Genomic DNA, 57,671 nt, shown 5'->3' with positions numbered 1-57,671 from the left:
GTAATACCTTGTTCACGTTCTGCACGAAGACCATCGGTGAGTATAGCGAGGTCTATACCATCATCGTTCTTATTTTTAGATTGTTGTTCAAGCGCCTCAAGCTGGTCGGCTAAAATGCTTTTGCTATCGTATAACAAACGACCTATGAGGGTACTTTTACCGTCGTCTACACTACCTGCAGTGATAAATCGTAATATATTCATTTGTATCTTAAAAATCAATTTTTGGCAAAGATACAAATAATTACGAAATACAAGTTACGAATAGCGAAAATAATTTGTTAAGAGGAAAATCTAAGTACAGGATAAAAATTGTAAGTAATTGATTTCAAACTTATTTACCCCTCTAAAAAGGTACTCAGATAGGTAGTCTAATCCGTATTTGAACACACTTATAACTCTTTTCCCATCTGGTTTTATCCTTATCGCTTTAAAGTGTGTGTCAATGTAATCTCCAATCTTGTAACACCACACAAAAGCTATCATTACTAATAGCATCAACCTCTCAATACGTTCTAAGTCCCTTAAATGAGTGTCCTCTACATTAAATCCACTACTCTTAAGTCCCTTGAATAAAGTCTCTATTTGCCACCTTTCTTTGTATTTTTCTAATCCTTCATCAGGTTTATTGAATGAAATCAATATACAATAGCCTATTTTACCATTATTTTCCGTCGTTTTTACACCTGATAAGTAACAATATTCTCCTTTATATTGCATAATCCTATCATAATGATAGCCTTGATAAGGTTTTAAGTTGTTGAAAAAGTTCCAAGCATACAATTTCTTATTCTTTTTAGGGCAAAAAATCAGAAAATTTTCCCGTATACGTATAAAATATCGTATCCTATGTTCATTTAAGAATCCTATCCACTTATCTCCTACAAATTCCCTATCAGCTAATAAGCAGTCGATACAATTTACCCCAAACCAACTAATAAACTTCTCCATTAATGCTATACGTTCTTCAGTATGAGAGTTGCCTTGTTTATCTAACATTTTGAAAATCAGTGGTATAGATACATTCTTATAGCTAATACCTATCATCAATATATTGATATTCACCTCTCCAAACTTCCAATTTGTCCTATCCATAATCAGGGTAAGGTTCTCTTTTTCAGGCAATAAGTTGAATATCAACTTAGAGACCAACTCCATTGTAAAATTAGCAGCCCTCATAAAATTGCGTATCCTTTTGACATTGCTATCCTTACAAGTCTTATTGTCAAAGGCTGTTGCCAATGCTGTATAGGTAACTTTTCTTGTTTTACAAAGTGCTAATACAAAGAGCGTTACAAATTTTAAACGAGCTAAATTCAGTTATTTCCTCAAATAATTCCTTAAACTTTGATAATAATTCTGTATCTTTGCTCTCTGTACTGGTATTTCTGTCCATTTGCATATTTTTTCCTAACTGCAAAATTAAGGAATACCAGTCTTATTTACAAGTGTTTACAAAAAATTATCCTGTACTAAAGAGAATTTTAATCACTAATCGTTAAAAATTATTTTCGTACTTTTGCAGCCTGACCTAATAAAAGGCATAACAATTGCCTTAGATAGAAATACAAATTATTAATAAAGATTTTACAATATGAATTTTTTAGAACTCGCACAACAGCGCTACACCACCAAAAAATACAACCCTACCCAAAAGATTACTAATGAGGAGATTGAAACCCTAAAGCAGATCTTACAGCTTAGTCCATCATCTATCAATAGCCAACCTTGGCATTTCACTTTTGTAGCAGACCAAGAACAGAAAAGTAAATTAGCTGCTGTATCCTATTTCAATGAAGAACGTATTAACCAAGCAAGTCACTTGGTTGTATTTAGTGTCATAGACGACATAGCTCTTTTTGAAAAACAAATTGAGCAGAACTTACCACAGGGAGCTATTAACTACTACAAGCAATTTATGCAACCACAAGCAGAGGAAAATATTAAATCGTGGTTACAGCATCAGGTATATCTTTCTCTTGGCTTCTTCTTGTCTGCTTGTGCGGCTATGCATATTGATAGCACTCCTATGGAAGGCATTGAAACGCATTCTTATGATACTATTCTGCAACACAACGGATACAAAACACTCTTTGCTGTTGCTTTAGGACACAGAGACACCAACGACAACAACCAGCCTGAGAAAATGCCTAAATCTCGTTTGTCTATCAATAACATTATAACCTCAATATAAACAATGAGAATCTTCATCATAGCATTAAGTCTTTTGGCAAGTTGTGGGACTTACGCACAAAAAGCAGAAGCAGAGATATTTGCTAAAGTACCTGAATCGGTGGGTAATATCAGTTTTACAGCTCAGGGCGACTTAGTATATAGTCATCACCCATTCTTTAACCCTGAGTATAGAGTGGTTAAATATAATACTCAAACAAAATCAATTACCCCATTTCCTAATAAGGAGTGGAATACACCCCGAGAGAAAGACGATCATTACCTGAGCAATGTTTTAGGAATTAGAAATGATAAAAATGGTGTTGTTTGGATGCTTGATATGGCTGGACGTAATGCCATTACGCCTAAAATAGTAGGGTGGAATACTCGTACAAATAAGTTAGAACGTATCTATTATTTACCACAAGCAGCTATAGTAAAAACTTCCCAACCCAATGATATGGTTGTTGATACAAAACATAACATCTTTATTATTGCCGATGAAGGTATTGGCAATGGAGGTGATGGTAGCATGGCAGCCTTAATCATTGTAGATATGAACTCAGGCAAAACACGGAGATTGCTACAAGGCACACGCACCACTTTGCCAGAAAACACACCTACCATAGTCAATGGAAAGCCACTATCTATCAATGGTAAAAACCTTTTAGTAGGCTGCGATGGCATTACAGCAGATAAAGATTTTGAGTGGCTCTACTATGCCCCTTTAAACGGAAGGAAAGTGTATAGGGTAAAAATAACTGATCTGCTTAATGAGCAACTAACAGCTACTGCTTTAGATGAGAAGATTGAAACCTACAGTGAAAAACCTAATAATGGCGGTATGAGTATTGATGCACAAGGAAATCTATATCTTACAGCACTTGAAAGCAATAGTATAAGCGTTGTGCTTAGCAAAGACAGAAGCCTCCACACTCTTTTCAATGCAGATGAATTACTTTGGCCTGATGGAGTAAGTTTTAATGCAAAAGACGGTTATATGTATGTCTCCGCAGCGCAAGTACATTTAGGAGCTGTATTTAATGATGGTAATAACAAAGCAACAGCACCTTTTTACATTTTCAGATTTAAACCTTTAGCTAAAGGCGTTCCTTTTAGGTAAATCAGAGAATAAAACCGCCACATAGGCTGTTACAGCAAAACCTGCTTGATGCGCGCATTTGGGGCAGCCGCAACACTTGGCGACTTGAGCAAACGATGACCTTAGAGAGATGTGCTGGTAAGTGGGTGATATTAAAGTCTGTAGCAAGGACGTTTTAAAACTTAAAAAATAATAATTATGTTAGTACTAAGTACAGGACAAAAATTGTAAGTAATTGATTTCAAACTTATTTACCCCTCTAAAAAGGTACTCAGATAGGTAGTCTAATCCGCATTTGAACACACTTATAACTCTTTTCCCATCTGGTTTTATCCTTATCGCTTTAAAGTGTGTGTCAATGTAATCTCCAATCTTGTAACACCACACAAAAGCTATCATTACTAATAGCATCAACCTCTCAATACGTTCTAAGTCCCTTAAATGAGTGTCCTCTACATTAAATCCACTACTCTTAAGTCCCTTGAATAAAGTCTCTATTTGCCACCTTTCTTTGTATTTTTCTAATCCTTCATTAGGTTTATTGAATGAAATCAATATACAATAGCCTATTTTACCATTATTTTCTATCGTTTTTACACCTGATAAGTAACAATATTCTCCTTTATATTGCATAATCCTATCATAATGATAGCCTTGATAAGGTTTTAAGTTGTTGAAAAAGTTCCAAGCATACAATTTCTTATTCTTTTTAGGGCAAAAAATCAGAAAATTTTCCCGTATACGTATAAAATATCGTATCCTATGTTCATTTAAGAATCCTATCCACTTATCTCCTACAAATTCCCTATCAGCTAATAAGCAGTCGATGCAATTTACCCCAAACCAACTAATAAACTTCTCCATTAACGCTATACATTCTTCAATATGAGAGTTGCCTTGTTTGTCTAACATTTTGAAAATAAGTGGTATAGCTACATTCTTATAGCTAATACCTATCATCAATATATTGATATTCACCTCTCCAAACTTCCAATTTGTCCTATCCATAATCAGGGTAAGATTCTCTTTTTTAGGCAATAAGTTGAATATCAACTTAGAGACCAACTCCATTATAAAATTAGCAGCCCTCATAAAATTGCGTATCCTTTTGACATTGCTATCCTTACAAGTCTTATTGTCAAAGGCTGTTGCCAATGTCGTATAGGTAACTTTTCTTGTTTTACAAAGTGCTAATACAAAGAGCGTTACAAATTTTAAACGAGCTAAATTCAGTTATTTCCTCAAATAATTCCTTAAACTTTGATAATAATTCTGTATCTTTGCCCTCTGTACTGGTATTTCTGTCCATTTGCATATTTTTTTCCTAACTGCAAAATTAAGGAATACCAGTCTTATTTACAAGTGTTTACAAAAAATTATCCTGTACTAAGGAAGAAAATATTAAGGGCGTTTTTCATAAGTTATCCAATTGGTATAAGCTACATTATATTTCTTATCATTTGGATACTTGTAATGTATAGAAGCACGGATTTTTACAACCGGTTTATCAAAGTTGAGCATATCTTCGCAATTGTTCATTTCATAAATTATGTAATAGACAAGGTTGTATTTCTCACCTTTCTGCAAAGTTTTTTTGCAATCATCTAAATTTGCTGGAGGCACAGAAGGAGGTGGACAACCTTGTATATCTTTAACTTCGCCATTCTCATCTTCATATTGTAACCCAAAGTGAAACACATAATAAGTATTGATTTCAATGGGTTTACCTGAGTAATTTACAATAACTGCCTCAGCATATTCTCGGTTTACATCAGTGTAGTTTAGTGTTGCTTGTACGCCAATTTTTGGATTAGACAAGGATTTTCCAAAGTATGTACGTAGCTTTTGTTGTACTTCTGTCCGATATTCTTCTACATAATTCAGTAAGTCTGAAGGATAAGTACATTTTTTCTCAAATACATCAAATTGGATATAAAAACATTGAAACAAAGGAATATTTAGTGTTTTTGTCAAATAAAGAAAAGCTACATCACCTTTGCGCAATGGTTTTTCTTTGGAACAGACCATTACTTTAAGATTTGTAGTATCAGTAATACTATTAAGCAATAGGCTGATAGCCTCACTATCTTCTTGATAGCGTTGATAATCGGTGTTTTGAAGTAGTTGTTGAGAAGCGACATCCCATTGTAGAGAAATATCATCGCTGAAAGGAATGGTTATTACTTCAGGCTCTTTAACAGCGGTAGAGGTAGGTGATTGAGTATTACAATGGTTGAGGACAATTGTAGAAAATACTAAAAGCAAAAGGGTACATTTCATAGCTTAATTCTCACGGATTTTTTCTATAATATACTCGTAGTGAGTGTAGTGTTGCACGAAATCAAGATCGGTTACATCGATGATAAGAGAATTGATAGCGGCATTTTTCTGTATAAAATCTAAATAGCCATAATGTATTTTTTTTAGATAATCAGGGGAGATGTTCTGTTCGTACTCTCTGCCGCGTTTTTTGATGTTCTCAATAAGGCGGTCGGTATTTTGATAAAGGAATACGTACAAATCGGGTTTGATGATTTGGCTATAGAGAATATAGAAGAGTTTGCGGTACAACACAAATTCATCATCAGTAAGGGTTACCTTAGAGAAAATGAGGGATTTGAAGATATCGTAATCGGAAACGACGAACTCTTTAAACAAGTCGGTTTGTGCTAATTGTTCGCGCATTTGTTGGTATCGTTCAGTAAGGAACGACATTTCGAGCGTAAAGCCGTATTGTTTAGGATTTTCGTAGAATTTAGGCAAGAAAGGATTATCGGAAAACTGTTCTAAAATCAGTTTAGCATTGAAGTCTTCGGCGATTTTAGTTGCCAAAGTAGTTTTACCAGAGCCTATATTACCTTCAATAGCGATGTACTTATAATTCAAAAACGGCGACTTTTGTGCGGGAAATGACAGTTGATCGGACAAGCGTTGCACGGGTGAGGTATCATCGGTAGTTCGGAGTAGTTGGGCAACTGTTTTTTTAAGTACGGGGTGCACTTTGAGGTCATCGATATTAGCTAAAGGCTTAAGCACAAACTTGCGGTGTTGCAAGAGAGGATGCGGTATGGTAAGTCTATCGGTATGAATCACTTCATCGTCATAGAAAAGTATATCGAGGTCTATCGTACGGGATTGGTAGCCTTTAGAGTGAGGCATACGTTCGCGCCCTAGTTCGTGTTCTATTTGCAAGAGTTGCATTAGCACCTGCTCAGGAGAGAGGAAGGTGCGGCAGAGCAGACAAGTGTTGAGGAAAGCCTCGCCAGAAAATCCCCAAGAGGGTGTTTCGTAGATAGGAGCTATATCCACAATGGTACCTACTCGCATAGCGATGCCTTCAATGGCTTGCTGTAGGTAGGCTTTGCGGTTTCCTAAGTTACTCCCTAATGATATGTAGACGTCGTGGTTCAATTGACAATTGACAATTAATAATTAACAAGAGTCTCAGTGTTTTGACACAATTTGAGACTAACTTTGCCAAAGGTGCAAGCCACAATGGACAATTAGAAACTTTGGCAAAGTAGAAGCAAGAATGCTATTTTTATTGATTCTTTGATTATTGGTTTTGTAAAAATCGTAATATATTGTCGTAGATGCGGTTTTCTATATCGGTAGTATCGGCAGGGAGAAATTTTTCACCCATAATATTTTCATAGAGTTCGATATAACGTTCTGAAACGGATTGTACATATTCATCACTCATCGCTGGTATTTTTTGTCCTTTTTCCCCTTGGAAGCCCTGTGAGATGAGCCACTGGCGTACAAATTCTTTGGAGAGTTGGATTTGAGGTTCGCCATTTTCTTGGCGTTCTTCATAGCCTTCTTTATAGAAATAACGGGAAGAATCGGGGGTGTGAATTTCGTCGATGAGTACGATTTCACCATCGCGGGTTTTACCGAACTCATATTTGGTATCTACCAAAATCAGTCCGTGTTTAGAAGCAATTTCGGTACCACGTGCGAAGAGGGCGTAGGTATATTTTTCCATCAATCGATAGTCGTCTTCACTTACAATACCTTTACGAATAATGTCTTCACGAGAGATATCCTCGTCGTGTAAGCCTTGTTCTGCCTTAGTAGCAGGAGTAATAATGGGGTGTTGAGGGAACATATCGAACTCGCGCAATCCTTCTGGCAAAGGTACGCCTGAGAGCTTGCGCACACCATTTTTGTAGAGACGAGCTGAGTGACCTGCAAGATAACCGCGAATCACCATTTCTACTTTTAGAGGTTCGCACACTTGCCCTATAGAGACGTTAGGGTCGGGAGAGGCTATAAGCCAATTAGGCACGATATCTTCAGTTTGTTGCAAGAATTTTACAGCTATTTGGTTTAGTATCTGACCTTTATAAGGGATGCCTTTGGGTAGAATGGCATCGAAAGCTGAAATACGATCGGTGGCAATCATAATGAGGGTATCATCTTTTAATTGATACACATCACGTACTTTCCCTCTGTAAACAGACTTTTGTTTAGGGAATTTAAAGTTTGTTTTTGTTATGGTATTCATCTTCGTAAAAAGTTTTTAAAATCTCTTTTTTCGGGGCAAAGGTATAAAATAATTACGAATTACGAGTTACGAATTATGAAAAAATACTACTTTTGCAATATCATTTTTATACGTTAAAAAGTAAAGACTATGAAAATCATTTGTATAGGAAGAAATTACCGCGAGACTATCGAAGAAAACAATGAAACACCACGTCAACCTATAGTAGTGTTTATGAAACCTGACACAGCTATCCACAACCTCGAGATTCCTTATTACATTCCTGATTTTACACAAGATTTGTATTACGAAATAGAATTAGTGCTGAAAATCAACCAAAATGGGAAGTGTATTTCGGAGAAGTTTGCGCATAAATATTACGATGAGATTGCTGTGGGTATTGATTTTACGGCTTGCGATCTACAAACTGAATTGAGCCAAAAAGGGCTGTCTTGGGAGCAAGCAAAGGCTTTTGACAGCTCGGCTATCGTAGGAAAATTTGTATCTAAAGAAATATTTAGCAATTCCTCCCCTATTGAGTTTCACTTAGATAAAAACGGCTCTACTGTACAAGAGGGAAAGACAACACAAATGCTCAGAGGATTTGACACTATCATTGCCGAAGTATCACAGTACTTTACACTACGCAAAGGCGACCTTATCTTTACAGGAGCGCCCAAAGGTGCAAGGAAAGCAGTAGCAGGTGATTTATTAGAGGGATTTTTAGGAGAAGAGAAGAGTTTTAGCTTGAAAATTAGATGATTTGGAAATTAGCAAATTTGGGAGTTAGCCCCCGAGTGTAATTTTACCTATTTAGTCTCTCTATCTTCCTGAAATTATAGCCAAGAGTTTTTCCTATTTTCTTTTGTAGGAAAGGTGTGGCTGAACCTGCAAAAATAAGGTCATCGCCTCTGTAAATAGTAACTGCTTTAGTAGAGAATGTAAAAATGAGGGTCATTTTTTGCTGTCCATTTCTATAAAAATAGAAAGTATCACATACATCATTAACCAAAGGATAGGCTTCGTTAAACGATTTCTTTTGTTGTAAAGCGTTTAACAATTTAACTCCTTTGTTATAGTGGATTTTTTTAATTGTCTCAACAATTTGTTCTTCAGGAAATCCTTCTATATTAGGCGAGGTTTCTTTAGTATAGCCACTGCTACTCACTACTATCACACTGTCGATAGATCCCCTATAAAGTTTTTCCCATTGCATTGCTGTGGAAAGTTGGCTAAAACAGAGGTTGTATAAGCTAAAAAAAAGTATTAAAAATAAAGACTTCATATCATACTATCATTAGGAGTTTTAGAAATTGTCAAAGTCCAAGGACTTTGACAATGTGTGTGATACAAAAGCAATTTTAAAAATCAGCTTGTATAGCTTTGATGAGTTCATCGGGGTCTTTGAATTTTACAAAAGCTCCATTCTTGAAGTAAGAGATATGCCCTGTTTCTTCAGAGACTACTAATGCAGTAGCATCGGTTTTTTCGGTAATGGAAATAGCAGCTCGGTGGCGTAATCCATAGCGTTTAGGCAAATTGATTTCACTTGCCACAGGCAATATCACTCTCGTTGCTACAATATGGTCGCCCTTTATGACTATAGCTCCATCGTGTAGCGGGCTGTTTTTATAAAAGATACTTTCGATAATAGGCTCAGAAAATTCTATATTCACCTTGTCACCCGTTTCAGTCACAAAATCAAGAGGCATATTGTGTTCCAAAACAATAAGCGCTCCTGTATTGGTAGTTCCTAATTTCAAACATACATTTACCAAACTTTCGATATTGAGTACAATTTCCTTTTCTTTGAAAAGATGAAATACGCGTTGTAACTTGTTGCGCGCTGTGATATTAGTAGAGCCCAATGTGAGCAAAAATCGACGTATTTCCTGCTGGAACACAACTATTAATGCAAAGACTCCTACCCCGATAAACTGACCTAATATACTACTGAGCAACTGCATTTGCAGGGCTTCAGTAATTTTCCATATCAGGTAGATAATCACAATCCCCATAAAAATATTGATAGCTACCGTACCCCGAATCAATCGGTAGAGGTAGTACAAAAGAGATGCAAATAGCAGTATATCAATCGCATCGACAACGGTAAAGTCTAAAATATCAAATAGTTTCATTGTATTTTTTCAAAGAGTGTTACACATTCTTTAGCTTCTTTTACATCGTGTACCCGCAAGATGTGTGCCCCTTTCATCAAGGCGATGGTATTGACTACCGTAGTAGCATTCAGTGCATTGGTAGGGTCGGTTTCTAACAGTTTGTACAACATCGACTTGCGGGAAAAACCTACCAATAACGGACAACCCAAACACTGAAATAGTTCTAAGTGCTTCAATACTTCGTAATTCTGGTCTAAGGTTTTAGAGAATCCAAAGCCTACATCTACTATAAAATCATTAATTCCTGCTTCTAAGGCTTTAGCTTTGCGCTCGGAGAAATAATAGCGGATATCACTAATGATATCCTTATAATCAGTATGTTGTTGCATTGTTTGGGGTGTACCTACGAGGTGCATCGCAATATAAGGCACCTGAAATTGTGCTACTGTGGTGAGCATCTGCTCATCTAAGAGTCCAGCAGAAATATCATTGATTATACAAGCTCCTTCTAAGAGCGATTGGCGTGCTACTTCACTGCGAAAAGTATCTACCGAGATACGTATCTCAGGAAAATGTTGTACCAAAGAGCGCACTACAGGTACTACCCTATTAAGTTCTTCTGTTTGTGAAACTTCAGGCGCATTGGGGCGGGTACTATAGCCCCCTACATCAATAAAATCAGCACCTTGAGTGAGCATTGTTTCAGCGCGTTGCAAGAGTGTTTTTTCGGTTACACGACTCCCTTCGTAAAAAGAGTCGGGGGTATGATTGAGGATTCCCATCACTTTTGGGGTATCCATAGAGAGTAATTCTCCTTTACAATTGATGGTCATAAATATTAGGTGTCAGGTGTTAGGTGTTAGGTTTCAGGTTTCAGGGGATTAGCAGTCTGCCATATTTACGGCGACGGCTAAACCACCTTCGGAGGTTTCTTTGTATTTAGAGTTCATATCTTTGGCTGTTTGCCACATTGTATTTATCACCTTGTCCAAAGGAACTTTCGCATTCTTAGGATCGGTTTCAATAGCCAATTCGGCAGCGTTAATCGCTTTGATTGCCCCCATAGCATTGCGTTCAATACAAGGGATTTGCACCAATCCGCCAATAGGGTCGCAAGTAAGCCCCAAGTGGTGTTCCATTGCTATTTCGGCAGCGATGAGCACCTGCTCAGGAGAACCACCTAAGAGTTCACAGAGCGCGCCTGCCGCCATTGCTGATGACACCCCTATCTCGGCTTGACAACCACCCATAGCCGCCGAGATGGTTGCCCCTTTTTTGAAGAGACTGCCTATCTCGCCTGCCACCAAAAGAAATTGCTGAATGTCCTCTTCGGTAGCCTGTTGGTTTTCAATAGTTACGTAGTAGAGCAACACCGCTGGAATTACTCCTGCACTACCATTGGTAGGTGCGGTAACCACACGCCCTAACGAAGCATTCACTTCATTGACTGCCAGTGAAAAACAACTCACCCATTTGAGGATTTCGCGAAACTTGATATTCGTTTTCTTGATAGAGTTCAGCCAATTTTCAGGACTATCATAAGTAACTACCCCGATGAGGTTCTTGTGGATATCATAAGCGCGACGGCGCACGTGCAAGCCGCCAGGGAGTACCCCCTCGGTATGACAACCTATATAAGTGCATTCCAGCATTGTATGCCATATACGCATCAATTCGCTGTGTATTTGCTCCTCGGTGCGCAAGGATTTTTCGTTTTCATAAACTATTTCGGATATTTTCTTACCCTCTTGCCGACAATAGTTTATCAGTTCTTCAGCTTTATCGATAGGGAAAGGAAAATTGCGTCGGTTATCATCTTTAGTTATTGCTTGTTCACCTTCTTTTACTATAAAGCCGCCCCCTACCGAGTAGAAAGTAGAAGCATAGCTAAAGTCGTCACCTTCAGCAGTAAAAGTGAGTCCGTTTGCGTGAAAAGGCAAGAAATTTTTGTTAAAAACGATATTTTCTTTAGGGTTGAAGTTGATAATCTGTTCGTTACCCAAACAGAGTTTTTGATTATTTGTAATAGCCGTAATAATTACGTCTAAACTCTCAATAGGCACATACTCAGGGTCGGCGCCACTAAGCCCGAGCATTACTGCCAAATCGGTAGCGTGCCCCTTGCCAGTAAGGGAAAGAGAACCGTACAAATCAATGTGTACTTTCGTTGTTTTGGACAATAGATGCTTTTCTCTCAATTCCTTGAGGAAAGCCTCGGCAGCACGCCAAGGTCCTAAAGTGTGAGAGCTGGAAGGTCCTACCCCTATTTTGAGCATATCAAATACGCTTATTCGTTCCATTTAATTTACTATAAGAGTTTTAAGATTGCAAAAGTAAAGAGAAATTTGGAATTTAGCAAAATTTTATTCGGGTAAAGAATTGATGTAGAATATTTTTTTAAATTTTTTATTTGTTTATTATTATTTGTTTTATATCTTTGTACTTTCAAACGAAAATTCTCAAAAGAATATGATTACTGATAAAGAATTAGACTCCTTAATACACAAGGTAGATGGGGCTGTAGATAGACAATACGATTTCATCAGAGAGATGAAAGGTATCAAAAACTACCTTTGGGAGCTAAAAGCTACAATGCAGGAAAGCCCTGTAGAAGAGATTGTAGCTCCTCCAATTGTAGAGACAACTATAGCTCCTGTTGTACCTGAGCTAGTTGAGGAAGAAAAACTTACACCTACAATAGTAGAAGAAAAACTTACACCTGCAGCAATGGAAAATATTGTAGAAAAAACTCCTGAAGAAACAGTGGAAAAAGTTACAGAAGAAGTTCCTGAACCCCCTATTATTACCCCTCAAATAATAGAAGAAGCAAGCAGTGAAGAAACTGCTATTGCACCTCAGCCTGCAGTGGAAGAAAACCAATCTTACCATAGCAGAAAACCTGATTTTGAAAAACAGGTAGACGATTGGTTCAAACCTAAAGAAGCTATCAATTGGGAACGCTTTATCGGTGAAAACTTATTCAGCAAAATAGGGATAGGTATCATCATTATTGGGGTGTTCATAGGGGTAAAATACTCTATAGAACACGATTTGATTAGCCCCGCAATGCGATTGGTATTAAGCTACTTAGTGGGTGTAGGACTCTTTGCAGCAGGAGCGATGCTCAAAAAGAAATACGAAAACTTCAGTGCAGTACTCGTAAGTGGAGCAATGACGATTTTCTACTTCGTTACCTTTATAGGCTATTCGGTATTTAATTTCTTCCCGCAGTCGCTTACCTTTGTGCTGATGTTCCTCTTTACTGCCTTTACGGTAGCTGCTTCGCTGAATTACAACAAAGTAGTGATTGCTCTCATAGGCTTAGTAGGCAGTTACGCTGTACCATTCTTACTGAGCGATAACTCAGGACGCGTATCTATTTTGTTTGCTTACACAGCTATCATCAATATAGGAGTACTCATCATTTCGTTCTACAAACAGTGGCGTTCACTCTATTTATCGGCTTTTGCTTTCACTTGGCTAATGTTGTTATCACTGTGGGGTAACGCTTATAAATACAACGATTTCACACCTTATTTCATTTTCAATTTAGTTACTTTCCTCACTTTTTATATAGCTTTTATCTTCCAGAAAATACATCAGGAAAAAGAGTTGAAGGAAATAGATGTAGTGTTATTCCTCTCCAATAGTTTGCTGTTCTTCGGTATGGGAGTGTGGTATATTTACGACTATTACACTATGGAAAACCGTACAATTATGGCTATGTTCACTTTGGCAAATGCCTTATTACACTTTGGGGTAGCCTACTATTTCCACGTAAAAAAATTCCCTTCACAAGCTCTAAAATACTTGATATTAGTATTGGCACTATCTTTTGCTACTTTGGTGATACCTATCCAGTTTAAGGGCACTTGGATTACAGTGTTCTGGAGTGCCGAAGCAGCTTTGCTCTTCTGGTTTGGCCGTCGCAAAAACTTGCTGGTATACGAGCGAATTTCATACACTGTAATGGTATTGGCGAGCATCAGTTTGATAATCGATTGGGTAAAAGCTCCTAATATTTTGTACATTGTAAACCCTGATAAATTCATCTATTTAACTCCTTTTGGTAACGCATTGTTCATCAACGCATTGTTATATAGTGCTGCTTTTGGTTTTATGGCATATACACACCGTTTAACAGAGCTCGTTAATAAAGAGATTTACAAACTACTTACCTTTGTGTTGAACATTTTGTGTGTAGGGTCGCTCTACTTTATATTTTTTAGAGAAATAGGCATTCTATGTGATGTGAGAGCCCTCCAGCAAACACCTAATCTTACCGACAACTATGCTGCTTGGGAAACCTTGAATAACTTTAAAACTGTATGGAGAACAGTGTATAGTTTGCTATTTGTTGCTGTTTATACCTTGCTGAATGTAAGAGTTTTCAAGTCTAAAACATTGGGTGAAATACAATTTGGCATCAGCATAGTGCTCGCATTCATTTTTATGACCTTAGGTTTATACACTTTTAGTGAATTGAGAGAAAGCTACCTCGCCAATCCACAGTTATCACTTTGGTTTTTGAATGTTAGATATGTAGGGATTGCAGTTTTTGCCGTATTCTGTTATACAGCCTACTTATTGAGTCGTTTTCTCACTTTGAAAGAAGAAATACAAAAAAGTTTAGAGTTTGTTCTACACCTTATTATCTTATGGGTTGCCAGCAGCGAGCTCTTGCATTGGACAGAACTTTATCGTTCAGCTTCTAACTACAAATTAGGACTTACCATCTTGTGGGGTTCTTATGCACTGCTTTTAGTAGTCTTGGGTATTTTCAAACAAAAGAAATATTTGCGCATTTCGGGTATTGTACTTATCGGTTTCAGTATGTTAAAATTATTCTTGTACGACACCACCCATTTAGATGCTTTGCGAAAGACTATTGTATTTGTAATTCTCGGTTTCTTAGTGCTTGTAGCGTCATTCTTTTACAACAAGTACACAAACAAGATTGAAGAATCAGATAAAGCTGAGAACAACAATACTACAGATAACAATGTAACGAATTGATATTCAAAAGTGTAAAAAAGTAACTTTTAAACATATTAAAATTTTATGAAAAGTTTAAGAAAGAAAAAGCTTTTCATATTAAGAAACTTTGTACTTTTGTGCGATAATAACCAATATAAAATAAAATTTTGCAATGATTAGAGATTACAGAGACATTGAGCTCACTGTAGAGCGCCCTACTCCAATTGACAAAGAAGTAAATTGGAACAAATCACAAGTAGTGATTAGTGAAACCGACGTTTATGGTCGTATTACTAACGTGAATGATGTATTTTGCAATGTTTGCGGCTATTCACCAGAAGAGATGATAGGGCAACCTCACAGCATTATTCGCCACCCCGATATGCCTAAACTCGTTTTTAAACTCCTTTGGGATAACCTTAAAGTAGGTAACAACTTTATTGGGGTAATTAAAAACTTAGCTAAAAGCGGTGAATACTATTGGGTAATTACCGATTTTGAAATGCGTCGCGATGCGATGGGTAACATCACACACTATATCGCTCGCCGTAAATCAGTACCTAAAGCTGTAATTGAGAACTATGTAGCGCCACTGTATGACACCTTGTTAAAACTTGAAAAAGTAGGTGGTATGGAACTCAGCTCTCGTTTCTTCAAAAACTACTTAGCTAAACAAGGTAAGGATTATATCGATTTCATCATCGATGTAATGAATGAAAACCGCGAAAATGTAGCCTTTAAAGAAATACCTGTATCATCAGTAGATACCAGCACTGTAGTATCCGATGATATCGTAACAATGAACGAAGCACAAAATGAAAAACGCAAAAGTTTCTTTAGCAAACTATTTACCTAAAAGAAATTTAGCTGTTTTTTAAAAAATCAAATTAATTAACAATAAAAAAGAGAAATAATATGTCAGATTTTCAAAATCCAGTACCTACTATTGAGCGCCCTACACCTATAGATCGTGAAGTACAATGGGATAAGAGCAAAGTGCTCATCAGCGAAACTGATGCAGCAGGAACTATTACCAACGTAAACGATGTGTTTTGCTCGGTAGCACACTACTCAGCCGAAGAACTTATTGGGCAACCTCACAACCTTATTCGCCACCCCGATATGCCTAAATTGATTTTTAAACTCCTTTGGGATAACTTGAAAGTAGGCAATAATTTCGTAGGGGTAATCAAAAACTTAGCAAAAACAGGTGAATACTACTGGGTAGTAACCGATTTTGAGATGCGTCGCGACGAAACAGGTAAAATTACACACTACATTGGTAGACGTAAATCAGTGCCTGAATCGGCTATCACTAATTACGTAGCCCCTTTCTATGATTCACTCTTGAAGATGGAAAAAATAGGTGGTGTAGAGCTCAGCAATCGTTTCTTCAAAAACTACTTGGCTAAACAAGGGAAAGACTATATCGACTTTGTAATCGATATTATGTCCGAAGGACAACAACAAACCTTTAGCGCAGAAACTGTTTCAGCAGTGGATAGTACACCAGCATCTGTAGCTGTATCCGATGACATTTTGAATGTAGACGACTCAATGAACGAAAAACGCAAAAACTTCTTTGAACGTTTGTTTTCTTAGTAATAAATTTTCATTGATTATACAAAGGAATGGAGCAATGCTCTGTTCCTTTTTTTTGTGGTATGAGATTTGTAACTCACATATTGCTAATTGAAAAATATTTTATACTTTTGCCCCGACTAATTAATTCAATAACGAAAATGAATTTAACAGCCTATCATTTTGTGTCGCTGTTCCGCAATAATGTGCAGCAATACCCACAAAAAGATGCCTTAATGGGAAGAAATACAGCTTCTCAATGGAAAGGTATCACGTGGGAAACTTTAGGCAATACCACTACTCTTCTTTCTAAAGCCCTGCTTTCATTGGGTGTACAACCCCAAGAAACTGTAGGAATTCTCTCTCAAAACACTCCTCAATGGTCGCTTGCCGATCTTGCTTGCTTGCAAATACGTGCTATTACAGTGCCTATATACACTACAAACACAGCCGAACAAGCTCTTTACGTGATGAATCACGCTGAAGTGAAAGTACTATTTGTAGGCGATGAAAAACAATACCAAAAAGTACTTCAAGTTGCCAACCAATGTCCATCGTTACAAATGATTGTGGTATGCGACAACGAGGTTGCTCTCACCGAAAAACAATATTCCATTCATTGGAACGACTTTTTAGCACTCGGCAGTAGCTCTCAGTACGATGTTGAGTTTGAAAAACGCCTCAAAGAACGCAACTTAGACGACCTTTTTACGATTATCTACACATCGGGTACTACTGGTGAACCCAAAGGAGTAATGCTCTCCTACGAGAACTTAGCTTTCCAAATGATAGGACATACTGAGCGCCTATCAACTGTAGACAATACCGATTCTTCTTTAGCTTTTTTACCCTTATCACACGTTTTTGAACGTGCGTGGACGTTTTTCTGCCTTTATAAAGCTGTTACGGTATACTATTTAGACGATACTAATTTAGTACGTGAAGCCCTTGCCCAAGTGCGCCCCACTTTGATGTGTGCCGTACCTCGCTTTTACGAAAAGATATTTGCAACAGTGCACGACAAAGCCGATGCTTCCTCTTTTGTGAAACGCAAACTCTTTCGCTTAGCTATCGCTACGGGCAAACGTGTATTAGCGCTGCGCGAACAAGGAAAAAAACCTTCGTTAATACTGCAAAAAGCCTACAATCTTTTTGATAAGTTAGTATACAAAAAACTAAAAGAAGCCCTTGGCGGTCGCATTAAGTTTATGCCTTGCGGGGGTGCTAACCTCGAACCCAGTATTGGTAGGTTTTTCCAATCAATTGGTATTAATTTGAAATTGGGTTATGGAATGACTGAAACAGTTGCTACCATATCTTGCTGGGGTGATAATCGCATCAATCCACAATCGGTAGGGGAAGTAATGCCTAATGTACAAGTGCGTATAGGTGAAGATAACGAAATATTAGTAAAAGGAGGAATGGTGATGAAGGGCTATTATAAAAACCCTGAAGAAACAGCTAAAGTATTCACCCCCGACGGATATTTGCGCACCGGTGATGCCGGTAATTTAGACGGCAACAACAACCTCTTTATTACTGAACGCCTTAAAGAATTGATGAAAACCTCTAATGGCAAGTACATTGCTCCACAAATGATTGAAGGTAAAGTGGGCAAATATAACCTTATTGAACAGATAGCTGTAATTGCCGATGGTAAAAAATTTGTTTCAGCACTTATTGTACCTAACTTCGAGATGTTGTCACAAGCCTTAAAAGACCTCAATATTAAGTATAAAAATACAGCAGATTTAATCAAACACAGTCAGGTGATTGAGTACATAGGCAAGCAGTTGCAAAAATTTCAAAAAGACTTACCTGACTACGAGCAAATTAAGAAGTTTACACTACTTCCTTCTGCTTTTACGATTGAACGCAACGAGATTACCCCTTCGCTAAAGTTGAGAAGAAAGGTGATTTACGCTAATTACAGTCGTGAAATAGAAGCGATGTACAAATAATTAACTAATTTGCCAATTAGGAGCTACCTCGATAGAGATAGGTTCCTTTTTAACAGGGTGTAAAAAGCGGAGACTATGAGCGTGAAGACAGATGCCGCCATCGGGATTTGAACGTTTAGCTCCATACTTCAAATCGCCTTTGATATGCAAGCCTATGGCAGCCAATTGTGCTCTTATTTGGTGATGTCGCCCTGTAATAAGGTCGATTTCTAATAAATAATAACGATCATAAGTTTTTAATAGTTTGTAGTGCAGTACAGCTTTCTTGCTATGCTGCACTTCTTTTTGATGTGCTACTGATTTATTTTGCTTTTCATTGCGCACTAACCAGTGAGTAAGTGTCCTCTCTTCGGCTGGAGGAGCAGTATCTACCAAAGCCCAATAAGTTTTTTGTACTTCTTCCTTATTAGCAAACATCGCATTGAGACGTGAAAGTGCCTTAGACGTCTTAGCAAAAAGTACTACCCCTGTAGTAGGGCGGTCTAATCGATGAACTACCCCGAGGAACACCTCCCCAGGTTTGTTGTATTTCTTCTTAAGATAAGCCTTAACAATATCGCTTAGGGGTATATCACCCGTCTTGTCGCCCTGAACTATGTCGCCTGCTCGCTTGTTTACGGCGATAACGTGATTGTCGTCGTAGAGCACGTCGACGTTTTCGGCGTTTGTGATAAGTTTCATAATGTCGTTTATTAGTGAAGTAGAGAAAGCGCATTCCATCGTAAAAAAGTCCGATGAGGAGTATGATTACCGAAATGGAGAGAGTATATATAGAGAGTCCTTGTGCAATATAGAAATAACCTGCACTAAATCCGCCTAAAAAGAAAAATGCAATGATGAAAAGTCGCAATCGGATAGTGTTTTTCAGTTGCGTGTGTTGATTTTCATAGTGATTGCGACTTAAGTAAAGTCTTTGAGCGAGTTCAATACCCAAATCGGTAAAAAGCCCTGTAAGGTGAGTGGTGCGCACTACCGAGTTGGAAATTTTGGTTACAAAAGCATTCTGTAACCCCATAGCAAAGAGCAAGATACAAGCCGTTACATCTGTAGGAATCGCTTCGGGGAAAAAGAAGTGTAACCCCATTACCAATAGCAAGGCAAAACACTCTAAGAGTGTAGGTTTCAGATATTTATTTTGGGTACGGTGATAATTAGCATTTTCAATGAGCAGTCCCGAAGTAAAAGAGCCCAACAAGAAAGCAAAGATATAAAGAAAGTAAATCAATCCTTTCCAAAATTCGGTTACCGATACATCATAAATAAAATAAGCAAAGTGCCCTGTAACATTAGTGGTTAGTTTGCCCACAAACAAAAAGCCCGTAACGTTCACCATTCCTGCAACGAATGAGAGCACTACAGCTATTTGTAAATTGTGTTTAGCAGTTCGCTTTTTACCTTGATGACGGAACATTAGTATTGTTCATTTTCATTAGGAAATTCTACAGCTTTCACATCTTGGATGTAATGAGTTACAGCCTCGTTGATGATTTCTTGCAAATTAGCATATTTGCGCAAAAATTTAGGGTGAAACTCATTGCTCATTCCCAGCATATCGTGCATTACGAGCACTTGCCCGTCAACAGCACTACCTGCTCCAATACCAATGATAGGTATACGCACACTTTTAGCTACTTCTTCAGCTAACTTAGCCGGTATTTTTTCCAATACAATAGCAAAACAGCCTAATTGTTCAAGCAATTTAGCATCTTCTTTGAGTTTTTGCGCCTCAGCTTCTTCCTTAGCTCGCAAAGCAAAAGAACCAAACTGATGAATTGATTGTGGCGTAAGCCCCAAGTGTCCCATCACAGGAATACCTGCATTCACAATGCGTCTGATACTTTCGGCTTCTTCCTTACCTCCCTCTAATTTAATAGCGTGAGCCCCACTTTCTTTCATTATACGCGTAGCCGAACGCAATGCCTTTTTAGGGTCGGATTGATACGTTCCAAAGGGCAAATCTACTACTACCAAAGCACGGGTAACCCCTCTTATTACAGACGAAGCGTGATAAATCATCTGGTCTAAGGTGATAGGCAATGTCGTCTCGTGTCCTGCCATTACATTACTAGCGGAGTCACCTACCAAAAGAACATCGATACCAGCGGAATCTAATAATTTTGCAAAAGTATAATCGTAGGCGGTAAGCATTGAAATCTTCTCGCCATTGGCTTTCATCTCTACTACCGATTTGGTAGTTACGCGTTTGTATTCTTTTCTAACTGCTGACATTTCTTTTTGTAGTTTAAAAATCGCGGCAAAGATATAAATAATTAACAAATTAGCCAATTTGTTGATTAGCAAATTTCAAACTGTCTCTTAACGAAAAAAACTTTTCTCTCATTCTTCTAAAAAATAATTGCTACCTTTGCATCACGAACATCATATCTCATAGTGCTATGTATAGATTTGGACAACCTAAAAGTTTAGAGACAATTACTGCCAAAGATGTAATTGATAACAAATTATGGGTTTGGGTTTGGGAAGCAAACCTCGAAGAAGAATACCCCGAAGATTACCAAGTACCTGTATTGGGAATTGACAATTTAGAAAACGATTTTGCCGAGCCCATCATTACTTTCTACGTAAAAGGTCATAACGATTTGATAGCTTCAGCAAGTTATGATTTTTCTAAAGATTGTTTGTATGCCATTAGTATATGCTTTAAAAATGAATGGTTTCTGTTAAACAATTGTCCTTTTCTTGAAGAACCTATTGAACTGAGTGCTGCTATGAAGATTAAAAATCAAGAAAACCGAAGTTTTATCTGTCAGTCAAAATTAGAAGATATCGCATATCCTAAGTAAATAAATGAATATCAACATTAAAGAATCTATAGAAGAAATGACTGCTGCCTTATTGTGTATGGCAGATGATATTTGTTATAACAGAATTTCTCGCAAGGTTGTTTATTTTACAAGACTGATTAAGGAAAAACAAAAAAGAGAAGGGTTTGAAGAGGCTGACAGAAATACTTTTCAACTTTATAAAAAAGGAAAATTCCTTACTGCTGAACAATTAGTAACCGAAATTAAAAAGCATCAGAAATATCTCAATGAGGTAGATCTCAATTTGTATTTTTCCTCTGCTGAAAAGACAGTAGTTTTAGCTTGCTTGATATTTACTGAGAAAAAGAATTGGTTTAGTTACAAACTTTCAGAAAGACTCATCTTTCATTGTGGCATAAAAAAATCTCCAAGTTATAGTACAAATCAAGAAAACGGAAAAATGGATGTCAATTGGCATTTAGATAAATTTTTCGCCAAAATGACAAAAGAAGAAATAAAATTTTTAGTGGTAGTATTTAGGCAAATATACCTCTCAATACAAAGGGTTAATGACGCAGAAAAAGAAGCATACTTTTCTTTTTTTGATAAAAGAATGAAATATTACCTATATGCTCAACGTTTATTGAAGAAAAAGACGCTTCAAGAAGAAATTAAATTGAGATACATTGCTATGTACGAAACGCTTAACAAATTTATCCTTTTTGTAAAAGAGAAGCCATACCCCGCTTATGAGTTAAGGTATGAGATATTTAAGTTTACAGCTAATATTTACAGCTATTTAGAATCAAAACTCTTTTTTAGCAATCGGAAAAAATATGCTTATGTAGAACATTACAATCAAAACGATTTACACGGACAAACTTTTGATACGATTGAAGAAGTGCTTGACAAATTAGGCTGTCAAAACATCATAACCGATATTCACAACACTATAATATGATAACCCCTAAAAAAAACGGACGAGCTATAAAAGCAATACACAATTTGATGATTCGTTTAAAAATAAATATCGTTCAAGAATTACCTCATAGAGAACTTTATAACCTTATAGATGAATTAGAATATCTACCTATTTTGCTATTAAACAAGGAAGATAGGACGCAAGAATTTGAAGAGTATTTGAAAAAAATTTGTTCACAATTCCAATGTATGCGCATTTGGGAACAATATCAAAATGAGGAAGAGCCTTATTATTAATCAACACTCTACAATGTTTTTACACCTCCAAATTTGCTAACCCTCTAATTCACTAATTAATCATAATGTTTTTATTTTTCGACCTTTCCTATACACCTCTCTTAGAACTCCATTTGCCCACTGCCTATATAGGTGAAACGCAAAACGGATTCCTTTCTTTCTACAAAAAAGCAACTCCTCAAGTACTCGAAAGTTTAGCTAATTGGCAATTATCATCTGCCGAAAAAGAGGCTTTGGCGTTAGTAAACAATCTGCAAACCAATATTCTTTACAATAAATACGCTAAAAAAGGAGAGACTTTTGAAAAACTATTCCAAAATCCTGCTACCAAAAAGTATATCCAAGAGCAAATAGAGGAACAAACCCACCAATTGCTTTTACTTATTGCCGAAAAAGAGCTATTTTTAACCATCAACTATTCCCCTAAGGACGATATTTCCAAAAAAAGACGCTTTATAACTAAAGAAATACTCGAACCTCTATTAGTTTTCGAGAAAAAAGAAGAGGGTATTGCCTACCGCTTGTATATAGAAGAAAACGGACAAAAACACTTGCCTCATCAGTGCCAAATTGAACTGCTCAACAACACTCACACGTGGATTACTCTAAACCAAAAAGTAGTGCGTATCGCTCACATCAAAGCATCTCACTTAAAACCTTTCCTCAACAAAGAGGAGACTTTTATTCCTGAAAGAAATCTACAAGAATACTTTGATAAATTTCTCCAAAAAATACTGCGCAATGCCCAAGTAGAAGCTATTGGTTTTGAAATCATCGAAAAAACAAGTCTAAAAAACACTGAAATAGAACTTATTCACGATTTTTTTGCCAATCAGTACAAAATTGTACTTCATTTTGATTACGGTGGCTACACTTTTAAAAGCAATCAAAACAAAAATGTACATTCTCAACTAAAAATTGACAAAAATAACCATATTACCATCTACAAATACAAGAGAAATACCAAAGAAGAAACTCAAATAAAGCAACACCTCACCGATATAGACTTCAGTGAGGAAAGCGGCGTTTTTTCGCTACAAAACCCCGACCCTTTTGCGGCTTATTTTCACTTGCTACACTACCAGCAAAAGCTTAGTGAACAAGGATTTTCCTTTCGCCCGTTTTTGGTAGATGGAAAAGAGGTGAATATGAGCACTTCAGAGCTTATTTATAGCAATACCAGCACCCAAAACGACTGGTTTGACCTTTCTATTGAGGTAAAACAAGGAGAAAACAGCTTCCATTTTAAGGATTTAATCGCCAATATCAAGGAAAATAATCCTATTTACACACTTCCTAACGGAAAAATCTTTATTATTCCGCAAGAGTGGCTTAGTAAATTCAGCAGTATTGCCAAACACAGCAAGCAACAAGGCGGAAAACTGCAATTAGCAAAGAACAACTATGCTCTTTTAGAGGCTATTCCTGAACTCAAACCGCATAATATTGTCGAAAAGGTAACCTATATCCCCTCCCCTAACCTACGCGCAACCTTGCGACCCTACCAAGTAGAAGGTGTAGAATGGCTTTTGCAACACTATCACAACGGGGTAGGCGCTTGTTTAGCCGACGATATGGGATTAGGTAAAACCTTGCAAACCATTGCTTTATTGGTTGCCATTCACGATACTCTCCCTCTAAAAGAAAACAACTTCACCGATCTCTTTTCGGCTACCGAACCTCAAAAAGAAACTCTAAAAGTATTAGTAATATTACCCTCGTCTCTACTCTTCAATTGGTACGACGAGACCAAACGTTTTGCCCCTCATTTCAAATGCACCCAATACATAGGCAGTAGCAGCGAACGCAAAACAAAAATACGCCGGCTTACCAATTACGATGTAGTATTCACCTCCTACCCTATCGTGGAACGCGACGGCAAAGAACTCGAAAAACTCGAATTTAGGTATATCATTTTAGATGAGAGTCAGCGTATTAAAAACAAGAATTCCAAAACCTTCAAAGCAATCAATGCCTTGAAAGCTGAGCATCGCATCGCTCTCAGTGGAACTCCTATAGAGAATGCTCTAAGCGATTTATGGGCACAAATGCAGTTCATCAACCCCGGTCAGTTAGGTACTTACAATTTTTTCCACAAACATTACGAGGTAGAAATCAGCAAGAAAAAGAATCCACAAGCCTTAGAAGAACTCAAAACTTTGGTAGGCAAACACATTTTGCGCCGTACAAAAGAGCAAGTACTCAGCGATTTACCCGATATAGAAGAACAACTCGCCTACTGCCAGATGAGCGAAGCCCAAGCCCAATGGTACGAGAGAGAAAAATCTAAAGTACGCAACCAGCTATTAGAAGCCTCAGAGCCCATCAGCGAGTTCAATGCCCTGCAAATGCTCACCAAATTGCGACAGATAAGCAACCACCCTGTATTGGCAGATGCCCAAAGCACTATCCCTTCAGGTAAGTACCAAGAGGTAATTAGCTATATGGAAACACTCCACACCGCACAACACAAAGCACTTATATTCAGTAGTTTTGTAAAACATTTAGAACTCTTTGAAGCGTGGTGCAAAACCCATAAAATAAAGTACGCCAAACTCACGGGAGCTACTGCCTCTCACGAGCGAAAAACCCAAGTAGAAGCCTTTCAAAACCAAGAAGATGTGAACTTCTTTTTTATCTCACTCAAAGCTGGTGAAGTAGGACTCAACCTCACCAAAGCCTCGTATGTATTGCTATTAGACCCTTGGTGGAATCCGTTTTCCGAACGCCAAGCCATTGCACGCGCCCACCGCATAGGGCAAGAAAACAAAGTGAATGTCATCCGATTTGTAAGCAAAGACAGTATAGAAGAAAAAATTATCAAACTACAAGAAAATAAAACCGAACTATTTGAGAATGTAATAGATGAAAATCACATCGTTAGAGATATTATCTCCCAAATGGATAGCCTATTGGAATAATTTTTGTAATTTGTTCATTGTTAATTCTCAATATTTTTTTACCTTTGCGCATTATGAAGATTAAACTATTTCATTTACAGAAGAACAAACGTTTCAACTATACCCCTCGTTACTATGAAGGAAAGGAACAAGGCAACGCTTTTGAAATGGGGTCACGCATTCGCCGAGACCGCGAAACAGTAACCAACCATTTTACTGAAGAATGGCGTGCTATTCGCAACGAGAGTAGAAACAAAAAAAATGCAGGTACAAACAAAACCTTTTGGATTGTACTAGCAATACTAATACTTATCACTCTCTATTTCCTTGATTTCGACCTATCTATATTCAAACGCAACTAATGAAAAAAACAATACTGATAAGTTTAATAGTCGTGCTTGTAGTGGCAGGTATAGGCTATTACCTCAAACAACGCCAAGAAGAACAGCAAGCCGCTCAAAAAGTGTACAGCGAAGTAAAACAAGGCTTACTGATGATTTCTAAAGAATACAATAAAGGCGTTGAAAAAGTAGAACTCTTACAGCAATATGAGGAAGCAAAACACAAAATAATAAAAGAAGAACCTAAATAATAATCTTATGAAAATAAAAAGCTTAGTAATCCTATCAGCAGCTTTTGTATCAATGAGTGTAAGTGCTCAAACCTCTTTTGAGAAATTAGAAGCTAATAAAGATATCAACACGGTGGTAGTCTCTCAAAAAATGTTTCAAATGCTCTCTAAAATAGATAGTAAAGATGCTGATGCTAAAGAATTTATGGAAGTAGCCAACAAGCTCAAAGGAATGAAAATATTCACTACCGAGAATACCACAGCAGCTACCCAAATGAAAACTGAAGCCTTAGCTTATGTAAAAACCGCTGCACTATCAGAATTAATGCGCGTTAAAGACAAAGCTCAAAACGTGAAATTCTACACTAAAGGAGGAAAAGATGCAAACAACGTAGCCGAACTCCTAATGTTAGTAGAACCCTCAGAAACCTCTAAACAAACCGTTGTTCTATCACTTACAGGCGACATCAACCTGAATAAGATAGGCGTATTAACCAAAAATATGAACCTCCCTCAAGAGGTGAAAGACCTAAAGTAGCACAAAATGGCAAAATATGAATTGAAATTACCCTCAATGGGCGAAAGTGTAGCTGAAGCTACTATTACCAATTGGCTTAAAAAAGTAGGCGATCCTATTGAAGCCGAAGAAACTATTGCAGAAGTAGCCACCGATAAGGTAGACTCCGAAGTGCCTTGTGAAGTATCGGGCATCGTAGCCGAAATACTCTTCAAAGTAGATGAAGTAGTGAAAGTAGGACAAGTAATGGCTATCATAGAAACTGAAGCTGAAGCTAATGCACCACAGGCTACAGCCGAAATACCTACTATTCAACAAACGGCTAAAAACTTAACACAGCAAATCGCTGAGATAAAAGAAACACTTGCTGCACCTATTAATTTTAGCAGTAGTGAACGCTTTTATTCGCCCTTGGTGAAGAATATTGCTAAAAAAGAAGGTATCAGCCTTGATGAACTAAATCATATACAGGGTACAGGTTTGAATAACCGCGTTACCAAAGACGATATTTTAGGTTATTTAGCACATAGAACTCAAGCCCCTATCACAAGCACCTCTCCTATTTTTGCAACAACTACATCTTCTTTTGTTGAGGGAGATGAGCGCATAGAGATGAGCCGTATGGGCAAACTCATCGCTGAGCACATGACGATGAGCAAGCAAACCTCAGCACACGTACAAAGCTTTACCGAAGTTGATGTTACTCGTATTTGGCAATGGCGCAACAAGGTAAAGAAAGCCTTTGAAGCCCGTGAAGGTGAGAAAATTACCTTTACCCCTATTTTTATGGAGGCAGTAGCCAAAGCCTTGGTAGATTTCCCAATGATGAACATTTCGGTAGAAGGCAATACAATTATCAAGAAGAAACACATCAATATAGGGATGGCAACCGCCCTCCCCGACGGTAACCTCATTGTACCTGTAATTAAAAACGCCGATGCCCTTAACTTGCGTGGAATGGTAAGAACTGTAAATGATCTTGCAGTACGTGCGCGTGCAGGTCAGCTAAAACCTGATGAGGTGAAAGATGGTACTTATACAGTTACCAATATAGGTTCATTTGGCACTTTGTTTGGCACTCCTATTATTAATCAGCCGCAAGTGGGAATTTTAGCGATTGGCGCTATTTGCAAAGTCCCTGCTGTAATAGAAACCCCTGAAGGTGATGTAATAGGCATCCGTTACAAACTGATGCTCTCCCATAGTTATGACCACCGCGTGGTAAATGGTGCTTTAGGCGGAATGTTTGTACAACGCGTTGCCGAATATCTCGAAAAATGGGATATGAACAGAAATATTTAACAACTGATTTATAACAACAAAAAAATCTGAAAGTTCACTATGAGCTTTCAGATTTTTTCTTTTTAAAGATATTTAACTTTAGTCTACATTATCGTGCAAGAAAGAATTGTTACGTCGAATCTGCATTTCACCTGCACTATCTTTACCTACTGTAGTACGCGATTGACCTGCACTACCAAAGGTATGATTGTAGGTTTTTAGGTTGGACGAACGTTTGTTAAGCACATCGGAGATGGGAGCGTCTATAGGGCTGAGTTTTTGTTCTTCTTCAAACATTCTTGTTTGCACCCCTATAGAAGTATTGGGATTGTAAGGTTGAGGAGTTTCACCACCTTTATTACTTACAAACTCAGGTTGAGTTCTTTTTTCTACCACTGGCTGAGTATATTTTTCTTCAAACTCGATATTTCTCACATACATATCAAATATATCTTCTTCTTTTACAGAAGATTTATTTGTGTATGAAGGTTCATAAACTTCATCATCTCTCAAGGTATGAATAATAGGAGCATCCGGAGCTTTTGTTTGTGGTTGCTGCTGGATAGGTTGTTGCTGGATAGGTTGTTGTTGAGCAGATTGTCGTTGAACTGTAGATTGAGATTGGAATCTATTATCGAACTGAGCAGGGGTTGTTTTATCGACAATTACAAAGGCATCGTCGGGGGTTACTACTTCGCAATCTGTCCAAATATTAAATAGGTCGGAAAGGGAAAGTTCCTTTTTAATTTCGGGAACAGCAGGGGTAGGATAAGCAATATTATCAGGTGTAGTGGAAATAGAGGTTTTTACTACGGCTCCTTTTTGCTCGGTTAAATCGCGAATAATAGTTTGGTTTTCTTCGAGTACGTGAATTACACGACGAGGTTCGGCATTTACGATTTCTTGTTGTTGTTCGGCGTCAAAACCAGTAGCAATCACGATTACTGAGATAGCTTCTCCTAAACTTTCGTCTACACCTATACCATAGATAAGGTCGGCCATATTATCGCCTGCTTTTTCTTGGATATACCCCATAATTTCATTCACTTCGCGTTGAGTAGCTTTTCTATCTCCATAAGTAATAAGGACGAGAGCATTTTTAGCTCCTGTAATTTTATTATCGTTTAATAGAGGAGAGTTTAAGGCGGCTCCTACAGCCTCAGAAGCGCGATTATCACCTTCGGCTATTGCTGCTCCCATAATAGCGGTACCTCCGTTTTCAAGTACAGCGCGAGCGTCACGTAAATCTATGTTAACCAAGTAGTGTTTGCTAATTACTTCGGCCATACCTCTAGCCCCTCTAAGGAGGATTTCATTGGCTTTTCCGTATCCTTCTTCTACTGTGAGGTCGTCGTAAATTTCGCTTATTTTATTATTATTGATAACGATAAGAGAATCTACACAGTCGCGCAATTTTTTAATTCCTGCTTGAGCTTGATGGCTGCGTTTTGGTCCTTCGAAATTGAATGGAGTAGTAACGATAGCGACGGTAAGGATCCCCATATCTTTGGCTTGTTTAGCGATAACAGGCACAGCTCCTGTACCTGTACCACCTCCCATACCAGCGGTAATGAATACCATTTGAGTATTTCCTTCTAAAGCGCGCTTGATATCTTCGATACTTTCAACAGCGGCTTGTTCTCCAATTTCGGGATTAGCGCCAGCTCCTAATCCTTCGGTAAGGGTAACACCTAACTGAATACGATTAGAAATAGGGCTATACTCAAGAGCTTGGGCATCGGTGTTACACACAACGTAATCTACGCCTTTTATGCCTTCGTTATACATAAAATTCACGGCGTTACATCCTCCACCTCCTACGCCAATAACTTTGATATAGTTACTGTTGTTTTTAGGAAAGTTAAATTGATAGTTTTCTTCCATATCTAAATCATAATTATTTGTTTTATACTTTATTCGTCGTCGTCAGTTTCTCCTATATATTTAGAGATAAATTTATTGAATTTTCCCCAGAAACTTTCGCTTGTTTTAGGAGTTTCTTCTTCGTCGTCACCGACGGGTTGTAGTACTTCTTGAGTAGAGGTAATTGTATTGCCTACTACGGTAAGATTTTTTGGTACAGGTTCTATTGGGTTTTCTTGAAACAGAGGTTCTGTATTTTGATTTTGTGAAGCTTCATTAGCTTCTTGAGCTTTGAGTTCTTCTAATCGTTTTTTGAATTGTTCTTCAGCTTCGTTTTCTATAGCGCTCATTACCAACCCAATGGCTGTAGCATAGATAGGAGAAGTAAGTCGATTATCGGAATTACCAGCTAAGTGTTCATCGGGGTAACCTATGCGTGTATCCATTCCGGTGATATACTCTACTAACTGAACGATGTGTTTGAGCTGGCTACCGCCACCGGTAAGGACAATGCCTGCAATGAGTTTCTTTTTAGGTTCTTCGTGGCCATAACTTTTAATTACGTTGAACACTAAATTGATAATTTCACTCACGCGAGCGTGTATAATTTTAGAGAGGTTTTTAAGGGATATTTCACGAGGTTCTTTACCTTTAATACCAGGTATAGAGACGATTTCGTTGTCGCGATTTTCGCCAGGCCAAGCAGAGCCGTACTGTACTTTTAGCATTTCGGCTTGGCGTGCTAATATACCACAACCTTCTTTGATATCTTCGGTAATGACATTTCCTCCCAAAGGAACTACGGCTGTATGGCGAATAATACCATCTTTAAAGATTGCTACATCGGTAGTACCCCCTCCTATATCTACTAACACAACACCGGCATCTTTTTCTTCGTCGCTGAGTACTGCGCTTGCTGAAGCTATAGGTTCTAAGGTGAGCCCTATGGGTTTCAAGTTAGCCATTTCTACGCAACGAGAAATGCCTTTTATAGCGTTGATTTGCCCAATCACTAAGTGAAAAGTAGCATCTAACCGCGATCCCATCATACCGATAGGTTCTTTGACATCGGGGTTGTTATCGACTTTGTAATCTTGAGGTAAAGCGTGGATAATTTTCTGACCTGGAGATAAGGTGATATTATAAACTTGTTTTTTGAGTTCTTCTAAGTCTTCAAAATCTATCAGTTTATCAGGATCTTTACGTGAGATATAATCGGAATGAGAGCGACTGATGATATTTTGTCCTGCAATACCAGCCACTACATTTTCGATTTCTAAGCCTGTTTTTTCTTTTGCATCTTGGACAGCATCCATTATAGACTGGGTAGTTTGGGCGATGTTGTTCACCACGCCCTTGTTTATACCTTCGCTTTTTGCTTGTCCGTATCCTAAAATCTGAATTTTACCATATTCATTTTTGGCACCTACCATAGCTACAATCTTGGTAGTACCGATATCTAACCCAACGTAATACTTTTTATATTTCATTTTTTCACGTAAAACAATCACATATCTCTATGAGATTGATAATTTTTTGTTTGTTATTATATTTCTTGAGGAATTAGGCAGTTTTATCCACAACTATAGCTTTGCAGGTAGCAAAGATAAGTAAAAAAGCAATTTGTATAGTAGTTTTTTATCAATAAGTTATCAACAATCTTATAAACTATTGAGAATCATTGTTAAAGAAAATGTTAAAAAATCTGTTAATAACTTTTTACTCTCTATTTTGAGAGGTATTTGCGTGCTTTTTCTAAATCCTCGGGGGTATCAATTCCTATGGTAGGGATGTGAGTAAGGGCGAGGCGTATTTTAAAGCCATTTTCTAAGTAGCGGAGTTGTTCTAATTTCTCGGTCTCTTCTAACTGAGATGGAGGCAACTGAGTGAACTGTTGCAAAGCATCTTTGCGATAGGCATAAATTCCAATGTGTTTGTAGTAAGGCACAGCTGTATTGGGGTCACGCGGAAAAGGAATTACACTTCTGGAAAAATAGAGAGCTTCATTAAATTTGTTTACTACTACCTTGACATTATTAGGATTTGCAATATCATCGGGGTTGGTAATGCGTTCCATCAGGCTCGCTACTGCTATGTTTTTTTGAGGGTCGTTTGCAAAAATATCTATTACTTTTTGCAGATTTTCTTTATCGGTAAAAGGTTCATCTCCTTGTACATTCACGATGATATCTACTTCCAAATTTTTAGAAGCTTCAGCTAAACGATCACTACCACTATTGTGCTGTTTCTGGCTGCGAATCACACTGCCTCCTACTTCGCGAATTGCCTTTTCGATGCGATCATCGTCGGTTACTACATATACTTGGTCAAACAAGTGAGTATCAGCCACACGCTGGTAAGTATGCACAATCACGGGTTTGCCACAGAGGTCTTGCATCAGTTTGGCAGGAAAGCGTGTTGCCCCATAACGGGCGGGTATCATTGCTATGAGTTTCATATTTTATCTTGACAATAAGTATATTACTATAATTTGTAACACTATATTCAGAGGGAGTGCCCAAGCTAAAAATTTAGCTTTACGACGCATCTCTATGCTGTGTTGTATGTATTGTTTTACACGTGCTACCAATCTTTCGCTGCGTTTCTCGTAAGTATCGAGCAGAGGTGTTTTGTATATTTCGGCTACAAATCCCACTACGGGCACTTGTGAGAGCAGTAGCCACAATACTTGTTGAAAGACAGGAGGTATTTTAGAAATATATGTATTGAAAACCCCTTTTACTTGGTCGGTAGTTACTATTTTTTCAGTGCTTTTTTCAGCTTTATCTACAATAGCTGCGCATATTTTATGAATAAAAGGTTCAAATTGGTTAAAAACATACAAAGTATAATCTAATTGCAAGAGAGAAAGCATACGTTTTACCGCCAAAAACACAAAAAAACCTCCTAAAAGTAGTACAATAGCTAAATAAAGTAATTGTATATATTCAAATTTACTTGAAAATCCTATTATACAGCCCGCTATAATAAGGAATAAAAAGTTTAGCAAGAATAGTACTATGATACTTCCTGAGGATTTCATTCCAGAGGTTACCCCCAGTAGAGTCATTTCTTTGAGTTTCTCAAAATAGGTAGTAGCACCTTGTAGTTTTTTAAGCCCAGGTGTAAGTTCAAAAGTAGTGTCGACGTTTTTAATGTTGTTGTTCATTGTGTTATGGTTTTAAAATAAGTAATATTACAAGTGTTAGAGGCATTAGAAAATCAGGGAGAATAATCCATACATTCCCTTTGTTGAAATTGTGTTTTTGTTTCATTTCAACGATGTGTAACAAAGCAGCTCCTATCAAAAATACGCTAAAAGGGATAGTAGTTGCTAACCAAAAACCATCGCGAAACCAATGGCATACTATTCCACAAATACCTATTCCTAAGGACACAAAACCTAATTCTTTTTGAAAACCGTTAGATACCCACCCTATAGTTTTAGCTACTTTCTCACTGAGTATCGAGTGGCCTACAAAGTTAAACAACCCAAAAAAGCCTACTCCATAAACCAAATGGGTGTATAATGCAGTATATACAAAGCTTTCATCGAAAGAAAAAGCATATAGTACAACAGCTAATAACCAACAGATAAGGTATACAATAAGATATATCATAGTATTCTTTACTTTAATTTTCTTGATAATTTTTCTGTTCCAAACTCATCATATAAGAAAACTGGAAATGCACTCAATACGCCTACTTCATTAGGAACTTTATATTTTTCTTTTTGTTTTTCAAAAATAGATGATTGAGAAAAATATTTGGTAGGGAATCTATAATCGTCTGTTACAATATAGTTCATTTTACAAAGATGTGCTTCTGACAACTCTCTCCATATTTCTTTATCATACCTATTAAAATCTATATACTTAGGATTGCATTCTCTGTTTACTTGTTTTTTATATTGATCATTGCATTTTGCTATCTTGGTTTTAAAATCTTGTAGCGTAGTGTAATGCTTTAAAGCTTCTAACATAGGATAACTTACATAGAGTTTACCATTTTCGGTTTCATTATCAAAAGTACTGAATAAGACCTCTAATTTAGTATTTGAAGCATTAGAAGCGTGAGCATCATAATCAAAAAACAAATAAATCTCAGAAAAAGTATTTCTATCAAATTTTTGCAGTTCTTTTATACGGTTTTTCAACAATGTAAAAACATCTAAATCTCTATCTTCTTTTATCTCATTGTAAAGAGCATAAACCACTGTTCCAAAAACGCAAGTAATAACTGTTTTATCATCAAACAAAACTTTTTGCATACTTTCTACAACACTCTCTTCTCTTTTTCCCTCCATTACAAAAAGGATATTATTTGAGGCTAAATCCATTACTTTTATATATTTTTTCGAGATTATGGGCTTCTCTCAGTTCTTTGTCGGTTGCGTTAGCCAAAGAAACCATACGCTCTTTATCCATTATAAAATAACAATCAGGGCGCAGCAAATCATTGGTCATAATTGAGGTATTATGAGTAGTGAGAACAAACTGAACGCCCGCTTTTTTCAATTCTTCTACTATAAGTTTAGAGAGTTCAAAATGATAAAAAGCGTCAAACTCATCAATAAACAAGAAAGAAACTTTTCCTTTTTCGCGTATATCCTGAAACCAAACATAAAACAAAGCTAACGATTCTGTACCTGTAGAAGCTATATCCCAAAAAGGAATTTTTTTGCCTTTAAAATCAAAAACTAACATCTTTTTACCCAATATATTCAGTACCTCTAACTTACACTCTACCCCTGCACGGTTTAAAAATGTTTCAAAATCGCGGACATTATTTCGCTTGATAATATCTTCGGTAATGCCTCCCTCTTTAGTATCTAAACCTATATAGCTCGTATCTCTTAAGGTACGAAAGAAAAGCATCTTCTCTACAAATACAAAAAATTTTTTAAATGTAGTATTAATAACATTATCTTCTAAAACAGCATTATTTCTAATGTATTTTAACACTGAAATCTCTTGATTATGTTCTAAATCAGTATTCAATGTAGCTGCTCCTTCAAAATTTATAACTGCTGTGTTACTTTTTTCTCTATCAATAGTTGCTAAAAAGGCATCATCAATCCAAAAAGCTTCATAAATGATAGTTTTATGATTACTTTTCCGATATGTATAAGTTACTTTTTGTCCGTTGATAATAAATTCATAGTAAAATTCGGCACAAGCACTTTCGCTATAAGCATTGATATAATTACTATAATTCCATTCTCCTTTCTTTTTATCAGTAAGATGTTCAATAATATCAAAGATAGCAAAGCCTAAATTAGACTTCCCTACGCCATTCTTGCCATATACAATAGCATTATTGATGCAATTATCCCTAATGCATTCCTGATTGAAGTCGTACTTATTGACTTTGGTAAAATCTATTTCAAAGTTCTCTTGAAAACTTTTGAAATTAGACACTCTAAATTTAGTTAGCATCTATCTTATAATTATTATAAAGGGACTATCTTTCTCGTGAGTTAGACAGTCCCTTTCATTATACATTCATTTTTGAGTTGCTTATTCTGCCACTTGGGGTTTCATTTTGAAGTCCTCCATAAACTTAGTGGTGTAGTTACCGGCTAAGTAATCGGGGTCATCCATCAGTTGTAAGTGGAATGGAATAGTGGTTTTCACACCTTCTACGACAAACTCATCTAAGGCGCGTTTCATTTTGGCAATCGCTTCCTCACGGGTTTGCGCTGTAGTGATAAGCTTGGCTATCATAGAATCGTAGTTAGGTGGAATTACATAGCCGCTATATACGTGAGTATCAAGGCGTACTCCGTGCCCCCCTGGTGCGTGCAAAGTAGTAATTTTACCTGGTGATGGGCGGAAGTCGTTATAAGGGTCTTCGGCGTTGATACGGCACTCAATAGCGTGTAACTTAGGCGTATAGTTCTTACCTGAGATAGGCACACCAGCCGCTACTAATATTTGCTCACGAATAAGGTCGTAATCAATCACTTGTTCGGTGATAGGGTGTTCTACTTGTATACGAGTATTCATCTCCATAAAGTAGAAATTGCGGTCTTTATCTACCAAGAACTCTACTGTTCCTGCCCCTTCGTATTTAATAAACTCAGCAGCTTTTACGGCAGCTTCGCCCATACGCTTACGAAGATCATCGGTCATAAAAGGAGAAGGTGTTTCTTCAGTAAGTTTTTGGTGGCGGCGCTGGATAGAGCAATCGCGTTCAGAAAGGTGGCAAGCCTTACCATACTGGTCGCCAACGATTTGTATCTCGATATGGCGAGGATCGACGATGAGTTTTTCCATATACATCGCATCGTTACCAAAGGCAGCGCCTGCTTCCTGCATTGCGCTGTTGAGAGCTTTCTCGAGGTCTTCCTCTTTCCACACATCACGCATACCGCGACCACCTCCACCGGCTGTAGCTTTTAGCATTACAGGATAACCGATTTCGGCGGCTATTTTTTTAGCGTGTTCCAATGATTCTACAAGTCCATCAGAGCCTGGTACCGTAGGGACTCCAGCAGCTTTCATAGTAGCTTTGGCAGAAGCCTTATCACCCATTTTTTCAATCATTTCGGGAGAAGCTCCGATGAATTTAATACCGTGTTCTGCACAAATCTTAGAGAATTTAGCATTTTCCGAAAGGAAGCCATAGCCGGGGTGGATGGCATCGGCATTGGTAATTTCGGCAGCGGCAATAATATTAGGTATTTTTAAGTAAGAATCTTTGCTTGGTGGAGGACCTATACACACGGCTTCATCGGCGAAGCGCACGTGTAAGCTATCGGCATCGGCAGTAGAGTATACGGCTACCGATTTGATACCCATTTCGCGACACGTACGTATCACGCGCAGGGCAATTTCTCCACGGTTGGCAATTAATATTTTTTTAAACATAGTTGTTTGGTTTAGGATGGATCCACTAAGTACAGAGGTTGGTCGAATTCTACAGGAGAAGAGTCGTCAACCAATATTTTAACTATTTTACCAGAAACTTCTGATTCTATTTCGTTGAAGAGTTTCATTGCTTCGATTATGCAAATGACAGTACCTTTAGAGATGGTAGAACCTACTTCAACAAATAGCGGTTTATCTGGACCGGGACGGCGATAGAAAGTACCAATCATCGGCGATTTGATAGTGATATATTTACTATCGTCATCGGCGGGGGTTGCAGGTTTGCTGTCGGCAGGTTCAGCTGCGGGGAGTTGTTGTACAGGCATTGACTGTTGCAAAGGCAACTGAGGTAGTTGTTGAGCTATAGGCAATTGTTGTACGAACACTTGCTCTTTGCCACTTTCATCAGGGTTTGTTTTAATGGTGATTTTTACATCTTCCATTTCCAATTTCACTTCGCTTGCCCCTGACTTGGCAACAAACTTAATTAAATTTTGAATGTCTTTTAAATCCATACGTTATATATTATATATTGTATTCTTTCTATAGTTGTTATTTATTTGTGATAGAGGGTTCCATCGTAAGCCCATTTGAGATAAATAGCTCCCCAAGTAAAACCGCCTCCAAAGGCAGCTAATACAATATTGTCGCCTTTTTTGAGTTGGTTTTCATAGTCGTTAAGAGCTAAGATGATAGTTGCAGAAGTAGTATTGCCGTACTTATAGATATTGAGCATTACTTTTTCGGAAGGTAAGCCCATACGCTCGGCAGTAGCATCGATAATGCGTTTATTGGCTTGGTGAGGAGTGAGCCATTGCACATCATTTGAAGTTAATCCATTGCGTTTGATGAGTTCTTCGGCGACATCGGCCATACCTGTAACAGCATATTTGAATACAGTTTTGCCGTCTTGGAATACAAAGTGATCTTTGTTAGCCACTGTTTCGGCAGTAGTGGGACATAGAGAGCCTCCAGCTTTGATGTATAAATAATTACGCCCTACCCCATCGCTTTTGAGGAGTTCATCTTGTACGCCTAAACCTTCATAATTAGGTTCAAAGAGAGCGGCACCACCTCCATCGCCGAAGATGATACAAGTAGCGCGATCGGTGTAATCGATGATAGACGACATCTTATCTGCCCCCACCAAGAGAACTTTTTTATAACGACCTGACTCTATGTATTTAGCAGCTACTGAAACGCCAAATAGGAAGCTTGAGCAAGCGGCTTGCAAATCGAATGCGAAGGCATTGACAGCGCCTATTTGAGATGCTACATAAGGACCTGTAAGGGCTACAGGCATATCGGGGGTAGCCGTAGCCAAAATAACTAAGTCTATTTCTTTGGGGTCAAGACCTGTTTTATGAATAAGGTTTTTAGCGGCTTCAATACCTAAAAAGGAAGAGCCTTTATCGGGGTCTTTGAGTATGCGTCTTTCTTTGATGCCTGTACGGGTGTAAATCCACTCGTCGTTAGTATCTACCATTTTTTCTAACATTGCATTGGTTAGGACATCTTCAGGTACATAGCCTCCGACAGCTGTGATGGCAGCGGTTATTTTCTCCATTGTATTAAATTTTGGGCAAAAGTACGTAATTATTTTTATTTAACAGCAAAAAGGAGTCAATTTTTATTCAGAATTCTTCATTTTGTATTGAAGACAGAGAGGCAGCTCTACTTCAAAAGTTGGGCACAGATTGCACAAATTACACGGATTTTGACACGGATAAATTTCTATTATCAATTGTAATTTGGACAGATTGACAGTTGCCACTACTATATTTCACGGAATATGATGCAAAAGAGTCTGGGATTATTAATTTCTTTCTTTTAACATTGGCACGAACTGGAATGTACCATAATCGGTTTTGTGGAATTCTTTTTTGGAGATGCGTTCGTAGAGGGTCATTGTTTGGGTTTCATTGCCTATGGGGATTATCAAGCGACCTCCAATGGCTAATTGTGAGAGAAGTGCATTGGGCACGTAAGGCGCACCTGCCGTTACTAAAATACGATCGAAGGGTGCATCGTTGGGCAAACCTTTATAGCCATCGCCAAAATACATACGCACGGGCTTATTGATGAGCTTGGGCAACAGCATTTGGGCTTGCTTGAAGAGTTTTTGTTGGCGCTCGATTGTATAGAGTTTTACGTTCAAATACAAGAGTATGCTGGATTGGTAGCCACTGCCCGTACCTATTTCCAAGACTTTTTGGTGTGGGGCTACTTGTAGCAATTCGGTTTGAAAAGCGACGGTATAGGGTTGAGAGATGGTTTGGTCTTCACCTATAGGGAAGGCTTTATCCTGATAGGCGTGGTCTTCAAAACTGCTATCCATAAACAAATGTCGAGGGATAGTACGAATGGCAGCTAATACGCGTTCATCTTTAATGCCTTTTTCTTTGAGTAAATTGGCTAATTGGTTGCGTAATCCTTGGTGTTTTAATGTGTCTTTCAGCGGTAGCATTGTTTTATTTTTGGGTACAAAATTCTGTCTTTTTTCTGAGGTAAAAAAACATTTTTGTTATTTTTTTGCTAAAAAAATTGATTTTTAAAAATTTATTTCTACTTTTGTAGCGGAAAAAACTAAATTAGCAAGAGATGAGACGTTTCAACAAACTATACTTCATCGTGCTCTTTTTATCGGCTACTGCTTGTAGGATTAGTGAAAATTCGACAGAATCTTCTCAAGTGGTGAACATAGAAGACAAGTATGAAGTAAAACTACCTAACTCTCTTACTAACCAAAACAATCTCTATGAGCAAGCTTCTTTGCAGTATGGTGATCGCAAAACCGACTTTTTTGTAGCGGTAATTGATGAAAACCGATCGGAAGTGAACGATATGCTCTATGAGGTTTTGAAAGATTCGTTGCACATTCGCAGCAAAAATGCTTTCGCCAAAAAGTTTAAGCTTAAAAATTACTTTGAGATTTGCAAAAAAGGTTGGGCTGAAGCCAATATGATGCGCCCTACTGCCAAGCAAATTACCGAAACCACTATCAATAAGTATCCTGCTATAGTAGTGGAGACTACAGAAGAAGTGAATGGTATGGGGGTGTTCTATGTGGTGGCTATCATCGAAACAAAGAAAACGTACTACCAGATTTTCACGTGGACGTTAGCTAACAAAAAAGAGAAACATTACCAACAAATGAAGGAGATTATCAATTCGTTTAAAGAATTATAAATATGTTAAAGGGGGCGTTTTGCAAAACGCCCTTATTCTTTTCTCGGTGGCCGTTTGCTCTCTATATTAGGACGATAGTACTTATCACCTATTTTTACTTCACTATCACGTTGTGGATAACCAAAGAAAGCGTCTATAGCTCTCACTTCGTTGGTTACTGCATCGTACTCATTGCCTTCTTTATCTACAAATAATATAGTATCACCATCGTAAACTAAGGTGTAATTACTCCATAAAGTTGATTCGTTTATAGCTGTATAACAAGCAGGTATAAATCTACTTTCATCTTCTTTACCTTTATAATATTTGAAATATCCTCTTTTATCACCTAAGTATAGGTTGAAGTTAGAACCTAATCTATCAATTATATCATAAATAATAGGCAAAACTGTTTCTCCTTGCTCATTTAAAAATCCCCAACGCTTATCTTTTTGGGCTAAAAATAATTTAGGAGTGGTATAATACTCTTTTTCTAACACCTTATATTCAACAGGAATCACAATTTTTCCGCGATTATCAATCGTTCCCCATAGTGAATCTTTTTTTACTCTGGCGATTCCTTTATCAAAAATATCGATGTGATCATAACAAGCAGGGACGATGATTTTCCCTTGACGTTTGATACCAAATTTACCATTTTCTATATAAGGAATAGCTGTTTGAATATCTTCTTCATTTTTATATGTGTTGAGCGATGAATATCCTGTTCCACCTGCACAAAACAAGAACAAACAGCCTCCTGTACTACTATAAGTATCCACACGCATATCGTTTTCAATATTAGGATATATCAATACCTTGTAAACTGAGGAATAAAAGTATACAGGGAAGAATGGCAACAAGCTACGCGATACATACTTCCAGCCGTCTTTTTTAAGTTTTCCTTTGATACTTTTAGTTCCTGTAAGTACTTTTCCTTCTTTAAAAATCTCATAATTCACGTGTAGTGAATCACCTTTAAACTGTAGTTGAAAACGCATCGGAATTCCTTCTTTGTCTAAATAACTATAAGGCAAAAAAGTGAAACAATTACCTTTACTACCATCTGTTTCATAAGAATAAGCGTAATAAGTACGATTGTTTAGCACAGACATATCCATTTTGGTGCTACTACAAGCTACTATTAAGAGAAAGGGAATAAGGCAGAAGAGTTTTTTCATTTTTCTAATATCATTATAGGATTTTCAGATCGCATTGCGGGGCGCGCTGTCTACTGATTTGTCATACTGCAAAGCATCATTTAGCACCGTCATATCTACTGTTTTACAAGCGATAAGTAAGAAATATAATATAAGGGGAAGGAATGTTTTCATAGATAAGAGATAAGAGGTAAGAGATAAGGGGTAAGAAGTGAAAAATTAAAAATAATAAACTTTGCCAAAGGTGCGAGCCGCACGGGCAGGAAAACTTTGGCAAAGTTGGATATTATAAAGAATTATACTTTCTTTACTATAAAGTAGTTTTTCTTTCCGCGTTGTAATAAGATAAATTTACCATCTACAAGGTCTTTTTCCCCTATTTGGTAGTCTTCACCTACTTTCTCTTTATTTACCGAAATAGAATTTTCTTTCAAGGCACGACGAGCTTCGGAATTAGAACTAATGAAGCCTGTTTTTGCTGAAAGAATAGCAATCATATCAAGTCCACCAGCGATATCGGAGGCACTTACTTCGGCTTGAGGTACGCCGTCAAACACTTCTAAGAAAGTTTTCTCGTCTAAAGTGCGCAAATCGGCAGAAGTAGAGTTACCAAAGAGGATTTGTGATGCTTTTTGGGCTTTCTCAAGCTCTTCGCGTCCGTGTACTAATAGGGTGAGTTCTTCAGCCAATTTGTTTTGCAATACGCGCAAGTGAGGCGCCTCGGTGTGCTGTGCGATGAGACTATTGATTTCCTCTTTGCTGAGCATTGTAAAGATTTTGATATAACGCTCGGCATCGGCATCGGAAGTATTAATCCAATATTGGAAGAACTTGTAAGGTGAAGTTTTTTCAGGGTCGAGCCACACATTACCACCTTCACTCTTACCGAATTTAGTACCATCGGCTTTGGTAATCAGCGGGCAAGTGAGGGCATACGCCTTTCCGCCTGCAATACGGCGAATAAGCTCAGTACCTGTGGTGATATTTCCCCATTGGTCAGACCCTCCCATTTGCAAAGTGAGGTTTTTCTCTTGGTAGAGATGCAAAAAGTCATAACCTTGCAAGAGTTGGTATGAGAATTCAGTAAACGACATTCCATCGGTATTTTCATTAGGGTCAAAGCGCTTTTTTACTGAATCTTTAGCCATCATATAGTTCACAGTGATGTGTTTACCAATATCGCGGATGAAGGAGAGAAATGAGAAGTTTTTCATCCAATCGTAGTTATTCACGAGCTCTGCGCGATTGGAGGCGGTACTTTCGAAATCGAGGAATTTTGCCAATTGTTTTTTAATACCCTCTATATTATGTGCTAATACTTCTTCGGTAAGCAAATTGCGTTCAGCCGATTTACCTGAAGGGTCGCCTATCATTCCTGTTGCCCCCCCTACAAGTGCATAGGGTTTATGACCGCAATTTTGGAAATGGCGCAACATCATCACGCCCACTAAGTGCCCGATATGTAACGAATCGGCTGTAGGGTCAACCCCCACATAAGCGGCGCGTAATCCTTCCATAAGATGTTGTTCAGTTTCAGGCATTATATCCTGAATCATACCGCGCCAACGCAATTCTTCTATAAAATTCTTCATTAGTTTTTGTTCGTTTATAATTTATAATTTGGGCAAAGGTACAAATTAATTGAGAATTAACAAGTAAACAAGAAGACAATCTATAAAAACGAATATCATTCAAGTTTCTAACGATTTTAGACGAAAGAAAAATATTAACATTTATTTAGAAATAAAGAAATCTTATTTTTTCATAAGATGGTAATATCTTTTTCTTAAAAAATAATTAAAATATTTCCATCAAAAAAACCTTTATTTTTCGATTTTTGTATTTTTTAGATTGAAAAAGCACTTTTTCAATTAAATTCTTTTCGATTGATTGATAAAAGGTTACAGAAATCGAAATGTTAAAATTTAAATTTTGTTAATAAATTTATTCGTTAAAATTTGGCAGTTTATTAAGAACTTCCTACCTTTGTCGAAAATAAATTTTTATTAAATGAAAGTAAAAGAATCAATGTTGCTATTCGTTTTGTTACTATGCTGCACTGTAGCAATGGCACAAACGAGAGTATCTGTTACAGGTTCTGTTACAGGTAACGATGGACTGCCCCTTCCTGGGGTGAGTGTGGTTGTCAAAGGGACAACTCGTGGTGTTTCAACCGATTTTGATGGGAAGTACGAAATTCAAGTCGCTCCTAATGAAGTACTTGAATTTAGTTCTATAGGCTATGCTTCTCAGCTTAAAAAGGTTGATACTAAAAAAGGGACGTTTACTTTAAACATCGTCCTTAAAGAAGAAGCGCAACAACTTGGCGAAGTAGTAGTTACGGCGTTAGGTATCAAGCGTGAACAAAAGGCTTTGAGCTACAATGTACAACAGGTAAACGCCGAAGAACTTACTAAAGTGAAAGATGCAAACTTTATCAACTCACTCACTGGTAAAGTAGCGGGGGTAACGATTAACCGCAGTTCTTCAGGTGTAGGAGGTGCTACCAAAGTAGTGATGCGTGGTGCTAAATCTATTGAAAAAAGCAACAACGCGCTTTATGTGGTAGACGGCGTACCTATGCTCTCCACCACTTCTACTCAAGGTAGCGGTAGATTCAATTCACAAGGAACTACCGAAAGTATTGCTGATATCAACCCCGACGATATCGAAAGTATGACGGTACTTACAGGGGCATCGGCTGCTGCGCTCTATGGTTCGGCTGCTGCCAATGGGGCAATCCTTATCACTACTAAAAAAGGTAAAGAGGGCAAAATGAACATTCAGCTATCTTCAAACACTGAATTTGCCAATCCTTTTCTCTTACCTGAATTCCAAAACAGCTATGGCAGTGATGGCAAAGTAACTTCTTGGGGAGCTAAATTACCCAGCGATGCCAGTCGTTACGATGTGAAGGACTTCTTTAGAACTGCCACTACCCTTACCAATTCGGTAGCGCTTTCTGGAGGTACTGAAAAGAATCAAACTTATTTTTCAGCAGCTTCTACCAATGCCGAAGGGTTGGTACCTAACAACCATTACAACCGCTACAACTTTACAGTGCGCAACACTACCCACTTGCTTAACGACCGTTTGCGCATTGACGCTTCAGCGAGCTACATTCTCCAAAACCACCTCAATATGATTAACCAAGGGGAATATATGAACCCCTTAGTAGGTGCTTATTTGATGCCTCGTGGTTACGGTTTGCAACGCGCTCGTCAGTTTGAACGTTACAACCCTACTAATCATATTTATGAACAAGTATGGGGGGATTTTGCAGCTGGTTCCGACGGTACTTTCAACGGTAGCTTTGCAGGTGATTACACTTTGCAAAACCCATATTGGGTAGCTTATCGCAACTTGCGCGAAAGCAAACGCGAACGCAATATGCTCTCTTTGGGCGTTACCCTCGACCTCAAACAATGGAGCCCTACTGAAAAATGGGATATTTCAGGTCGTGTGCGCACCGATAACACCAACTTCACCAGCACCGACAAACGTTATGCTTCTACTTTGTCGCTATTGGATATGAGCAAAACAGGTTATTTTGGTATTGCTCGTGGTTATGAAAAACAAACTTACTTAGATGTTCTAACGAACCTCAACAAGAATTTTGAATGGGAAGGTGTAGGTCGTTTCTCTTTAGTAGCCAATATCGGGGCTTCTTTGCAAGACACACGTTATGACGAATTAGGCTATAAAGGACCTTTGCGCAAAGACGGTATTCCTAACGTATTCAACGCTTTCAATATCGACCAAGGTGCTGCTAAAACTCGCCCTTACCAATCAGGTTATACCGAACAAACTCAATCTATTTTTGGTAGTTTGGAAGTAGGTTACAACAGTTGGCTCTACCTCACCCTCACTGGTCGTAACGATTGGGCTTCACAATTAGCAAACTCTCCACAATCTTCTTTCTTCTATCCTTCAGTGGGACTTTCAGGAGTACTTACCGATTTGCTTTCAGCTGAAAAGAAAGCTAAATTATACAATACTCTATCGTTTGCTAAAATGCGTGTAGCCTTCAGTTCGGTAGCTTCTCCTTTTGATAGAGAACTCACTACCCCTACTTTCACTTTCAACGAAGATACTAAAGTATGGAAAGCCGTTTCGTATTTTCCTATCGGGGAATTGCGCCCTGAACGCACTGATTCTTACGAAGTAGGTATCGCTACCAAATGGCTCAAAGGTACTCTTTCATTTGATGCTACCGTTTATCAAACCAACACTTACAACCAAACTATCAAGGCTGAGATTTCACCTTCTACAGGTTACGACGGTATCTACTTGCAAACAGGTGATGTACGCAACCGCGGACTTGAAGTGGGCTTGGGTTACGATTTGAAAATCAAAGATAAATTCAACTGGAACAGCTACTTTACAATGAGCTACAACGAAAACAAAATTATGTCGCTTGTTGAAGATTACATCAACCCCGTTACTGGGCAACGCGAAGGTCGCAGTTACTTAGAAAAAGGAGGTATTGGTGGTGCTCGCTATATCCTTAGAACAGGAGGTACTTTAGGCGATGTATACGCTTCTAACGATTTCAAACGCGATGCCGATGGCAATTTGTTATTAGATTCAAATGGTCGTGTGAGTGTACAGAATTATAACAATTTCAACGATTATGTGAAATTAGGTAGCGTGTTACCTAAATACAACTTAGGTTGGCGCAACGATTTCAATATTGGTAATATAGGCTTTGGTGCAATGCTGGCTGGACGTATCGGTGGGGTTGCTATTTCTATGACTCAAGCAGCCTTAGACCACTACGGTGTTTCTAAAGAATCGGCTGAGGCTCGCGATGCAGGAGGCGTAAATATCAATGGTTACAGAGTTCCTGCCCAAAGTTACTTTGAAGAACGCGGAAAAGGACGTATCGCTCAATACTACACCTATTCAGCTACTAACTTCCGCTTGCAAGAAGCTTATGTTTCTTACCGTTTGCCTCGCAAACTCGTGAATGATAAAATAGATGTTACCCTTTCGATAGTAGGTAGAAACTTAGCAATGCTCTATAGCAAAGCACCTTTCGACCCCGAAGCCGTTTCATCTACTGGTAACTACGCTCAAGGTTTAGACTACTTTATGTTGCCAAGCCTTAGAAGCTATGGTTTTAGTATCAAAGCAAACTTTTAAATAAGCGCAAAAAGAATGAAAAAATATATTATCCCTGTATTAGCGCTACTCGCTGTAGGCTGTACTAAAGATTTTAAAGATTTCAACACAAACCCTTACGGAGCTACTGATGAACAGCTTAGTAGAATCCCACAAGGAGGAAATGAGCTCGTTGCCTTGCAAAAATTGGTAGTACCTCAGCAGGAAAACTCTTACCAAATGTGTTTTGACCTGCCCGCTACTCCGTATGCAGGTTATGCCTCACAACCTAAATTCCAAGCCGATTACCCTGTGTATAACCCACGTACAGGTTGGACTGACTATGTGTTCGACGACACTTATACCAAGCATCTCTATCCTGCCTTTTTTGCCCTAAAAAGCTATTCTAAAGGCGATATGAGCAAATACTATTTTGCTTGGGGTACTGTGTTGCGCGTAGCTATCACTCATTGGCTTACCGATAGTTATGGCCCTCTACCCTACTCCAAAATGGAAGCTGGTAAAACCCAAACTCCTTACGACAAACAATCGGATTTGTACAAATATATGGCTGAAGACCTCAAAGCTGCTATCAACACCTTGAAAGCTGTAGATGCATCCGATCGCCAATATGCCGATTTTGACCTTGTTTACAAAGGTGATATGACCAAATGGGTGAAATACGCTAACTCTTTGCTATTGCGTATAGCAATACGTATGAGCGATGTAGACGAAACTAACGCCAAAGCGTATGCTCAATTTGCCATTGCCAATGGAGTGATTACCGAAAATGCCGATAATGCTATGCTTGAAACTCAAGACAATTCAGTTTTCAAAGTAGCTGTAAGTTGGAACGACTCACGTGCAGGTGCTGATATTGTAGCCTATATGAATGCCTTTTCCGACCCACGTCGCGAAGTTTATTTCACTGAAGTTGCAGGCTTACCTCAAAAATACATCGGGTTAAGAAGCGCTGCTCCTGCTATCACAATAGATCCTACCAAGTTTTCAGCTCCTAAGCTCACTAAAGAATCACCTATGGTGTGGATTACCGCTGCCGAAGTAGCTTTCATCAAAGCTGAAATGGCACTCAAAGGCTGGGGCTTTGTAGGCGATACCGCCGAAAACTTGTATAAAAAAGGTATTGAACTATCATTCGCTCAACACAATGTTGCCATAGGAAATTACTTGAGTAACACTAGTGTTCGTGGTGCTTATTACGACCCTCGACAAAGTGCTTACAACAACCCTACTTTCTCATCAGCTATTACCGTAAAATGGGATGACAGTGCCAGCAATGAAGTGAAATTATCAAAGATTATCACTCAAAAATGGATTGCGATGTACCCTTACAACTCACACGAAGCGTGGGCTGAATGGCGCAGAACGGGTTATCCTAACCTTATGGCTCCCGTAGAAAACCGCAGCAATGGGGTGATTACTTCGGTAAACCAAGTAAATGGCAAAGACACTGGTGGTATGCGCCGTTTGCCTTTCTCTTCTAAAGAGACTACTAATAACCCTACCAATCGCAACGCTGCTGTAGGTTATTTAGGCGGTGCCGATAATGGTGCTACCGACCTTTGGTGGGTGAAGAAATAACTTAATCTTTAAATGTTATCACAATGAAAAAATTAATATTCATAGCCTCGTTACTCGCCGTTGCTTGTAACGATATTGAACCAATAGATATTGACACTCCCAAACGTGAAATCAACACTCAGGCGCTTACCCAATACAAAGCCGACCTAAACAAGCGCCCAATCACTATGGGAATGCTCTACAATTGGGGAAAAGAAGCAGGCGCAATCCTGATGAATACCCCCGATAGCTTAGATGTGATTGTTGTGAAAAACAACTACAACGCTATCGACGAAATACTCCAAAACGATTTGAGAGACGTACAACAAAAGAAAGCGACTAAAGTATTGCTCGGTATCGACTTTTCGGCAGCTACCACTACCGATACTACCAAGCTCACCAAACAAGCTAACGATGCTCTCGCTATCGCCAAAGCCAATGGTTTTAACGGTGTGAGTGTAGAGTTTCCACAAGAAAGTAGCGACTACTTCTCTCAAGCGGCTTTTGATGCGGTACTTTCGGCTATTGTTGCTAATAAAGGCAACTTGCTCTTTGCTGTTGAAAATATGTATGGAGGAGACACAAAGCACATTGAGAAAGCTAATTGGGTAATATTCCGCAAAAAGGACAATGAGCTATTACGCAGTTTCACTGATCAAGCTGAAAAGTGGAAACCCTTGCGCTATTTACCCTCTACCGATTTTAGTGAAGAAGGTCTCGCTGATGGTTTTAGCGATACCACCAACTTCAATCCCGACGGCAAAGATGGTCGCTATCCGCGAACAGTAGATATCGTTAATTGGAAAGCCTCTAACCGCGCTGGGGTAGCCCTTTACCACATCGAAAAAGATTACTACAACCTTTCGGGTAAAACTACTTTCAAAACCTTGAGAGGCATCATTCACAAAGTACAACAACAAAAATAGAAATAATGAAACGAAATTTAATCATAGGAATGTTCCTCGCCCTTGCGGCTTGTGCTCCTAAAGAAGATGTAGGAGGAGGAGCTAAAGCAGGAGGACAATCGGCAGTATTGCTCCAAAAAGACGGTAATAAAACTGCCGAATTTTCCTCTCCAATAGCCCTTTCGGCGCAGGCTAATGAAGTAGGTACTCAAAAAAGTGTAGCCTACCAAGTGCAATTGTTCAAAGAGAACAACAGTAATTTGGCTGCTTATGTCACCTTAGACGATAGCCAAGTAGCCAAATACAACAGCTTATACAACACTAAATACACCGTGTTACCCGCTAAATACATTTCGTATACAAAAACCTTGAACATCAAAGCAGGTAATATACTATCGGACGAAGGAACTGCCAAAGTAACCGTTTCCGATGAATTGAAAGACAATACTGCTTATATGTTTGCCTTACGACTCACCTCAGTGAGTGGAGCAAGTGTTACCCCTAACACTCAACTGCTTATGGTGAGCTTTGAAAAGATAAAAGGTCAGATTAAAAATACTTTAGCAGTTACTCGTGATGAGTACTTGGAAGTTGATAATGGAGGATACTCCAGCGTTAGTGATATTGGTTATACCTTCACTATGGAAGGACTTATCAATATACAGAAGTTTAGAGGTCCTGGTGACAATGGGGAAGCAGGCATTTCTACCTTTATGGGTACTGAAGGGAGAACCTTATTGCGCTTTGGTGATAATGGTGTAGACCCCGACCATTTGCAAGCCAACGGTCAAGATATAGGGCTAAAATTCAAAACTAACCAATGGTATCATATCGCTTTGGTAGTAGACGGCGGCAAAACTATCGCCTATGTAAATGGTAAGAAAGTAACTGAGTTTGACAGTTCAGGAAGTCTTAGTACTTTCTACATTGGAAAGAGTTGGAGTGATTATCGCGGTATTGTAGCGCGCTTTAGTGAACTCCGCTTGTGGAGTGTAGCTCGTACTGCCCAACAAATTAAAGACGGTATGTACGAAGTAAATCCTACTGAAAGTGGCTTGTACGCTTATTGGAAAATGAACGAAGTGAAAGAGAATAAAATTCCTGACGCTTCGGGTAACAACCGCTTCCTTACCCTACAAGGTCAAGCTAATAAAGGCGGTAGACAAACTATTAAACTACACGAAGAAGAAAAAGGTGTAAAAATAACTGAATAATATGAAAGCAAAATACATCATAGCTAATATAATGATAGGTGCAGCCTTGCTGTACGCTTGCGACAAGGATAAAATAGAATTGCCTCAACCCGAGAACAATACTATGAACAGCCAAGGCAGTGCCTTGTATTACAAAACGGCTCCTCAAGAGGAAGTAACAAACCTCTCTGCCGATGGTGCTTATACTTTTGTAACCAAAGTAGGAAAAGCGGCCTCCGATGCGGGTGCTGTTACTTTGCTTACTGGCTCTATGGAAAAAATCGTTAAAGATTACAACGCTTTCAAAGGAGTTTCAGACTATAGTTTGTTACCTTCAGCTAATTATACTTTTGAAGGTAGCAATTATACCAAAGGGGCTACTGAGGCTGAAGCAAAACTTACCATCAAAAACTTTGCTTCTTTGGATTATGGCGACTATTTGCTCCCTTTGAAAGTAGAGATGGCAGGACAGCAAGCATTCCATTTGGTAAAAGTGCATAAAGATGGAGAATATTCTGCTCTTAGCGAAACCTCTAAAAAACCTATGCCCCCCGGAAGCTATAGCTGCCCCGACCGTAAGGAACCTATGAAAATGGTCGCTTATGTAGAGACTAACGACTGGGATATCCGCAATATGGGTCAGTTTATACTTAAAGATAGCAAAAAGCCAGTATTTGACATAGTCGTGCTTTTTGCTGCTAATATGAACTACGATATTCCAAAAGGCAAACGCTATTTATCTTTCAACGACAAGTTGCAACCTATCCTCAAAGACCCCGATAAGTATATCAAACCGTTGAAAGATAGGGGAATTAAAGTAGTAGTAGATATCTTGCCTAACCACCAAGGGGTAGGTTACTATAACTTCCAAAACTATGAAGAAGCTCTTGAGTTTGCTCGCGATTGCAAACAATATGCCGATAAGTACGGTTTTGACGGTTACGACATAGACGAAGAATGGGCAGACTACTACAAACTAAAACAAAAACCTGAGAAAGGAAATGAATCTATTTTGTGGTTTATGAGGGCTATGAAAGAAGTAATGCCCGACAAACTCCTTACCTTATATGACTATGGACATAGGTTATATTATAGTGATATTGATGAACATGGTAAAGGAGCAAAGGACTACTTAGATTATAGCTGGTCAGATTATGGTAGAAATCAAACTTCTTTTGTAGGACTTCCTAACGAAAAATACGGAAAAATGTCTGTTAATGCTAGCAATGGAACTTACGCTATAAATTGGTCGGCAGAACCTAATGTAAGGGATTGCTTCGGAATGATGATGATATACAATATCAATGGAAATAGTATAGCAGCAGGACGAGTAACTGGAAGCCTAAGTACTGCTACTAGGTTATTCTACGGTGAAGATTGTATTTTTTCTGGTAAATACCATAAAGGTCCTAGAGATAGGTAATACTTTATTACTTTATAAAAAGGAGAGGCTGCCCTTGCATTGGGGGCAGCCTCTTTATTTATGCTATACTACTTTATTTATGCTACTACTATTTGTACCGTATCGGCAGCTACTTGCTTGAGTAATACGGTTTTTCCCATTTCTACTGTTTGTATAGCTGCTGGAGTGGCGTGGCGAATGGTATAAAGTGTTACTTTTTCGGTTACTGAGACTTTAAAACGCTCTTCTAATTTTTCTAATAGTTCTGCCAAGGTATCAAACTTGTTGTCTACACATACCGAGAAACTAATCGCTGAGTTTTGTATCACACTCACTTTCATTTGTGCTTTGTGCAAACTCTTGAAAATATAACTAATACCCTCTTCCACTATAAACGAGAAATCACGAGAGGAGAGCGAGAGTAATATCTGGTCTTTTTTGAGGATAAAGCAAGGTACTTTAGGCTCTAATTCAGGAACATTACACACGGCACTTCCTTCGGCTGTAGGATTTACAAATGAACGTACATAGAGAGGAATTTCCTTTTGTTGTAGGGGTTGTAAGGTTTTAGGGTGAATCACCGAAGCTCCATAGAACGCAAGCTCTATAGCCTCTTTATACGGGATTTTGTGTAAGAGCTCAGTATGTTCAAAATAACGAGGGTCGGCATTGAGCACCCCTGGCACATCTTTCCATATTGTTACACTCTCGGCATCGAGGCAATAGGCAAAGATAGCAGCGGTATAATCGGAGCCTTCACGCCCTAAAGTAGTGGTGAAGAAATTGGCATCACTGCCCAAGAATCCTTGAGTAATATTTAGCAGTGATTTGTTGATATGGGTGCGGATATTACTTTGTGTCTCTTCCCAATCAATAGAGGCATCGCGATAGTTGCTATCGGTTTTTACGAGATTACGCACATCTATCCAAGTATTTTTAATACCATTATCATTCAAAAACTGACTGATAATAGTGGTAGAAATGAGCTCGCCAAAACAAATTACTTGGTCGTACACAAAACTGTGTTTCGGTGACTTGTTGCGTTCTAAAAAGGAAGTGAGTTCGGCAAAAAGCCCATCGACTTTCCAGTACACAGGATGATTTTCATCGGTGAATAACTCGCGAATGATATGATAGTGAAAATCCTTTATCACTTGGATACTTTCGGCGAGTTTTTCTTGTTCTTTGAAATAACTGTTCACTACCACTTCCAAAGCATTGGTAGTCTTCCCCATAGCTGAAATGACGATGAGGGTATTGGCATAGCCTACATTTTCTAATATTTTAGCGACATTGCGCACGCCTGCAGCATCTTTCACTGAGGCACCTCCAAATTTGAATATCTGCATTTTAATTAGGTAAGAGGTAAGAGGTAAGAGTTATATCTAAAGCCTTTTACCGAAATTGACAAGGCAAAAGTAGTGTATTTTAATGAAAGGAGAAAAGAGAAAAGCGAAAAAAGTCAATTAGATAATTTGTTGTTATATCTATAACTAAAAAATAAGCGCTGAGGGATACTCAACGCTTATTCTATTGAAGTGTTATGTTTTTATTGTCCAGCTTGTTTTTTAGCTTCAGCTTTCATTTTTTCGTTAGGAACGATTACCACATTCACACGGCGGTTTTTAGCACGACCTTCAGGAGTATCGTTGCTTGCTACAGGATTTTTTTCACCGTACCATTTGGTAGTAAAACGACTGCCTGCTAAACCTTTACTTTTAAAATAGTTAGTAACAGCTTGTGCGCGGCGTTGTGAAAGACCTAAGTTATACTCATCTTTACCTACGCTATCAGTGTGACCAGCTACTAACACATTAGTATCAGGGTATTCTTTAAGGATAGCCGCTAACTTATCTAAGGTTTGCTTTGATTTTTCGTTGATGTTGTACTTGTTAGTATCGAAGTAAACACCTCCGTTGTTTTCGTCAAAAGTAACCACGATACCATCGTCTACGCGTTTTACATCGGCACCAGGGATTTCTTCTTCAATTTTTTTAGCTTGTTTATCCATTTGGTGACCAATAACAGCCCCAGCTGCACCACCTACTACAGTACCAAGTACTGCGCCGAGTTCGCTATTTTGACCGTTACCGACGTTGTTACCTAAGATAGCTCCTAACAGAGCACCCCCTGCAGCACCAATTACAGCTCCACGTTGTGCTTTGTTTGTATTATTGTATGCCTCACAACCGGTAAGCAACACGGCTGCTGACAAGGCTAAAACTACGAATTTTTTCATTTTTTCTTATGGTTTTTAATTATTTTACAAAGTTCATTGAGATCACAAAAGGTTTGCCATCTACTCTTACGGTTTGTTCCCATACCATAGCATTTTCTGATATGCTTGCTAAGTGCAAACGAATACCTGCATTGGTTTCGGATTTGTATTTTTCATTAGTAGGTTTCAACAAGAAATCGTAATATCCGGTAGATTTATCGATTTGTTGTACTACGAAAATGAAGTTTCTTTGTCCTGTAGAGCAACCACCTGCATTGATAGTATAGTGCCCGCGGTTGTTGTTAGGAACAAATTTCCAAGTACTACCTTCAAAACATTCTTTTGAGGTATCGTTCAATAAGGTAACATCAAACTTACCTTGTTCGCTATAAGTAATAGACTGTAGAGTCCATTCACCTTTGATAGCTTTGTCGGCTACATTAGTTTCTTTAGGTTTAGCAGTCATAGAGTTAGAGCTCTTACAAGCCATTACCAATGCTGCCATTACAAATAGAAGTGCAATTTTTCTCATCTTGATAAATATTTTGTTTTGGGGGCAAAAATACAGTTTTTATTGATAACTTCCATAACAATTAACTAAATATTAACATTCTATTACTAAATTGTCATAAGCTAAAAATACGTTTTTGGGTAGTTTTTTTTGAATCTCATCGTGAAAACCAAATGTTTGGCTCACGTGAGTGAGGAAAGTACGGCGGGGTTGTACTTGTGCTATAATTTCTAATGCTTCCGATAGATTGAGGTGGGTAGGGTGCGCTTGTTCTCTCAAACAATTTAACACTAAGGTATCTACCCCTTTCAGTTTTTCTATTTCGCTGTTTTCTATATATTTAGCATCGGTGATGTAAGCGAAATTTTCAATTCGGTAGCCTATAATGGGCAAATTGCCGTGCATTACGTGTATAGGTTGCACTATTTTTCCGTGTAAACTAAAGGGTGTACTATCTATTTCGTGAGCAATTACTGAGGGAGCTCCTTCATATCTATTTTCGGTAGCAAAGATATAGGCGAAACGGACTCTCAACTCGTTGATTACGCGTTTGAGAGCATAGATAGGCATATCACCTTGGAGGCGCACAAAAGGGCGTATGTCGTCCATACCAGCGGTATGATCGGCGTGTTCGTGAGTAAAGAGGATAGCCTCTAAGTGCTGCACGTTGTTAGTGAGCATTTGCTGTCTAAAATCGGGGCTACAGTCTATGACGATATTGGTATGCTCCCAACTGATGAGAGCCGAAGTGCGCAAGCGTTTGTCTTTAGGATTTGTACTTTTACCAACGGGGTGGTCGCTTGCTATTACAGGGACTCCTTGAGAAGTGGCTGTACCGAGGAAAGTAATCTTCATTTTCAGGTATCAGGTGTTAGGTATTAGATAAGAGGTAAGAAATAAGAACTTTGGCTCTTACTTCTTACCTCTTACTTTTTACCTTATAAAAAGGTTTATTTTTTATGACGTGGTTCTGAGGATACAGTTAGTTTTTTACGTCCTTTAGCGCGACGGCGTGCTAATACTTTTCTACCATTGGCAGTAGCCATACGTTCTCTGAAACCGTGTTTATTTCTTCTTTTTCTTTTTGAAGGTTGAAATGTTCTTTTCATTGCTTGTTAATCTTAAAATCTTATTAAAAATGATACTTTGTCTCTCTATTTTATCAATAGCGGGGCAAAAGTACATCTTTTTTTTGGAATGACAAAATTTTTTATAGGTAAAAGGTAAAGGGTAAGAGGTAAGAAACTGTTAAATCTTTATTTTACAATGATTTAATTGAAATAAAATTGTTATTACACCTCTTTATTTTTTCTTGTGTAAGACTCTGTACTCTTCGTAACACTGACTGATGGCTTCGAGTACTTGGAGGTCGTTAGCGGTCATTATAAAGTCGTTAGAATAATTGCAAGAACGGATGATTTCTTCGAGTTCGGAGCGGTCTACTTGCAAGAGTTCTAATAGAGTTTCGCGGTCGTAACGGGTAGAAAGGGCATCACTCAATTGATTATCTTTGCGCATCTCTCTCAGTTTGCGCATTTCCTTTCCTTTGGCACTAAAAGAGCGGCTCAGCAGGTCGGCGGGGTTCATTACGGCACTGAGTACGCGCCCTACAGCACTAGCATTAGCACGGCTTTCATAACCTATTTCTAAGCCCGAAACGCTATAGCGTGTATTGTTGTTGATAGGAGCATTTTTAGCATCGATATCTAAGTATCCGGTGAGTTTATAAGGGGTAACGACGACTTCTTCCAAGGCGTAGGCGAGTTCGGTCATACCTATTTTAAGCCCTTGGAATTTTATCATATCATTGGTAATCCTTATTTTAGTAGATTTATACCCCAAAAAAGATATATAAAGCGTATCATTAGCTGTTACTCTAATGGTAAAATCTCCTTTTTCATTGGTTGTGGTTCCTCGTACTTTGTTGAGGTTCAAAATATGTACATTAGTCATTGGTTTGTTGTTCTGCACACTATACACGTGTCCGTGCAACTCAGTTTCTTGAGCTGCCAGCGTACTTACAAACAACAACATACAAAACCACAATATCTTCTTCATCATAATTAATTCTTTTTAAGGGTAAAAAAAGAGGTGTATAGGGATTTATTATATTAACGTGAGTTCGATGTAAGTAATTATTTAACAATCAGTAAAATATTTTTAATCTCCCACGAATTACACAAATTTTCACGAATTTGGGAGTGTATAAAAATCTTTATTTTTTTATTATCTCACGAATTTTCACCTGACGGTGAATTATTTTGTGAATATATTATGTTACAAAGCTGTAAATCAATGTTCTGTTATATCGAACTGACGTTATATTAATAAAGAGGTTGTACAAAAAGTTTTATCGGTGTGGGCGTTTGCAGCACATACCCAGCTATCGCTGGTTTTCCTACATAACACACTCTAAAAATAATTGATTATCAGAATAATACACTTTGCCAAAGTTTTAGACTTTGGCAAAGTGTAGCGATGCAAATACGATTTTGCAACTTATTGGACAGTCTCTTTGTGAGGTTATTAGTTCTTCACATTGAAGGCTTTTTCTTTAGGATAGTAAGCTACTGAACCTAAAGATTCTTCGATGCGGAGTAATTGGTTGTACTTCGCCATACGGTCGGAACGTGAAGCAGAACCAGTTTTGATTTGTCCGGTGTTCAAAGCTACAGCCAAGTCGGCAATAGTATTGTCTTCAGTTTCACCTGAACGGTGAGACATTACGGCAGTATAACCAGCGCGGTTAGCCATATCTACGGCTGCGATAGTTTCAGACAAAGTACCGATTTGGTTTACTTTGATAAGGATAGAGTTTGCAATACCTTTAGCAATACCTCTTTCAAGGATAGATACGTTAGTAACGAACAAATCATCACCTACCAATTGTACTTTTTTGCCCAATTTGTCAGTAAGGAGTTTCCAACCATCCCAGTCGTTTTGATCCATACCGTCTTCGATAGAGATGATAGGGTATTTAGCTACCAATTCAGCCAAGTAGTCAGCTTGTTCAGCTGAAGTACGCACTTTACCTTTAGCGCCTTCAAAGATAGTATAGTCGTATTTACCATCTTTGTAGAACTCAGAAGAAGCACAGTCTAAGGCGATTTTGATATCTTCACCCCATTTGTAACCAGCTTTGTTTACAGCTTCTTTGATAGAATCGAGTGCATCTTCGATGTCTTTGAAGTTAGGGGCAAAGCCACCTTCATCACCTACAGCAGTACCGAGACCTTTGTCGTGTAATACTTTTTTAAGGTTGTGGAATACTTCTGAACCCATTTGGATAGCGTGTGAAAAGTCTTTAGCATTCACAGGCATAATCATAAACTCTTGGAAAGCGATAGGTGCATCGGAGTGAGCACCAGCATTGATGATGTTCATCATAGGTACAGGCAAAGTGTGAGCACTTACCCCACCTACATAGCGGTACAAAGGCAAACCGAGTTCTTCGGCAGCAGCGCGAGCAACCGCTAATGATACGCCAAGAATAGCGTTAGCTCCTAATTTAGATTTGTTAGGAGTACCGTCGAGCTCGATCATTGTTTTGTCGATAAGGTTTTGTTCGAAAACGTCCATACCTACGATTTCTTCCGCGATGATATCGTTTACATTGGCAACGGCTTTAAGTACGCCTTTACCCATATAATCTTTACCGCCGTCGCGCAATTCAACAGCTTCGTATTCACCTGTTGAAGCTCCTGAAGGAACAGCAGCTCTACCAAGGAAACCATTTTCAGTTTCTACATCTACTTCTACGGTTGGATTTCCTCTTGAATCCAAAATCTGACGTGCGTGCACGCTTACAATAATACTCATATATTTTGTTATTTAATTATTTACGAATTTAATTAGAAAATTAGTCAATGTGATAATTAGCAAATTTTGTAATGCAAAAGCTACTTGCTAATTTAACGTGAGTTCGGCATAAGTAATTATTTAACAATTAGCAAAATATTTTTAATTTCCCACGAATTACACGAATTTTCACGAATTTAGGAGTGCTTAAAAGTCCTTTTTTTTTTTATTATCTCACGAATTT

Annotated in this window: 55 protein-coding genes (1 of these 55 running past the window's edge); 21 read left to right on the top strand and 34 right to left on the bottom strand. The window is 38.2% G+C overall.

Annotation, left to right across the window (positions count from 1 at the left end; all coding sequences use genetic code 11):
• On the bottom strand, positions 1–203 hold the 5' end (the start) of the coding sequence (locus JMN12_RS04225) for a sulfate adenylyltransferase subunit 1 (protein WP_203137414.1). The gene continues 1,039 nt to the left of window position 1, outside the view; only the first 203 of its 1,242 coding nucleotides appear in the window; the start codon lies at positions 201–203; the stop codon falls past the left edge of the window.
• A gap of 90 nt (positions 204–293) precedes the next feature.
• Positions 294–1,241, bottom strand: a complete 948-nt coding sequence (locus JMN12_RS04220) for an IS4 family transposase (protein WP_203137405.1) — start codon at positions 1,239–1,241, stop codon at positions 294–296.
• A gap of 352 nt (positions 1,242–1,593) precedes the next feature.
• Between JMN12_RS04220 and JMN12_RS04215 the strand changes: the two genes are divergently transcribed.
• Both JMN12_RS04215 and JMN12_RS04210 read left to right on the top strand, forming a co-directional pair.
• Positions 1,594–2,193, top strand: a complete 600-nt coding sequence (locus tag JMN12_RS04215) for a nitroreductase family protein (RefSeq protein ID WP_203137396.1) — start codon at positions 1,594–1,596, stop codon at positions 2,191–2,193.
• A 3-nt stretch (positions 2,194–2,196) separates the two neighbouring features.
• Positions 2,197–3,294 carry an L-dopachrome tautomerase-related protein gene (locus JMN12_RS04210; RefSeq protein WP_203137390.1) on the top strand — a complete coding sequence of 366 codons (1,098 nt, stop codon included), beginning with the start codon at positions 2,197–2,199 and terminating at the stop codon, positions 3,292–3,294.
• A 186-nt stretch (positions 3,295–3,480) separates the two neighbouring features.
• Here the strand turns inward: JMN12_RS04210 and JMN12_RS04205 are convergent, their stop codons facing one another.
• The 4 genes from JMN12_RS04205 to JMN12_RS04190 form a co-directional block, all read right to left on the bottom strand.
• Positions 3,481–4,428, bottom strand: a complete 948-nt coding sequence (locus JMN12_RS04205; protein ID WP_203137388.1) for an IS4 family transposase — start codon at positions 4,426–4,428, stop codon at positions 3,481–3,483.
• Between the two features lie 246 nt (positions 4,429–4,674).
• Positions 4,675–5,553, bottom strand: coding sequence for a hypothetical protein (locus JMN12_RS04200; protein ID WP_203137386.1), 879 nt, complete (start codon positions 5,551–5,553; stop codon positions 4,675–4,677).
• Positions 5,554–5,556: 3 nt separating this feature from the next.
• Entirely contained in the window at positions 5,557–6,684 is a 1,128-nt protein-coding gene (gene folK, locus JMN12_RS04195; RefSeq protein ID WP_088594809.1) for a 2-amino-4-hydroxy-6-hydroxymethyldihydropteridine diphosphokinase, read from the bottom strand.
• 145 nt (positions 6,685–6,829) lie between these two features.
• On the bottom strand, positions 6,830–7,783 hold the full coding sequence (locus JMN12_RS04190; protein ID WP_203084019.1) for a phosphoribosylaminoimidazolesuccinocarboxamide synthase: 954 nt from the start codon (positions 7,781–7,783) through the stop codon (positions 6,830–6,832).
• Positions 7,784–7,912: 129 nt separating this feature from the next.
• On the opposite strand from JMN12_RS04190, the gene JMN12_RS04185 reads away from it, so the two are divergent.
• Positions 7,913–8,524 carry a fumarylacetoacetate hydrolase family protein gene (locus JMN12_RS04185; RefSeq protein WP_203137384.1) on the top strand — a complete coding sequence of 204 codons (612 nt, stop codon included), beginning with the start codon at positions 7,913–7,915 and terminating at the stop codon, positions 8,522–8,524.
• 43 nt (positions 8,525–8,567) lie between these two features.
• On the opposite strand, the gene JMN12_RS04180 is transcribed toward JMN12_RS04185, so the two are convergent.
• The 4 genes from JMN12_RS04180 to JMN12_RS04165 all read right to left on the bottom strand — a co-directional run bounded on the left by JMN12_RS04180 (position 8,568) and on the right by JMN12_RS04165 (position 12,182).
• Positions 8,568–9,047 carry a hypothetical protein gene (locus JMN12_RS04180; protein ID WP_203137381.1) on the bottom strand — a complete coding sequence of 160 codons (480 nt, stop codon included), beginning with the start codon at positions 9,045–9,047 and terminating at the stop codon, positions 8,568–8,570.
• A gap of 76 nt (positions 9,048–9,123) precedes the next feature.
• Positions 9,124–9,900 carry a diadenylate cyclase gene (locus tag JMN12_RS04175; protein ID WP_009413333.1) on the bottom strand — a complete coding sequence of 259 codons (777 nt, stop codon included), beginning with the start codon at positions 9,898–9,900 and terminating at the stop codon, positions 9,124–9,126.
• Complete coding sequence (folP, locus tag JMN12_RS04170; protein ID WP_203137379.1) at positions 9,897–10,715, bottom strand: dihydropteroate synthase; 819 nt, start codon at positions 10,713–10,715, stop codon at positions 9,897–9,899. Before folP ends, JMN12_RS04175 begins: the two co-directional genes overlap by 4 nt.
• 48 nt (positions 10,716–10,763) lie before the next feature.
• A complete protein-coding gene (locus JMN12_RS04165) occupies positions 10,764–12,182 on the bottom strand; it encodes an L-serine ammonia-lyase (RefSeq protein WP_203137377.1) in 1,419 nt (472 codons plus the stop codon).
• 169 nt (positions 12,183–12,351) lie between these two features.
• Here JMN12_RS04165 and JMN12_RS04160 point away from each other — a divergent pair, with 169 nt between their 5' ends.
• The 4 genes from JMN12_RS04160 (at position 12,352) to JMN12_RS04145 (ending at position 18,401) form a co-directional block, all read left to right on the top strand.
• Positions 12,352–14,898 (top strand): DUF2339 domain-containing protein, encoded by a 2,547-nt coding sequence (locus tag JMN12_RS04160; RefSeq protein WP_203137366.1) that lies wholly within the window; start codon positions 12,352–12,354, stop codon positions 14,896–14,898.
• Positions 14,899–15,031: 133 nt separating this feature from the next.
• Complete coding sequence (locus JMN12_RS04155; protein ID WP_203137364.1) at positions 15,032–15,715, top strand: PAS domain-containing protein; 684 nt, start codon at positions 15,032–15,034, stop codon at positions 15,713–15,715.
• 59 nt (positions 15,716–15,774) lie between these two features.
• Positions 15,775–16,461, top strand: coding sequence for a PAS domain-containing protein (locus tag JMN12_RS04150; RefSeq protein ID WP_009413338.1), 687 nt, complete (start codon positions 15,775–15,777; stop codon positions 16,459–16,461).
• Between the two features lie 140 nt (positions 16,462–16,601).
• Complete coding sequence (locus tag JMN12_RS04145) at positions 16,602–18,401, top strand: AMP-dependent synthetase/ligase (RefSeq protein WP_034555656.1); 1,800 nt, start codon at positions 16,602–16,604, stop codon at positions 18,399–18,401.
• On the opposite strand, the gene JMN12_RS04140 is transcribed toward JMN12_RS04145, so the two are convergent.
• From JMN12_RS04140 to panB, 3 genes are read right to left on the bottom strand one after another with little or no spacing between them, the layout of a single operon-like run.
• Positions 18,402–19,082 (bottom strand): RluA family pseudouridine synthase, encoded by a 681-nt coding sequence (locus JMN12_RS04140; protein WP_203137361.1) that lies wholly within the window; start codon positions 19,080–19,082, stop codon positions 18,402–18,404.
• A complete protein-coding gene (locus tag JMN12_RS04135) occupies positions 18,973–19,812 on the bottom strand; it encodes a YoaK family protein (protein ID WP_203084012.1) in 840 nt (279 codons plus the stop codon). Before JMN12_RS04135 ends, JMN12_RS04140 begins: the two co-directional genes overlap by 110 nt.
• A complete protein-coding gene (gene panB, locus JMN12_RS04130) occupies positions 19,812–20,630 on the bottom strand; it encodes a 3-methyl-2-oxobutanoate hydroxymethyltransferase (RefSeq protein ID WP_034555659.1) in 819 nt (272 codons plus the stop codon). Before panB ends, JMN12_RS04135 begins: the two co-directional genes overlap by 1 nt.
• 167 nt (positions 20,631–20,797) lie before the next feature.
• Here panB and JMN12_RS04125 point away from each other — a divergent pair, with 167 nt between their 5' ends.
• The 8 genes from JMN12_RS04125 (at position 20,798) to JMN12_RS04090 (ending at position 27,674) form a co-directional block, all read left to right on the top strand.
• The gene (locus tag JMN12_RS04125; protein WP_198466198.1) at positions 20,798–21,205 is read left to right on the top strand and encodes a hypothetical protein; all 408 of its coding nucleotides are present in this window, start codon (positions 20,798–20,800) and stop codon (positions 21,203–21,205) included.
• Between the two features lie 4 nt (positions 21,206–21,209).
• On the top strand, positions 21,210–22,127 hold the full coding sequence (locus tag JMN12_RS04120; protein ID WP_203084011.1) for a hypothetical protein: 918 nt from the start codon (positions 21,210–21,212) through the stop codon (positions 22,125–22,127).
• The gene (locus JMN12_RS04115) at positions 22,124–22,384 is read left to right on the top strand and encodes a GTP-binding protein EngB (RefSeq protein ID WP_203084010.1); all 261 of its coding nucleotides are present in this window, start codon (positions 22,124–22,126) and stop codon (positions 22,382–22,384) included. The genes JMN12_RS04120 and JMN12_RS04115 overlap by 4 nt, the downstream gene beginning before the upstream one ends.
• 65 nt (positions 22,385–22,449) lie before the next feature.
• Positions 22,450–25,305, top strand: coding sequence for a DEAD/DEAH box helicase (locus tag JMN12_RS04110; protein WP_203137359.1), 2,856 nt, complete (start codon positions 22,450–22,452; stop codon positions 25,303–25,305).
• 53 nt (positions 25,306–25,358) lie between these two features.
• Positions 25,359–25,646, top strand: a complete 288-nt coding sequence (locus JMN12_RS04105) for a hypothetical protein (RefSeq protein WP_009413347.1) — start codon at positions 25,359–25,361, stop codon at positions 25,644–25,646.
• Complete coding sequence (locus JMN12_RS04100) at positions 25,646–25,876, top strand: hypothetical protein (RefSeq protein ID WP_198466202.1); 231 nt, start codon at positions 25,646–25,648, stop codon at positions 25,874–25,876. The genes JMN12_RS04105 and JMN12_RS04100 overlap by 1 nt, the downstream gene beginning before the upstream one ends.
• 7 nt (positions 25,877–25,883) lie before the next feature.
• Positions 25,884–26,393, top strand: a complete 510-nt coding sequence (locus tag JMN12_RS04095) for a DUF4252 domain-containing protein (RefSeq protein ID WP_088594825.1) — start codon at positions 25,884–25,886, stop codon at positions 26,391–26,393.
• Between the two features lie 6 nt (positions 26,394–26,399).
• Entirely contained in the window at positions 26,400–27,674 is a 1,275-nt protein-coding gene (locus JMN12_RS04090; RefSeq protein WP_203137357.1) for a dihydrolipoamide acetyltransferase family protein, read from the top strand.
• Positions 27,675–27,752: 78 nt separating this feature from the next.
• On the opposite strand, the gene ftsZ is transcribed toward JMN12_RS04090, so the two are convergent.
• From ftsZ to JMN12_RS04035, 11 genes are all read right to left on the bottom strand, one after another.
• Positions 27,753–29,537, bottom strand: a complete 1,785-nt coding sequence (ftsZ, locus tag JMN12_RS04085; RefSeq protein ID WP_203137355.1) for a cell division protein FtsZ — start codon at positions 29,535–29,537, stop codon at positions 27,753–27,755.
• A 29-nt stretch (positions 29,538–29,566) separates the two neighbouring features.
• Positions 29,567–31,006 (bottom strand): cell division protein FtsA, encoded by a 1,440-nt coding sequence (gene ftsA, locus JMN12_RS04080; RefSeq protein ID WP_009413352.1) that lies wholly within the window; start codon positions 31,004–31,006, stop codon positions 29,567–29,569.
• A 236-nt stretch (positions 31,007–31,242) separates the two neighbouring features.
• Positions 31,243–31,974, bottom strand: coding sequence for a 3-deoxy-manno-octulosonate cytidylyltransferase (gene kdsB, locus JMN12_RS04075; RefSeq protein ID WP_009413353.1), 732 nt, complete (start codon positions 31,972–31,974; stop codon positions 31,243–31,245).
• A gap of 3 nt (positions 31,975–31,977) precedes the next feature.
• Positions 31,978–32,685 carry a hypothetical protein gene (locus JMN12_RS04070; RefSeq protein ID WP_203137353.1) on the bottom strand — a complete coding sequence of 236 codons (708 nt, stop codon included), beginning with the start codon at positions 32,683–32,685 and terminating at the stop codon, positions 31,978–31,980.
• A 4-nt stretch (positions 32,686–32,689) separates the two neighbouring features.
• Entirely contained in the window at positions 32,690–33,136 is a 447-nt protein-coding gene (locus JMN12_RS04065; RefSeq protein WP_009413355.1) for a DUF6790 family protein, read from the bottom strand.
• A gap of 8 nt (positions 33,137–33,144) precedes the next feature.
• Positions 33,145–33,855, bottom strand: a complete 711-nt coding sequence (locus JMN12_RS04060; protein ID WP_198474907.1) for a hypothetical protein — start codon at positions 33,853–33,855, stop codon at positions 33,145–33,147.
• Positions 33,836–34,936: an AAA family ATPase gene (locus JMN12_RS04055; protein ID WP_198474905.1), complete on the bottom strand. Its 1,101-nt coding sequence runs from the start codon at positions 34,934–34,936 to the stop codon at positions 33,836–33,838. The genes JMN12_RS04060 and JMN12_RS04055 overlap by 20 nt, the downstream gene beginning before the upstream one ends.
• Positions 34,937–35,035: 99 nt before the next feature.
• A complete protein-coding gene (gene accC / locus JMN12_RS04050; protein ID WP_002680793.1) occupies positions 35,036–36,388 on the bottom strand; it encodes an acetyl-CoA carboxylase biotin carboxylase subunit in 1,353 nt (450 codons plus the stop codon).
• Positions 36,389–36,399: 11 nt separating this feature from the next.
• Positions 36,400–36,903: an acetyl-CoA carboxylase biotin carboxyl carrier protein gene (gene accB / locus JMN12_RS04045; RefSeq protein ID WP_009413356.1), complete on the bottom strand. Its 504-nt coding sequence runs from the start codon at positions 36,901–36,903 to the stop codon at positions 36,400–36,402.
• 41 nt (positions 36,904–36,944) lie between these two features.
• Positions 36,945–37,955 carry a beta-ketoacyl-ACP synthase III gene (locus JMN12_RS04040; protein ID WP_203137351.1) on the bottom strand — a complete coding sequence of 337 codons (1,011 nt, stop codon included), beginning with the start codon at positions 37,953–37,955 and terminating at the stop codon, positions 36,945–36,947.
• 249 nt (positions 37,956–38,204) lie between these two features.
• Positions 38,205–38,855 (bottom strand): protein-L-isoaspartate(D-aspartate) O-methyltransferase, encoded by a 651-nt coding sequence (locus JMN12_RS04035; protein WP_203137349.1) that lies wholly within the window; start codon positions 38,853–38,855, stop codon positions 38,205–38,207.
• A gap of 134 nt (positions 38,856–38,989) precedes the next feature.
• Here JMN12_RS04035 and JMN12_RS04030 point away from each other — a divergent pair, with 134 nt between their 5' ends.
• A complete protein-coding gene (locus JMN12_RS04030) occupies positions 38,990–39,577 on the top strand; it encodes a hypothetical protein (RefSeq protein ID WP_009413359.1) in 588 nt (195 codons plus the stop codon).
• A 32-nt stretch (positions 39,578–39,609) separates the two neighbouring features.
• On the opposite strand, the gene JMN12_RS04025 is transcribed toward JMN12_RS04030, so the two are convergent.
• From JMN12_RS04025 to tyrS, 3 genes are all read right to left on the bottom strand, one after another.
• Positions 39,610–40,737, bottom strand: a complete 1,128-nt coding sequence (locus tag JMN12_RS04025) for a WG repeat-containing protein (RefSeq protein WP_203137347.1) — start codon at positions 40,735–40,737, stop codon at positions 39,610–39,612.
• A gap of 24 nt (positions 40,738–40,761) precedes the next feature.
• Positions 40,762–40,890, bottom strand: coding sequence for a hypothetical protein (locus JMN12_RS15455; RefSeq protein WP_262896512.1), 129 nt, complete (start codon positions 40,888–40,890; stop codon positions 40,762–40,764).
• Positions 40,891–41,012: 122 nt separating this feature from the next.
• Positions 41,013–42,308 (bottom strand): tyrosine--tRNA ligase, encoded by a 1,296-nt coding sequence (gene tyrS / locus JMN12_RS04020; protein ID WP_203137345.1) that lies wholly within the window; start codon positions 42,306–42,308, stop codon positions 41,013–41,015.
• 418 nt (positions 42,309–42,726) lie between these two features.
• On the opposite strand from tyrS, the gene JMN12_RS04015 reads away from it, so the two are divergent.
• The 5 genes from JMN12_RS04015 to JMN12_RS03995 are packed head-to-tail and all read left to right on the top strand — an operon-like array spanning position 42,727 to position 50,921.
• Positions 42,727–45,861 (top strand): SusC/RagA family TonB-linked outer membrane protein, encoded by a 3,135-nt coding sequence (locus JMN12_RS04015; RefSeq protein ID WP_009413363.1) that lies wholly within the window; start codon positions 42,727–42,729, stop codon positions 45,859–45,861.
• A gap of 15 nt (positions 45,862–45,876) precedes the next feature.
• Positions 45,877–47,421 carry a SusD/RagB family nutrient-binding outer membrane lipoprotein gene (locus JMN12_RS04010; RefSeq protein ID WP_203137342.1) on the top strand — a complete coding sequence of 515 codons (1,545 nt, stop codon included), beginning with the start codon at positions 45,877–45,879 and terminating at the stop codon, positions 47,419–47,421.
• A gap of 23 nt (positions 47,422–47,444) precedes the next feature.
• Positions 47,445–48,326, top strand: a complete 882-nt coding sequence (locus JMN12_RS04005; RefSeq protein ID WP_203137332.1) for a glycoside hydrolase family 18 — start codon at positions 47,445–47,447, stop codon at positions 48,324–48,326.
• Positions 48,327–48,331: 5 nt separating this feature from the next.
• Positions 48,332–49,519, top strand: coding sequence for a DUF1735 and LamG domain-containing protein (locus tag JMN12_RS04000; RefSeq protein WP_203137330.1), 1,188 nt, complete (start codon positions 48,332–48,334; stop codon positions 49,517–49,519).
• Position 49,520: 1 nt separating this feature from the next.
• Entirely contained in the window at positions 49,521–50,921 is a 1,401-nt protein-coding gene (locus JMN12_RS03995) for a BT_3987 domain-containing protein (protein WP_203137328.1), read from the top strand.
• A gap of 77 nt (positions 50,922–50,998) precedes the next feature.
• On the opposite strand, the gene JMN12_RS03990 is transcribed toward JMN12_RS03995, so the two are convergent.
• The 7 genes from JMN12_RS03990 to eno form a co-directional block, all read right to left on the bottom strand.
• The gene (locus tag JMN12_RS03990) at positions 50,999–52,249 is read right to left on the bottom strand and encodes an aspartate kinase (RefSeq protein ID WP_198466216.1); all 1,251 of its coding nucleotides are present in this window, start codon (positions 52,247–52,249) and stop codon (positions 50,999–51,001) included.
• 200 nt (positions 52,250–52,449) lie between these two features.
• Positions 52,450–53,139 carry an OmpA family protein gene (locus JMN12_RS03985; RefSeq protein ID WP_203083994.1) on the bottom strand — a complete coding sequence of 230 codons (690 nt, stop codon included), beginning with the start codon at positions 53,137–53,139 and terminating at the stop codon, positions 52,450–52,452.
• 19 nt (positions 53,140–53,158) lie between these two features.
• Positions 53,159–53,650, bottom strand: a complete 492-nt coding sequence (locus JMN12_RS03980; RefSeq protein WP_002680690.1) for a lipocalin family protein — start codon at positions 53,648–53,650, stop codon at positions 53,159–53,161.
• A 72-nt stretch (positions 53,651–53,722) separates the two neighbouring features.
• Positions 53,723–54,484, bottom strand: a complete 762-nt coding sequence (locus JMN12_RS03975) for an MBL fold metallo-hydrolase (RefSeq protein WP_203083993.1) — start codon at positions 54,482–54,484, stop codon at positions 53,723–53,725.
• Positions 54,485–54,579: 95 nt separating this feature from the next.
• Positions 54,580–54,738 (bottom strand): 50S ribosomal protein L34, encoded by a 159-nt coding sequence (gene rpmH / locus JMN12_RS03970; RefSeq protein WP_002669412.1) that lies wholly within the window; start codon positions 54,736–54,738, stop codon positions 54,580–54,582.
• Positions 54,739–54,931: 193 nt separating this feature from the next.
• Positions 54,932–55,690 carry a carboxypeptidase-like regulatory domain-containing protein gene (locus tag JMN12_RS03965; protein WP_203137326.1) on the bottom strand — a complete coding sequence of 253 codons (759 nt, stop codon included), beginning with the start codon at positions 55,688–55,690 and terminating at the stop codon, positions 54,932–54,934.
• 465 nt (positions 55,691–56,155) lie between these two features.
• Complete coding sequence (gene eno, locus JMN12_RS03960) at positions 56,156–57,448, bottom strand: phosphopyruvate hydratase (RefSeq protein ID WP_203081153.1); 1,293 nt, start codon at positions 57,446–57,448, stop codon at positions 56,156–56,158.
• Positions 57,449–57,671: the final 223 nt, after the last annotated feature.

Source organism: Capnocytophaga genosp. AHN8471 (genome assembly GCF_016806945.1).
GTDB classification, from domain to species: Bacteria; Bacteroidota; Bacteroidia; order Flavobacteriales; family Flavobacteriaceae; genus Capnocytophaga; species Capnocytophaga periodontitidis.
This window is presented reverse-complemented; position numbering and strand designations above follow the sequence as displayed.

Coding starts and splice junctions, on each gene's coding strand:
- JMN12_RS04035 (WP_203137349.1), bottom strand. CDS start 38,855: ATGCTACCGCTGAAAGACACATTAAAACACCAAGGATTACGCAACCAA.
- JMN12_RS04065 (WP_009413355.1), bottom strand. CDS start 33,136: ATGATATATCTTATTGTATACCTTATCTGTTGGTTATTAGCTGTTGTA.
- folP (WP_203137379.1), bottom strand. CDS start 10,715: ATGACCATCAATTGTAAAGGAGAATTACTCTCTATGGATACCCCAAAA.
- JMN12_RS04095 (WP_088594825.1), top strand. CDS start 25,884: ATGAAAATAAAAAGCTTAGTAATCCTATCAGCAGCTTTTGTATCAATG.
- rpmH (WP_002669412.1), bottom strand. CDS start 54,738: ATGAAAAGAACATTTCAACCTTCAAAAAGAAAAAGAAGAAATAAACAC.
- JMN12_RS04215 (WP_203137396.1), top strand. CDS start 1,594: ATGAATTTTTTAGAACTCGCACAACAGCGCTACACCACCAAAAAATAC.
- JMN12_RS04090 (WP_203137357.1), top strand. CDS start 26,400: ATGGCAAAATATGAATTGAAATTACCCTCAATGGGCGAAAGTGTAGCT.
- JMN12_RS03975 (WP_203083993.1), bottom strand. CDS start 54,484: ATGAAGATTACTTTCCTCGGTACAGCCACTTCTCAAGGAGTCCCTGTA.
- JMN12_RS04010 (WP_203137342.1), top strand. CDS start 45,877: ATGAAAAAATATATTATCCCTGTATTAGCGCTACTCGCTGTAGGCTGT.
- JMN12_RS04030 (WP_009413359.1), top strand. CDS start 38,990: ATGAGACGTTTCAACAAACTATACTTCATCGTGCTCTTTTTATCGGCT.
- accB (WP_009413356.1), bottom strand. CDS start 36,903: ATGGATTTAAAAGACATTCAAAATTTAATTAAGTTTGTTGCCAAGTCA.
- JMN12_RS04070 (WP_203137353.1), bottom strand. CDS start 32,685: ATGAACAACAACATTAAAAACGTCGACACTACTTTTGAACTTACACCT.
- JMN12_RS03990 (WP_198466216.1), bottom strand. CDS start 52,249: ATGCAGATATTCAAATTTGGAGGTGCCTCAGTGAAAGATGCTGCAGGC.
- JMN12_RS04120 (WP_203084011.1), top strand. CDS start 21,210: ATGAATATCAACATTAAAGAATCTATAGAAGAAATGACTGCTGCCTTA.
- JMN12_RS04125 (WP_198466198.1), top strand. CDS start 20,798: ATGTATAGATTTGGACAACCTAAAAGTTTAGAGACAATTACTGCCAAA.
- JMN12_RS04185 (WP_203137384.1), top strand. CDS start 7,913: ATGAAAATCATTTGTATAGGAAGAAATTACCGCGAGACTATCGAAGAA.
- JMN12_RS04145 (WP_034555656.1), top strand. CDS start 16,602: ATGAATTTAACAGCCTATCATTTTGTGTCGCTGTTCCGCAATAATGTG.
- JMN12_RS04160 (WP_203137366.1), top strand. CDS start 12,352: ATGATTACTGATAAAGAATTAGACTCCTTAATACACAAGGTAGATGGG.
- JMN12_RS15455 (WP_262896512.1), bottom strand. CDS start 40,890: ATGAAAACATTCCTTCCCCTTATATTATATTTCTTACTTATCGCTTGT.
- JMN12_RS03995 (WP_203137328.1), top strand. CDS start 49,521: ATGAAAGCAAAATACATCATAGCTAATATAATGATAGGTGCAGCCTTG.
- JMN12_RS04110 (WP_203137359.1), top strand. CDS start 22,450: ATGTTTTTATTTTTCGACCTTTCCTATACACCTCTCTTAGAACTCCAT.
- JMN12_RS04000 (WP_203137330.1), top strand. CDS start 48,332: ATGAAACGAAATTTAATCATAGGAATGTTCCTCGCCCTTGCGGCTTGT.
- JMN12_RS04210 (WP_203137390.1), top strand. CDS start 2,197: ATGAGAATCTTCATCATAGCATTAAGTCTTTTGGCAAGTTGTGGGACT.
- tyrS (WP_203137345.1), bottom strand. CDS start 42,308: ATGAAGAATTTTATAGAAGAATTGCGTTGGCGCGGTATGATTCAGGAT.
- ftsZ (WP_203137355.1), bottom strand. CDS start 29,537: ATGGAAGAAAACTATCAATTTAACTTTCCTAAAAACAACAGTAACTAT.
- JMN12_RS03965 (WP_203137326.1), bottom strand. CDS start 55,690: ATGATGAAGAAGATATTGTGGTTTTGTATGTTGTTGTTTGTAAGTACG.
- JMN12_RS04180 (WP_203137381.1), bottom strand. CDS start 9,047: ATGAAGTCTTTATTTTTAATACTTTTTTTTAGCTTATACAACCTCTGT.
- JMN12_RS04135 (WP_203084012.1), bottom strand. CDS start 19,812: ATGTTCCGTCATCAAGGTAAAAAGCGAACTGCTAAACACAATTTACAA.
- JMN12_RS04015 (WP_009413363.1), top strand. CDS start 42,727: ATGAAAGTAAAAGAATCAATGTTGCTATTCGTTTTGTTACTATGCTGC.
- JMN12_RS03985 (WP_203083994.1), bottom strand. CDS start 53,139: ATGAAAAAATTCGTAGTTTTAGCCTTGTCAGCAGCCGTGTTGCTTACC.
- JMN12_RS04040 (WP_203137351.1), bottom strand. CDS start 37,955: ATGGAGAAAATAACCGCTGCCATCACAGCTGTCGGAGGCTATGTACCT.
- JMN12_RS04060 (WP_198474907.1), bottom strand. CDS start 33,855: ATGGATTTAGCCTCAAATAATATCCTTTTTGTAATGGAGGGAAAAAGA.
- JMN12_RS04100 (WP_198466202.1), top strand. CDS start 25,646: ATGAAAAAAACAATACTGATAAGTTTAATAGTCGTGCTTGTAGTGGCA.
- JMN12_RS04175 (WP_009413333.1), bottom strand. CDS start 9,900: ATGAAACTATTTGATATTTTAGACTTTACCGTTGTCGATGCGATTGAT.
- eno (WP_203081153.1), bottom strand. CDS start 57,448: ATGAGTATTATTGTAAGCGTGCACGCACGTCAGATTTTGGATTCAAGA.
- ftsA (WP_009413352.1), bottom strand. CDS start 31,006: ATGAAATATAAAAAGTATTACGTTGGGTTAGATATCGGTACTACCAAG.
- JMN12_RS04005 (WP_203137332.1), top strand. CDS start 47,445: ATGAAAAAATTAATATTCATAGCCTCGTTACTCGCCGTTGCTTGTAAC.
- accC (WP_002680793.1), bottom strand. CDS start 36,388: ATGTTTAAAAAAATATTAATTGCCAACCGTGGAGAAATTGCCCTGCGC.
- JMN12_RS04140 (WP_203137361.1), bottom strand. CDS start 19,082: ATGAAACTTATCACAAACGCCGAAAACGTCGACGTGCTCTACGACGAC.
- JMN12_RS03980 (WP_002680690.1), bottom strand. CDS start 53,650: ATGAGAAAAATTGCACTTCTATTTGTAATGGCAGCATTGGTAATGGCT.
- JMN12_RS04190 (WP_203084019.1), bottom strand. CDS start 7,783: ATGAATACCATAACAAAAACAAACTTTAAATTCCCTAAACAAAAGTCT.
- JMN12_RS04155 (WP_203137364.1), top strand. CDS start 15,032: ATGATTAGAGATTACAGAGACATTGAGCTCACTGTAGAGCGCCCTACT.
- JMN12_RS04150 (WP_009413338.1), top strand. CDS start 15,775: ATGTCAGATTTTCAAAATCCAGTACCTACTATTGAGCGCCCTACACCT.
- JMN12_RS04105 (WP_009413347.1), top strand. CDS start 25,359: ATGAAGATTAAACTATTTCATTTACAGAAGAACAAACGTTTCAACTAT.
- JMN12_RS04025 (WP_203137347.1), bottom strand. CDS start 40,737: ATGAAAAAACTCTTCTGCCTTATTCCCTTTCTCTTAATAGTAGCTTGT.
- panB (WP_034555659.1), bottom strand. CDS start 20,630: ATGTCAGCAGTTAGAAAAGAATACAAACGCGTAACTACCAAATCGGTA.
- JMN12_RS04200 (WP_203137386.1), bottom strand. CDS start 5,553: ATGAAATGTACCCTTTTGCTTTTAGTATTTTCTACAATTGTCCTCAAC.
- JMN12_RS04115 (WP_203084010.1), top strand. CDS start 22,124: ATGATAACCCCTAAAAAAAACGGACGAGCTATAAAAGCAATACACAAT.
- kdsB (WP_009413353.1), bottom strand. CDS start 31,974: ATGAAACTCATAGCAATGATACCCGCCCGTTATGGGGCAACACGCTTT.
- JMN12_RS04165 (WP_203137377.1), bottom strand. CDS start 12,182: ATGGAACGAATAAGCGTATTTGATATGCTCAAAATAGGGGTAGGACCT.